Origin of the sequence: Nitrospira sp. (assembly GCA_037045225.1) — a bacterium.
GTDB lineage: Bacteria > Nitrospirota > Nitrospiria > Nitrospirales > Nitrospiraceae > Nitrospira_A.
The window spans coordinates 3,726,769-3,784,439 of sequence record JBAOHZ010000009.1 but is presented as its reverse complement, the minus strand read 5'-3'; the positions used below and the strand labels follow the sequence as shown (position 1 = coordinate 3,784,439).

At 56.7% G+C, this 57,671-nt stretch carries 51 protein-coding genes and 2 tRNA genes (1 of these 53 running past the window's edge); 15 read left to right on the top strand and 38 right to left on the bottom strand.

The window, feature by feature from the left end:
• From V9G17_18675 to V9G17_18650, 6 genes are all read left to right on the top strand, one after another.
• On the top strand, nucleotides 1–1,852 hold the 3' portion of the coding sequence (locus V9G17_18675; protein ID MEI2754621.1) for a hypothetical protein. 131 nt of this gene lie to the left of the window's left edge; the window shows 1,852 of its 1,983 coding nt (coding positions 132–1,983); its start codon lies off the left edge, out of view; its stop codon occupies nucleotides 1,850–1,852.
• A 258-nt stretch (nucleotides 1,853–2,110) separates the two neighbouring features.
• Complete coding sequence (gene lon / locus V9G17_18670) at nucleotides 2,111–4,507, top strand: endopeptidase La (GenBank protein MEI2754620.1); 2,397 nt, start codon at nucleotides 2,111–2,113, stop codon at nucleotides 4,505–4,507.
• Nucleotides 4,508–4,701: 194 nt separating this feature from the next.
• Nucleotides 4,702–5,121 (top strand): peptide-methionine (R)-S-oxide reductase MsrB, encoded by a 420-nt coding sequence (gene msrB / locus V9G17_18665; protein ID MEI2754619.1) that lies wholly within the window; start codon nucleotides 4,702–4,704, stop codon nucleotides 5,119–5,121.
• Nucleotides 5,122–5,243: 122 nt separating this feature from the next.
• Complete coding sequence (locus tag V9G17_18660) at nucleotides 5,244–6,410, top strand: hypothetical protein (GenBank protein MEI2754618.1); 1,167 nt, start codon at nucleotides 5,244–5,246, stop codon at nucleotides 6,408–6,410.
• An 80-nt stretch (nucleotides 6,411–6,490) separates the two neighbouring features.
• Nucleotides 6,491–6,901: a hypothetical protein gene (locus tag V9G17_18655; protein ID MEI2754617.1), complete on the top strand. Its 411-nt coding sequence runs from the start codon at nucleotides 6,491–6,493 to the stop codon at nucleotides 6,899–6,901.
• Between the two features lie 765 nt (nucleotides 6,902–7,666).
• Nucleotides 7,667–7,837: a hypothetical protein gene (locus tag V9G17_18650; protein MEI2754616.1), complete on the top strand. Its 171-nt coding sequence runs from the start codon at nucleotides 7,667–7,669 to the stop codon at nucleotides 7,835–7,837.
• A gap of 153 nt (nucleotides 7,838–7,990) precedes the next feature.
• Here the strand turns inward: V9G17_18650 and clpX are convergent, their stop codons facing one another.
• From clpX to V9G17_18635, 3 genes are all read right to left on the bottom strand, one after another.
• Nucleotides 7,991–9,274 carry an ATP-dependent Clp protease ATP-binding subunit ClpX gene (clpX, locus tag V9G17_18645; protein MEI2754615.1) on the bottom strand — a complete coding sequence of 428 codons (1,284 nt, stop codon included), beginning with the start codon at nucleotides 9,272–9,274 and terminating at the stop codon, nucleotides 7,991–7,993.
• Between the two features lie 219 nt (nucleotides 9,275–9,493).
• On the bottom strand, nucleotides 9,494–10,066 hold the full coding sequence (locus V9G17_18640) for a DsbA family protein (protein MEI2754614.1): 573 nt from the start codon (nucleotides 10,064–10,066) through the stop codon (nucleotides 9,494–9,496).
• 163 nt (nucleotides 10,067–10,229) lie between these two features.
• On the bottom strand, nucleotides 10,230–11,039 hold the full coding sequence (locus V9G17_18635) for a cyclase family protein (protein MEI2754613.1): 810 nt from the start codon (nucleotides 11,037–11,039) through the stop codon (nucleotides 10,230–10,232).
• A 273-nt stretch (nucleotides 11,040–11,312) separates the two neighbouring features.
• Here V9G17_18635 and V9G17_18630 point away from each other — a divergent pair, with 273 nt between their 5' ends.
• Both V9G17_18630 and V9G17_18625 read left to right on the top strand, forming a co-directional pair.
• Entirely contained in the window at nucleotides 11,313–12,647 is a 1,335-nt protein-coding gene (locus V9G17_18630; GenBank protein MEI2754612.1) for an HD domain-containing phosphohydrolase, read from the top strand.
• Between the two features lie 66 nt (nucleotides 12,648–12,713).
• Complete coding sequence (locus tag V9G17_18625; protein ID MEI2754611.1) at nucleotides 12,714–14,906, top strand: radical SAM protein; 2,193 nt, start codon at nucleotides 12,714–12,716, stop codon at nucleotides 14,904–14,906.
• Nucleotides 14,907–15,051: 145 nt separating this feature from the next.
• Here V9G17_18625 and V9G17_18620 read toward each other — a convergent pair whose 3' ends face one another.
• Nucleotides 15,052–15,687: a peroxiredoxin gene (locus V9G17_18620; GenBank protein ID MEI2754610.1), complete on the bottom strand. Its 636-nt coding sequence runs from the start codon at nucleotides 15,685–15,687 to the stop codon at nucleotides 15,052–15,054.
• A 212-nt stretch (nucleotides 15,688–15,899) separates the two neighbouring features.
• On the opposite strand from V9G17_18620, the gene V9G17_18615 reads away from it, so the two are divergent.
• On the top strand, nucleotides 15,900–16,268 hold the full coding sequence (locus V9G17_18615) for a pentapeptide repeat-containing protein (GenBank protein ID MEI2754609.1): 369 nt from the start codon (nucleotides 15,900–15,902) through the stop codon (nucleotides 16,266–16,268).
• A gap of 15 nt (nucleotides 16,269–16,283) precedes the next feature.
• Here the strand turns inward: V9G17_18615 and V9G17_18610 are convergent, their stop codons facing one another.
• From V9G17_18610 to V9G17_18565, 10 genes are all read right to left on the bottom strand, one after another.
• Nucleotides 16,284–19,247: a DUF748 domain-containing protein gene (locus V9G17_18610; protein ID MEI2754608.1), complete on the bottom strand. Its 2,964-nt coding sequence runs from the start codon at nucleotides 19,245–19,247 to the stop codon at nucleotides 16,284–16,286.
• Nucleotides 19,248–19,742: 495 nt separating this feature from the next.
• A complete protein-coding gene (locus V9G17_18605) occupies nucleotides 19,743–20,783 on the bottom strand; it encodes a hypothetical protein (GenBank protein MEI2754607.1) in 1,041 nt (346 codons plus the stop codon).
• 2 nt (nucleotides 20,784–20,785) lie between these two features.
• Entirely contained in the window at nucleotides 20,786–21,664 is an 879-nt protein-coding gene (locus V9G17_18600; GenBank protein MEI2754606.1) for a hypothetical protein, read from the bottom strand.
• 1,865 nt (nucleotides 21,665–23,529) lie between these two features.
• On the bottom strand, nucleotides 23,530–24,312 hold the full coding sequence (locus V9G17_18595; protein ID MEI2754605.1) for a DUF4145 domain-containing protein: 783 nt from the start codon (nucleotides 24,310–24,312) through the stop codon (nucleotides 23,530–23,532).
• A 99-nt stretch (nucleotides 24,313–24,411) separates the two neighbouring features.
• Complete coding sequence (locus tag V9G17_18590; GenBank protein ID MEI2754604.1) at nucleotides 24,412–27,630, bottom strand: hypothetical protein; 3,219 nt, start codon at nucleotides 27,628–27,630, stop codon at nucleotides 24,412–24,414.
• The gene (locus V9G17_18585) at nucleotides 27,627–28,040 is read right to left on the bottom strand and encodes a hypothetical protein (GenBank protein ID MEI2754603.1); all 414 of its coding nucleotides are present in this window, start codon (nucleotides 28,038–28,040) and stop codon (nucleotides 27,627–27,629) included. The genes V9G17_18590 and V9G17_18585 overlap by 4 nt, the downstream gene beginning before the upstream one ends.
• A gap of 456 nt (nucleotides 28,041–28,496) precedes the next feature.
• Nucleotides 28,497–29,078 (bottom strand): hypothetical protein, encoded by a 582-nt coding sequence (locus tag V9G17_18580; GenBank protein MEI2754602.1) that lies wholly within the window; start codon nucleotides 29,076–29,078, stop codon nucleotides 28,497–28,499.
• Between the two features lie 601 nt (nucleotides 29,079–29,679).
• Nucleotides 29,680–29,922 carry a hypothetical protein gene (locus V9G17_18575; GenBank protein MEI2754601.1) on the bottom strand — a complete coding sequence of 81 codons (243 nt, stop codon included), beginning with the start codon at nucleotides 29,920–29,922 and terminating at the stop codon, nucleotides 29,680–29,682.
• A gap of 2 nt (nucleotides 29,923–29,924) precedes the next feature.
• Nucleotides 29,925–30,638 carry a hypothetical protein gene (locus V9G17_18570; GenBank protein MEI2754600.1) on the bottom strand — a complete coding sequence of 238 codons (714 nt, stop codon included), beginning with the start codon at nucleotides 30,636–30,638 and terminating at the stop codon, nucleotides 29,925–29,927.
• On the bottom strand, nucleotides 30,635–30,844 hold the full coding sequence (locus V9G17_18565; GenBank protein ID MEI2754599.1) for a helix-turn-helix domain-containing protein: 210 nt from the start codon (nucleotides 30,842–30,844) through the stop codon (nucleotides 30,635–30,637). The genes V9G17_18570 and V9G17_18565 overlap by 4 nt, the downstream gene beginning before the upstream one ends.
• 204 nt (nucleotides 30,845–31,048) lie before the next feature.
• On the opposite strand from V9G17_18565, the gene V9G17_18560 reads away from it, so the two are divergent.
• Nucleotides 31,049–31,714 carry a hypothetical protein gene (locus tag V9G17_18560; GenBank protein ID MEI2754598.1) on the top strand — a complete coding sequence of 222 codons (666 nt, stop codon included), beginning with the start codon at nucleotides 31,049–31,051 and terminating at the stop codon, nucleotides 31,712–31,714.
• Between the two features lie 1,127 nt (nucleotides 31,715–32,841).
• Here V9G17_18560 and V9G17_18555 read toward each other — a convergent pair.
• From V9G17_18555 to V9G17_18545, 3 genes are all read right to left on the bottom strand, one after another.
• Nucleotides 32,842–32,918, bottom strand: a tRNA-Arg gene (locus V9G17_18555).
• Between the two features lie 14 nt (nucleotides 32,919–32,932).
• Nucleotides 32,933–33,976 (bottom strand): tyrosine-type recombinase/integrase, encoded by a 1,044-nt coding sequence (locus V9G17_18550; GenBank protein MEI2754597.1) that lies wholly within the window; start codon nucleotides 33,974–33,976, stop codon nucleotides 32,933–32,935.
• 83 nt (nucleotides 33,977–34,059) lie between these two features.
• Nucleotides 34,060–34,320, bottom strand: coding sequence for a helix-turn-helix domain-containing protein (locus V9G17_18545; GenBank protein ID MEI2754596.1), 261 nt, complete (start codon nucleotides 34,318–34,320; stop codon nucleotides 34,060–34,062).
• A 263-nt stretch (nucleotides 34,321–34,583) separates the two neighbouring features.
• Between V9G17_18545 and V9G17_18540 the strand changes: the two genes are divergently transcribed.
• Entirely contained in the window at nucleotides 34,584–35,087 is a 504-nt protein-coding gene (locus tag V9G17_18540; GenBank protein MEI2754595.1) for a JAB domain-containing protein, read from the top strand.
• Here the strand turns inward: V9G17_18540 and V9G17_18535 are convergent.
• From V9G17_18535 to V9G17_18475, 13 genes are all read right to left on the bottom strand, one after another.
• Nucleotides 35,084–35,212, bottom strand: coding sequence for a hypothetical protein (locus tag V9G17_18535; GenBank protein MEI2754594.1), 129 nt, complete (start codon nucleotides 35,210–35,212; stop codon nucleotides 35,084–35,086). The genes V9G17_18540 and V9G17_18535 overlap by 4 nt on opposite strands.
• Before the next feature lie 86 nt (nucleotides 35,213–35,298).
• On the bottom strand, nucleotides 35,299–35,511 hold the full coding sequence (locus V9G17_18530; protein ID MEI2754593.1) for a hypothetical protein: 213 nt from the start codon (nucleotides 35,509–35,511) through the stop codon (nucleotides 35,299–35,301).
• Between the two features lie 176 nt (nucleotides 35,512–35,687).
• Entirely contained in the window at nucleotides 35,688–36,695 is a 1,008-nt protein-coding gene (locus tag V9G17_18525; GenBank protein ID MEI2754592.1) for a zonular occludens toxin domain-containing protein, read from the bottom strand.
• Between the two features lie 79 nt (nucleotides 36,696–36,774).
• On the bottom strand, nucleotides 36,775–37,050 hold the full coding sequence (locus tag V9G17_18520) for a DUF2523 family protein (protein MEI2754591.1): 276 nt from the start codon (nucleotides 37,048–37,050) through the stop codon (nucleotides 36,775–36,777).
• Entirely contained in the window at nucleotides 37,047–38,315 is a 1,269-nt protein-coding gene (locus V9G17_18515; GenBank protein ID MEI2754590.1) for a hypothetical protein, read from the bottom strand. Before V9G17_18515 ends, V9G17_18520 begins: the two co-directional genes overlap by 4 nt.
• 91 nt (nucleotides 38,316–38,406) lie before the next feature.
• Nucleotides 38,407–38,670, bottom strand: a complete 264-nt coding sequence (locus V9G17_18510) for a hypothetical protein (protein MEI2754589.1) — start codon at nucleotides 38,668–38,670, stop codon at nucleotides 38,407–38,409.
• Nucleotides 38,671–38,867: 197 nt separating this feature from the next.
• Nucleotides 38,868–39,860, bottom strand: coding sequence for a replication initiation factor domain-containing protein (locus V9G17_18505; GenBank protein ID MEI2754588.1), 993 nt, complete (start codon nucleotides 39,858–39,860; stop codon nucleotides 38,868–38,870).
• A complete protein-coding gene (locus V9G17_18500) occupies nucleotides 39,857–40,144 on the bottom strand; it encodes a hypothetical protein (protein ID MEI2754587.1) in 288 nt (95 codons plus the stop codon). The genes V9G17_18505 and V9G17_18500 overlap by 4 nt, the downstream gene beginning before the upstream one ends.
• A 671-nt stretch (nucleotides 40,145–40,815) precedes the next feature.
• Nucleotides 40,816–41,268, bottom strand: coding sequence for a hypothetical protein (locus V9G17_18495; protein ID MEI2754586.1), 453 nt, complete (start codon nucleotides 41,266–41,268; stop codon nucleotides 40,816–40,818).
• Between the two features lie 6 nt (nucleotides 41,269–41,274).
• Nucleotides 41,275–41,631: a hypothetical protein gene (locus V9G17_18490; GenBank protein MEI2754585.1), complete on the bottom strand. Its 357-nt coding sequence runs from the start codon at nucleotides 41,629–41,631 to the stop codon at nucleotides 41,275–41,277.
• 9 nt (nucleotides 41,632–41,640) lie between these two features.
• Entirely contained in the window at nucleotides 41,641–42,678 is a 1,038-nt protein-coding gene (locus V9G17_18485) for an RHS repeat-associated core domain-containing protein (protein ID MEI2754584.1), read from the bottom strand.
• 400 nt (nucleotides 42,679–43,078) lie between these two features.
• On the bottom strand, nucleotides 43,079–44,452 hold the full coding sequence (locus V9G17_18480) for an RHS repeat-associated core domain-containing protein (protein MEI2754583.1): 1,374 nt from the start codon (nucleotides 44,450–44,452) through the stop codon (nucleotides 43,079–43,081).
• Nucleotides 44,453–44,940: 488 nt separating this feature from the next.
• Complete coding sequence (locus V9G17_18475; protein MEI2754582.1) at nucleotides 44,941–48,216, bottom strand: RHS repeat-associated core domain-containing protein; 3,276 nt, start codon at nucleotides 48,214–48,216, stop codon at nucleotides 44,941–44,943.
• Between the two features lie 69 nt (nucleotides 48,217–48,285).
• On the opposite strand from V9G17_18475, the gene V9G17_18470 reads away from it, so the two are divergent.
• Both V9G17_18470 and V9G17_18465 read left to right on the top strand, forming a co-directional pair.
• Nucleotides 48,286–48,594 carry a DUF1778 domain-containing protein gene (locus tag V9G17_18470; protein MEI2754581.1) on the top strand — a complete coding sequence of 103 codons (309 nt, stop codon included), beginning with the start codon at nucleotides 48,286–48,288 and terminating at the stop codon, nucleotides 48,592–48,594.
• A complete protein-coding gene (locus tag V9G17_18465; GenBank protein ID MEI2754580.1) occupies nucleotides 48,591–49,097 on the top strand; it encodes a GNAT family N-acetyltransferase in 507 nt (168 codons plus the stop codon). The genes V9G17_18470 and V9G17_18465 overlap by 4 nt, the downstream gene beginning before the upstream one ends.
• A gap of 817 nt (nucleotides 49,098–49,914) precedes the next feature.
• Here V9G17_18465 and V9G17_18460 read toward each other — a convergent pair.
• From V9G17_18460 to rph, 8 genes are all read right to left on the bottom strand, one after another.
• Nucleotides 49,915–50,331: a hypothetical protein gene (locus V9G17_18460; GenBank protein ID MEI2754579.1), complete on the bottom strand. Its 417-nt coding sequence runs from the start codon at nucleotides 50,329–50,331 to the stop codon at nucleotides 49,915–49,917.
• Nucleotides 50,332–50,701: 370 nt separating this feature from the next.
• Nucleotides 50,702–51,061 (bottom strand): hypothetical protein, encoded by a 360-nt coding sequence (locus V9G17_18455; GenBank protein ID MEI2754578.1) that lies wholly within the window; start codon nucleotides 51,059–51,061, stop codon nucleotides 50,702–50,704.
• Nucleotides 51,022–51,528, bottom strand: a complete 507-nt coding sequence (locus tag V9G17_18450) for a hypothetical protein (protein MEI2754577.1) — start codon at nucleotides 51,526–51,528, stop codon at nucleotides 51,022–51,024. The genes V9G17_18455 and V9G17_18450 overlap by 40 nt, the downstream gene beginning before the upstream one ends.
• The gene (locus tag V9G17_18445) at nucleotides 51,525–52,934 is read right to left on the bottom strand and encodes an RHS repeat-associated core domain-containing protein (GenBank protein MEI2754576.1); all 1,410 of its coding nucleotides are present in this window, start codon (nucleotides 52,932–52,934) and stop codon (nucleotides 51,525–51,527) included. The genes V9G17_18450 and V9G17_18445 overlap by 4 nt, the downstream gene beginning before the upstream one ends.
• Nucleotides 52,909–53,139 (bottom strand): hypothetical protein, encoded by a 231-nt coding sequence (locus V9G17_18440; GenBank protein MEI2754575.1) that lies wholly within the window; start codon nucleotides 53,137–53,139, stop codon nucleotides 52,909–52,911. Before V9G17_18440 ends, V9G17_18445 begins: the two co-directional genes overlap by 26 nt.
• An 868-nt stretch (nucleotides 53,140–54,007) precedes the next feature.
• Nucleotides 54,008–54,084: transfer RNA gene (locus tag V9G17_18435), tRNA-Pro, on the bottom strand.
• Complete coding sequence (locus V9G17_18430) at nucleotides 54,075–54,689, bottom strand: XTP/dITP diphosphatase (protein ID MEI2754574.1); 615 nt, start codon at nucleotides 54,687–54,689, stop codon at nucleotides 54,075–54,077. Before V9G17_18430 ends, V9G17_18435 begins: the two co-directional genes overlap by 10 nt.
• Before the next feature lie 2 nt (nucleotides 54,690–54,691).
• Nucleotides 54,692–55,435: a ribonuclease PH gene (gene rph, locus V9G17_18425; protein MEI2754573.1), complete on the bottom strand. Its 744-nt coding sequence runs from the start codon at nucleotides 55,433–55,435 to the stop codon at nucleotides 54,692–54,694.
• Between the two features lie 463 nt (nucleotides 55,436–55,898).
• On the opposite strand from rph, the gene V9G17_18420 reads away from it, so the two are divergent.
• On the top strand, nucleotides 55,899–57,077 hold the full coding sequence (locus tag V9G17_18420) for an HD domain-containing phosphohydrolase (protein MEI2754572.1): 1,179 nt from the start codon (nucleotides 55,899–55,901) through the stop codon (nucleotides 57,075–57,077).
• Nucleotides 57,074–57,571, top strand: a complete 498-nt coding sequence (locus V9G17_18415; GenBank protein MEI2754571.1) for a hypothetical protein — start codon at nucleotides 57,074–57,076, stop codon at nucleotides 57,569–57,571. Before V9G17_18420 ends, V9G17_18415 begins: the two co-directional genes overlap by 4 nt.
• Nucleotides 57,572–57,671 lie beyond the last annotated feature (100 nt).

The window sequence follows — 57,671 nt, the reverse complement described above, 5'->3', positions numbered from 1 at the left end:
AGACCTCCGCGATAACCTGAATTCAACACTCCCAGGGGTGCGCAAGAGTCTGGCCGATCAAACGAACAAGCCGGCGAAGTTCAAACGGAACCTGGTGCTGCGCACGCTCACCGATCCCTGGAACGGCCTGACCGCAACAGAGCAGACCACCCTATTGGCGGCCAGCGCGGCGGAATCCGGCGTCGAGGGACTTCCGGCCGTGATCGACATCCTGGAAGGTGGGATGGACCGTGCCGGCGCGTCCTTTGCGCCACTCCCTTTTCCCGTAACACTGGCCAGCGAGGACCTGCTGGCCTTTCTCATTGATGTGCTCGAACATGCCTATCAAGACCGCGAACAAGCGCTCCGCCACCTATCCCAGCAAGACCGTGAATTCCTCTTCTCTCAGGCCCGCCCCCTTGTCGAACAGTTCAGTCCACAAGTCACCCCGCCCGCACACCTGTCGGAAGCCGAAGCCGCCGCCCGCTACGCAACCGTGCTCGCTCAACAGGTGGACTACGCTCTACTCATCAGCGCCGCACAGCGGTTGTCACGGATCGGCAACCGGAAATTTCTCCAACAACTGGAGATCGCCTTCCACAACCGGCCCCCGATTACCCACACGGTTTCCGGCATCACCGGAGATCTGTTCCTGGCACAGCAGACGTCCTACGGACTGTTGGTCGTAGGAGGCCACGGCCCCAACACCTATGACCTGGAGAAGGGCGCCGCGCTGATCATCGACTTGGGCGGCAATGACACCTACCGAGGCGTCATCGGAGCGAGCTCGAACAGCGATCTGGGGAACAGTGTGGTCATTGATCTGAGCGGCAACGATACCTATCACCCTGCGCCTCTTGGTTTGGCCACCGGGCGGACGGGAATCGGCATCGTCATCGACCACAGTGGCGACGATACCTATCATTTGGCTCCCGGCACCGGTGGAGTCGGCCTCGCAGGCCTTGGCATCCTGTATGATGGAGAAGGACAGGACATCTACGAAGGGAGCCGATTTACCCAGGGTGCGGCGTTCGGCGGGTTCGGTCTCTTGCTCGATCGTGCGGGAGACGATCGATATACGAGTTTCGGGTTTGCCCTCGGTTTCGGAGCGCCGTTGGGTGTGGGGGCCCTGATCGACGTATCCGGAAATGATTCTTACGAATGCGGCGGGCGTTATCCCAGCGCATACAATGAAACCGACGTGCCCAATACGCCCCCGCAGGACCCTGCGTTTCAATACGATTGTTTCGGACTTGGAACCGGATCCGGACTGCGGGTCTTCAGTAAACAGGCGTCGCACCGTGCGCATAGTCTGGCCGGCGGATGGGGCCTCTTCATCGATCTGGATGGTCAAGACCGGTATCGCAGCGCCAACTTTGCCCAAGGCCACGGGTACTTTTTCGGCCTCGGGGTGAAGCTGGATCTAGCCGGTGACGATGAGCACCAGGCCGCCCGCTACGGCCACGGCACCGCTGCACACTTCGGAGTGGGCCTGACCATCGATTACGAGGGTAAAGACCGATATGGCTCGAAGGGTCCTTTCTATAACGGCGGTGCGGCCTGGGACGGCAGCGTCGCGCTCGCTATTGACGGCGGCATGGACAGCGATTTTTACGATCTGCCGGCTTCGACGGGTTTAGGAATGGGCGACCTCGGTGGATGGGGACTGTTCATCGAAGAAGGCGGCGCGGATCAATATGCCGTCAAGCGTGGCCTCGGCCATGGGGCGGAGCACAGCATCGGCGCATTTTTCGATCTGGATGGGAGGGACGACTATTCCTCCGTTCCTCCACCCGCCAACGGTGCGCGTCCGGAACGCCTCAATGGGAAAACGTTCATTGAAAACCAGAGCAGCCTCTTCATCGACCGGTAGTAGAATGGTGGGGAGCAGGAGCTTATAGCGAATAGCTCATAGCTGAACTAGGAGACTAAATCGTAGAGAGTCTCTCATTCCGGTCGCCGCGCCTCCGCTTGGCTATACGCTATTAGCCATTTGCTCTCCTCTCAAAGCCTGCGCTTGACTCATTCCGTCTTGTGGCTATCTTAACCGGTAAGAACGAGCGTGACCGTGTCTTCGGTACCCATCACGCGGCTCTCACTCGATGACCATCCGAGCACAGCGGAGGATACTATGAACGATTCGAATATCCCGATACTCAAGCATTTGCCCGTGCTGCCCCTGAAGCGGACCGTGTTGTTCCCCGGTACCATGATGCCCTTGACCGTCGGCCGGGACCGCTCGATCGCCGCAGTCGAGGCGGCGCTGAAGACCGAGGATAAAACGCTCCTCGTGGTCGCTCAGCGGGATGCGCAAACCGATCAGCCGACCCTGGAAGATCTCTATCCCATCGGGACCAAGGCTGTCATCAAACAGACCGCCCGCACGCCTGAGGGGCACTACAATATTTTGATTCAAGGGCTGGAGCGCTTCGTGCTGCTGAAGCTCGACCAAATGGATCCGTATCTGCAGGCCCGCGTAAAACAGCTGGCTCCGCCAAGCGAGCAGAGCACAGAAGTCGAGGCACTGCATCGGGCCATTCTGGACATCATTACCGAACTGCCGAAACTGATCCAGACTCCCGGCGTACATGAAGCGGTGGCAGCCCTGGGTACGGAAGAAGATCCCGTGGTGTTGGCCTATCGCATCGCATCGTTGTTGAATCTTACGTTGGACGGTGAGCAGCAGTTGCTTGCGGCCTCCACCCGAGCCGATCTGCTCCGCGGGCTTTATGCGGCGCTGTCGCGCGAAATCCAGATTCTTCAGTTGCGCGACAAAATCACCAGCGAAGCCAGGGAGAAACTCGGCAAGACCCAGCGGGAATATCTCCTCCGCGAGCAGCTCAAGACGATTCAGCAGGAGCTGGGCGAAGGAAACGGGGAAGAAGATGAAGTCGGCGCGCTGAGAGCAAAGATTCAAGAAGCCAATCTCCCGGAACAGGTCCGGAAAGAGACGGACCGTGAATTGGCGCGCCTCGCCAAGACGCCGAGCGCATCGCCCGAGCATCAAGTGATCCGGAGTTATCTGGAGCTGGTGCTCGAATTGCCGTGGAACAAGTCCTCGGAAGAAGGACTCGATCTCGCGCACGTCCGCAAGGTGTTGAACGAGGACCACTACGGCATCAAAGAAGTGAAGGAACGCATCGTGGAGCACCTGGCGGTCTTGAAACTCAATCCGTCGGCCAAGGCGCCGATCCTCTGCCTCGTCGGCCCTCCCGGGGTAGGAAAAACCAGTTTGGGACAGTCCATCGCCAAGTCCATGGGACGGACCTTCGAACGCTTCAGCCTCGGCGGGTTGCATGACGAAGGCGAATTGCGCGGCCACCGCCGCACCTATGTCGGGGCCCTACCCGGCCGAATCATTCAGGCGGTGCGGCGAGCCGGCGTGAACAATCCGGTGATCATGCTGGACGAAGTCGATAAACTCGGACATGATTTCCGAGGCGATCCTGCATCGGCCTTGCTGGAGATCCTGGATCCTGCGCAGAACCACACGTTCCGGGACCACTATCTCGATTTGCCGTTCGATCTTTCGAAAGTATTCTTCATCACGACAGCGAATACGCTGGAGACGCTGTCGCAACCCCTGCTCGACCGGATGGAAATCATTCGGCTGAACGGATATAGCGAGCGGGAGAAACGGGAAATTGCCCTGCGGTACCTCTGGCCGAGACGACTGAAGGAGGCAGGGCTGCGAGCCGAAGAGGTGAATCTTCCAGAAGCCGTGCTCGACCAGATCATCGGTCGCTACACCAGAGAATCGGGAGTACGGCAACTGGAACAGATGCTCGGCCGCATTACGAGAAAGGTCGCCGTGACCTTCGCGGATCGGCCGGCTGATGCGCCGACGAGCCCCGTGGACATCACACAATCGCTCTTGGACGAGTGGCTCGGACAGGAACGGTTCCAGCCGGAAGAGGCGCGAAAGAATCTCCCGGCCGGAGTCGCCACCGGTCTCGCGTGGACTCCAACAGGCGGTGACGTGTTGTATATCGAGACAACTCTGCTGCCCGGCAGCCACGAACTGACGCTGACGGGACAACTCGGTGATGTCATGCAGGAGTCGGCACGCGCGGCGCGCAGCTACCTCTGGTCGCATGCCGAGAGCATGGGGCTGGACATCTCGCGCTTCAAACGCAACGGGGTGCATATCCACGTCCCGTCGGGCGCCATTCCCAAAGACGGCCCTTCGGCCGGAATCACCATGGCGACCGCGCTGGCTTCGGCCTATGTCGGCAAGCCGGTGCGTAGCGACACGGCAATGACGGGAGAGATCAGCCTGACCGGGTTGGTACTGCCGGTCGGCGGAATCAAGGAGAAGGTCCTGGCCGCGCATCGCGCCGGCCTCCGGAGAATCATTCTGCCGAAGGCCAACGAGAAGGACTTGAAAGAAGTCCCGCAGGAAGTGCGCGATGAACTCACGGTCATTCCGGTGGAACGAATCGAGCAGGTTCTCCCGGCGGCCTTCAACCAAGATACACCACCCTCGCCCGAACGGGGCGAACCCTTGGCCACCTCCACGGCCTCGTAAGATCCCGGGCCCCGGCTGAACAGCCGGGGCCCATTCTTCAATCCCCCGGCCCTCGCCACCACTCACTTCCTCAAACACCCATCTACCAGCCTTGCCCTTCCGTCGTGTCCTATGTAAGGATTGCTTGAGTACCTGACTGAACACTCCCTTCCGCACATGGGTCTACAGAGACAAGAGAACCAAGGAGATGCCCTATGCCTCCCAAAATTGAAGTCGGAGACATCATAAAAGTGACCAAGACCGACGATGAATGGAAAAAACTGCTGACGCCCGCGGCCTATCAGGTCCTGCGCCATGAAGATACCGAGCGGGCGTTTACGAGTCCGCTCCACGAGAATCATCAGGCCGGCACCTATTACTGCGCCGGCTGTGACCTACCCGCCTATTCCTCCGAACATAAGTTCGACAGCGGAACCGGCTGGCCCAGCTTCTGGCAACCGATCGACGCCAAGGTGGTGGAGAAGCGAACCGATACCAAATTCTTCATGACCCGGGTCGAGGTCCACTGCGCCCGATGCGGCGGCCATCAAGGACACGTCTTCGATGACGGGCCTAAACCCACCGGCCTCCGTTACTGCATCAACGGCGTCTCCTTGAAGTTTATTCCAGCCTGAGTGCAATCACGCCTACCCGACGCGTGACGCAACTCGGCCACGGCAACTACCGCAGCGTCATCACCGGAGACTGGCGGCGCACCTTGCAATTTGCCGCTGAACCCTCCTAGACTGCCCATGCTATGGCGTACTTTTCGTTGATGCGACCGCACTTAGGTCTGTTCCTGGCCTGGACGGCCATGCTCGGTTGTTCACAGTCCTCCGACGTCCTCACATCCAATCTCAACGCCTGCTTGATCGTCACCGAAGCCGAGGTTGAATTGGCCATCGGCACCCCGGTCACCCCGGGCCTGCGCCAGAATGATCGCCAATGCCTCTATCAGGCCAAACGTAATCCGCAAGAAACTGTGACCGTTGAACTCAACCCCGGTCCCGACGGGGACAAAAAAAGCCTGTTCCACGATCAGCGCTCGAAGGCCGGTCACCAGCCGGTCCCCGGAGTCGGCGACGGCGCCTTCACCCTGCGCTCGCCGATCGGCGGGATTCAGCTGACGTTTCTGAAAGCCGACGCACTCGTCACTCTGTCGCTCTCGCCCTCGAAGGAACCACAGGCGCAGGCAGCCGTCACCAACCTGGCCAAGGTCGCGGCAACCAGGCTTGGGAGCCCTCTCCACACCGCTTCCGCGGCGTCACCAGAACCGGGCCTCCCTGCCGCTTCGTCCCAATGGGCCGGTGACTGGTATGGCTGCCCGCCCGTCGGATTGATGTATGGGAAAGGCCATCTTGCGCTGAGCGACGGCGGCACCTGGTCTCTGACGACGGCCGTGTTGATGCCGGGCACCGTCACCGCAGACCGGGGACACTGGCAGGCTGAATCCTATCAAGAGATTCTCCACGGAACCTATCGACTGGCTGGAAATGAGCGCTTCTCAACGACCGGAATCCTGAGCGTGACCTGGGACAAACTTCCCAAGAATCAGGTGCCGAACAAATTCGACCCTCTCCTCTGGCGCGCCTTCACACCCGCCCCACACAAGGTCGCCGTGAAGCGGCTTCCCCCGGTCGAGCCCTCCCTCGTCGGGACCTGGGAAGGGTCGGCCAAATTCGTCGATCGGCAGGAAGAGTTTGTCTGGACGATCACCGCAGCCAATGTCTCGGACTTCTACAAAGCCACATCGCAGTCGGGTCGGATTGAAAAGGAACCGAACCAGCTCCGCCTCACCATCCCTCAGAGCAAGACTCCTCCACTCACGATACGAGTATTGGCGAACGACAAACTTGAGCTCACCGACAACGGCGGCACGGTTTCGCAGTGGAATCGGAATGAGAAACTGCTGTCGCGCTGTTAACGTACTTGATTGACCTTACCAGCGACGCCGCTCGCGCCCGTTCAACTTGACTCATTTTTTTCAGCCCGCTAGACTGAGGCATGGCACACTGGCTCATTGTCGCGCTGTTCTGCACCGCACCGCTGCTCTCGGCTGCGGAGGGGCATGCAGGGCCCAGCGACGCACCACGCACCCCACACGTGGTTGAATCATTCGACCAGACTGCCCCCGACCGTCTCCTGCGCAGCCTGTACGACCACGCCGTCGCCGCGTTGCAGGAATACATCGAGTTCGAAGGACGTCTACCTGAGGACGGTGACACACAGGCACGAGCGGGCCAGTTCCGACTCAAACTGTTTCCCCAAGGCAAATCACGTTCGGAGGAACACCTGAGTGCCGAAGGATCATTCGGCCTCTCGCCCGACGCCGAGCAACAAGAGTTCACCCTCCGATTCAAATCGTCCAAGCATCCGTCACGCCCCCTCCCCTCAGTGACTGACGACGTCATCTAAGAAGTCCATCGGATCATTCGTCCCTCTTTCTCGACAAGTGCTTGTCATGCTCGATCTTGACCGGTGCGTCATCGGGGCATAGAATAAAAATTGGTTCACGACCCGCCTCATTCTGGAGGTGGTTGCCATGATCTTCCGTGGAGCACAAATCCAACGGGGCGTGTCTGGCAGGTGTGGCCTCCTCCCCAAACGAATTCTTTCCAGCAATAGAGCGGCGTTGCCTTCTTCTGGTGTGCTTGCGCCCGCAGGGAGGGCTCCCTACACCTTCCGTCCTCACCCGATCGCCGTCAGCCAACATGTAGGGCATGTGGCCGACTGTAACCGCCGAAACCCGTTCCAGCTGACGTGAGCAACACCTCGAGAGCGTGGGCCGGCACCGGTCTGGTTGCCCTACGTTGAAAGAAGGGCGTGATGTCATTTCCAGCAATCATCCAATCGACATGCAGTGCGGAAAAGCCGAGGAGGCATATCGCATGGCGGTATGACGGCGCATGGGAAGAAGGACTCGCGCGGTTCGCGCGAGAGCGTGGCTTATGTCAGAAGTATATTGGGGAATCGTCATAGGTCTCTTGGCAATGGTGGCGACCCTGTTCGTCTGCATAGACATCACCTACTCCGGTTCGAACAAGTCGCACAAGGCACCAAACGGAAGCGTCGGAGAGCCGAACGAGGCCATCAGGCAGGCGCCTACAGGTTCTCGTCAAGCCGCATAGGTGCCGGTTGATGAGCCCACGAATCTCGTGGTTCAGTCAACGGAGGTGGCGTATGGTCGTCGAGATCATCGGTCTCGGAACAATGATTGCGCTGGTATGGCTGCTGGCTTGGTCGATGGCGGGGGAGAGTGAGTCTGAGAAGCGGCGGAATGCCGCGTCTCCTGATGGCGCTCGTTCCTTCGACACCGTTGCACACGACAGGCGAACCAGGCACGCAGCCTAATTGTGGATTGCTTCCTGGCACATGCGCACCCACACGTTTCACGTCGCTTCGGCACGTGAGACGTGGAGGGAGCCGTACGGTTTGTCCACGTTCCGCTCAAGGACGAGAAAACGCCCTGCGGCCGGCGGATGGTGTGTGTTGTGGTCTCGCGTGTCAGGTAAGAATTTGCGGCGGCCCGATGCCGGCGATGGCCTCTTCCGTAATCACCACGGATTTCACCCCGTTCAAGGCCGGCACATCGTACATGAGGTCTAACATCACCTCTTCCAGGATCGTACGTAGCGCTCGCGCGCCGATTTTCATCACAGCCGCGCGGCGGGCCGCGGCCTTGATCGCGGAATCGGTAAACTGAAGCTCAACCCCGTCGAGCTCAAAGAGGGCTTGATACTGCTTCACCAGCGCGTTGCGCGGCTCGGTCAAGATGCGAATGAGCGCAGGTACGTCCAAATCCGACAGGGTGGTCAGCACCGGGAATCGGCCCACAAACTCTGGAATGAGTCCGAATTTGAACAGATCCTCGGGCTCTACGTCACGCAACAGGCCGGTGTGGCCGTCGATCCCGCTTGCGGGATTGGTCGCACCGAACCCCATCCGCTTTGGGATCGTCCGTTGGGCGATAATCTGATCCAACCCAACGAACGCTCCACCGGCAATGAACAGAATGTTTGTCGTATCCACGCGAATATAGTCTTGCTCGGGATGCTTTCGCCCGCCTTTCGGCGGCACATTGCAGATCGTCCCTTCCACCAGCTTCAGAAGTGCCTGCTGCACCCCCTCGCCAGACACATCCCGCGTCAATGACGGATTCTGAGACTTGCGGCTGATCTTGTCGATTTCATCGATATAGATGATACCAGTCTCGGCGCGCGCAACATCATACTCACAGTTCTGAAGCAGCTTGAGCACGACGTTCTCGACATCTTCACCCACGTAACCAGCTTCGGTCAGCGCCGTCGCATCCGCAATGGTAAAGGGCACATGAAGAATACGGGCCAACGTCTGGGACAGGAGCGTTTTCCCGGTACCGGTCGATCCAATCATCAGGATGTTGCCCTTTTGAAGATCGACGTGTTTCAGCCGTTCCCGATTCAGAATCCGTTTGTAGTGATTGTGGACCGCGACGGAGAGCACTTTCTTGGCGCGATCCTGCCCGATCACATAGTGATCGAGTATCGCCTTGATGTCGGTCGGCTTGGGGATCACGAGCGGCAGGGACGAGGAGGAGCTCCGCTCACCGCCATTCTTGCCCTTGGATAAGGACAGGGAGCAGCGCTGAATGCATTCCTCACAGATCAGCAACGGAGACGGGATGTGGCACGAGTGGCAGTGATGCGGCTCAGGACTGGCAATAAGAGATCGCGCTGCGTCTTGACGTTTGCCGCAAAACGAACAGAGACGTTCTGGTTTGGGGGAAGGATCCCGCTTGTCCCAGAACACAGCGCTTGCCTCCGTGCTTGCCAGGTGAACGAGCGAGGCGATGCGGTATCTTATGCCTCAGCCAGACTGAACTGCAAGCGAGGCGCAGGTTGACTGGACTCCCACAAGGGCAGACGAACGATTCAGACGAAAGATTATGGGAGGAACCCCCTCCGAGGCGGGCAGCGAGGTGAATCCATCGATCATCAGGGGAAGGCAGGCAGAACGACGCGTTCCCCCTCAGGAGAGAAATCGTTCGATAACGTCCACCGGCATCAGTCCGACGAGCAGGGTTACGTCAGTGCGTTGAAGAAGCGGCACGCCTTGATGATCCGCTTCAGCCCACTGTGTATTCCAGGCCCGCAAGATCGCATCGACGGTGCCGGCCTGTGCGCCGACGATCTGCGAGGAGGCCAATCCCTGACGTTCGGCCTCCCGCTGCAACACCGCATCATCGGAGAGATCCTGTCCGTCCAGCCAGAACGCGCGATACAACGAACGTACAAACGCCCCTCCCCGAAGCGGGTCGGCACGAAGCGCACGCGCGGACGCAGCAATCGCCCGCCCCGTATTGGGTTTCCCCAGCGGCACCACGATCGGCAACCCGGGCGCCAGCCGACGGACCATCTGCACCTCCTGGTTCAATTCAGCGCCAAGATGCCCTGCCCAACCAGCCATTGGGATCGGCAGATGCGGCGCATGCTGAACTCCCTGCCAGGCAATTCGATCCATGACGCCCAATACATGGAGACGCTCGTGCATCGCGTAACAAAAGGGGCAGTTAAAATCGCTGTAGAGCCGGCATTTGTTCATTTCAATTCCACCAGATGATTGAAAACCAAAGAAGTCAGGATTATTCATGACTGCCGTCGCGAGGCGTTCGAGGCGGAAGCCCGCCGAGGCTGCTCGCACGTAAGGCCGACGCAGGTGTACTCGCGGTCCGTCGAGGAAGCCGAACGAGAACAGCCTCGCCGGGCTAAGGCAGAATCGCAATGATTCGAACCGGTGCCCCCGTCCCACCCGCAATTTTCATCGGGAGAGCCATGATCGTGGCCCCCGACGCAGGCACCTCGTCCAGCCGCGCCACATTCTCGAGTCCATAGAGACCGGCTCCGTTCACAATCCGGTGCACGACAAAATCCTGGGAAGGCCCATAATCGATGCTGGCTGTATCGATTCCAATTCCGGAGATGTGCCGTTCCGACACGAGAAACTCCGCGACTTCTTGCGAGAAGCCAGGAAAATGCAACGTCGTCGGCAGCTCCGGCGTCGCGCTACCGAAATACCGTTCACGATCCGTCCAGTACGCCCCCCAGCCGGTCAATAGCATCACGATTGCCCCCGCTGGAATCGGCTGGTGCGCAGACTCCCAGCGATGAATATCCGACAGGGAGACACGATAGTCGCGATCGCCCTTCACCGCAGCGCGTACGTCGATGACCACGGCAGGGCCGACCAATCGGTCGACCGGAATACCGTCGATCCCCGCTTGCCCCTCCGCAAAATGAACGGGCGCATCCATGTGTGTTCCGGCATGTTCGGACAACGCCACCTGCCCTGTGGCGTACCATTTTTCGGTGGGCGTCCCTCCCCGTGCTGTCGACTCACGATGAAAGGGAGGATTGGCAGGCCAGACCTGAGTGGTCTCATCGAAGGGGTAGGTCATATCCACGAACCGTTGGGCAGCCTGGGCGTCACTCCAACCGCTCAACACCATCACCAGGACCCACCAGCCCGCTACCAGAACTCGCATCACCGGCGGATTAGCTTGTTGGTTCGGCGCCATGCTCCCTTCTCCAAGAATTCGACTCATACGAGAACCCGGTCAGAAGGCCCCAGCCTCTCGAATCGGGTGGAAATACGGTACCCTCTCATCCTCAAACAGTGCAACTATGAAGAAGGGAAGATGCCGAAGGATTCAAGCTGAACTGCCGTTCAGCCTGCCCGAGGCACCTCGTTTGCCACGGCACCTTCAAGTTTCCTCGCGCTTCGCCCGATACAGTCCAGAGCCTGACATCCTTATCCACAGACCGGCCGTTTGCGCACCACTAACAGAGCCATGGCCTTACCTCGCCCAACTGACGAGTCACCCAAATTCGACAAGGCCGACATCCTCACCCTCCGCCCGGAACACCTCCGGCTGGGGATGTATGTCGACCTCAACTGTTCCTGGTTTAAGCACCCCTTCCCGCGACGCTCCTTTAAACTCACCTCCCAGAGCCAAATTGCCACTATCCGAGGTCTCGGCTTAGCCACTGTGCTGGTCTATCCACAGGACTCGGATGCAGAGACTGAGACGGTCACCGATGAGTGTCCCCAGGAGCCTTCTCCGGCCGAGACGGAAGGTTCAGTCACGACGACGGACGAGGCAGCCGACCACGAGACTCCTCTACCCGAGAGCGAACCGCCATCCCACGGAGACTACCACCAGGCAGTGGAATTGGCTTCCGAAGCCTATCGGCAGATGCTGAGCCGCAGTTCGCAGATGATGAAGGACCTTGGGGGAGGATCGCAGGAGGGATTACGCTCGGCACAGCTCATGATCGGCGGGCTCAGTACCCTGCTCACCAATACGGAAGCCGCCGGCACTATCGCCAGCGCCTTTGACCCGGAAGATATCGGCGATGCAAACGTCCTCCATGCCCTGAATGTCGCGACACTGTCCATGATGGTGGCGCAACATTTCGATATCGACCAGGAGGCACTCCAGCTGATTGGAATGGCAGGACTCTTGCTCGACGTTGGAGAACAGCGTATCCCACGCCACATCTTGGCAGCTCGGGGGCGTCGGTCCGAGGTGGAAAACGTCAAATACCAGATGCATCCGTACCATAGCGTGGAACTACTTCGACACTTCACCGGATTTCCCGAAGAAGTGCTGGACGTCATTCGTAGTCACCACGAGCGATTGGATGGATCCGGCTACCCAGAAAAGCTCAAAGGAGATCAAATCTCGCTGCCGACGAGAATCGTCAGCGCCGTGGACCATTACGACACCCTCGTCAATAGCCTTCATCCCGAAGAAGCACTGTCGCCCGCCGAAGCCCTCGCGACGATGTACAGATATCAAAAGCAACTCTTCTCCTCGGAAGTCGTGGTGGCCATGATTCATACGCTCGGTATCTATCCGCCCGGCACGGTGGTGGTGTTGTCCGACGGCTCCTTCGGCGTGGTGCTCAACATCAACTTCAAACACCGGCTCAAGCCCCTCGTGCTGCTGTACGACCGGGACGCCTCGCCTGAACAGCCTCATATCGTCGACCTTCGCGAACAAGCCGACCTCAGCATTCTTCAGGCCGTACCACGAGACCAATTGCCTCAACCGGTACTTCGATACTTCCGCATCAAGCGGTGGACCGGCTACGTCATTCAATCAACCATCCAATCAACCTAAGCAGACAGGCCGTGCAGGACCCCACGCCAGTGGCAGCGATGCCGTGCATTGTGGTATGTCACCCGCATGCCGTTACCGCGTATCCTGCTCGTCACTCCCCCTCTGACCCAGCTCAATACACCCTACCCCGCGACCGCCCATCTCACGGGATTTCTGCGTGCTCGTGGTTATGAAACTGCGCAGGCCGACCTCGGCCTTGCCATGGTGCTACGGCTCTTCTCACGCGAAGGATTGGCGCAGGCGTTCACCCGAATCAAGCAGACGGAACAGCCGTGGAGAGGGGAAATCCAACAGATCCTGGCACTTGAACCGGCCTATCTCGAAACCATTGAGCCGGTCATCGCGTTCCTCCAGGGAAAGGACCCGATGCTGGCCGCGCATCTCGCCCGTCCGGGGTTCCTTCCGGAAGGGCCACGCTTTGCCGCTGATCGTCGGCCCGGTCAGGGCCGATGCTCCATCTCGCCGTCCGATACCGCCCGGCACCGGGCCACCTTGTATATCGAGGATCTGACCGACCTCCTCCACAGCACCGTCGCGCCACACTTCTACTTAAATCGTTATGCCGAGCAGATCATGCACGCGACGTCCTCGTTTGACCGGATCCAGGAGGCCCTCGCGCAACCACTCAGTCTCACGGACGAGTTATTGATCGAGACTCTCTGGCCCTCCCTCCACCGGACGAGCCCGGATGTCGTCGGCCTCACCGTCCCCTTTCCCGGCAATCTCTTCGGTGCGCTGCGCATCGCACAGGCCATCAAATCACGCCACCCGAGGATCGCCATTGTCCTGGGCGGCGGATATGTGAACACCGAGCTGCGACGGCTACAAGACCCGCGGCTCTTCCAGTACGTGGACTACGTCACACTCGATGACGGCGAGCGCCCCTTCCTGTGCCTCCTGGAACACCTGGCCGGCGGGCGCCCCGAGGCGCTGCTTCGGCGGACGTTTCTTCGCACGGACGGCCGCGTGGTGTTTCGAGACGGCAGCAGCGAACCGGACATTCCCATGCACGAGCTCGGCACACCGACCTATGAAGGCCTGCCGCTGACCAACTACCTCTCGATTCTCGACAGTCTGAACCCGATGCACCGGCTCTGGTCGGAAGGCCATTGGAATAAGCTGACCGTCGCGCATGGCTGTTATTGGAAGCAATGCACGTTCTGTGATGTCGGGTTGAACTATATCGCACGGTATGAGATGACCCCGACCGACGTCTTACTCCGACAGATTACGGCGTTGATTCAGGAGACCGGACAGCGAGGATTTCATTTTGTCGACGAGGCCGCACCGCCCGCTGCGCTTAAAGCCTTAGCCCTGCGGCTGCTCGAAACCCACACGACTATCTCCTGGTGGGGAAACATTCGGTTTGAAGAAGCCTTCTCACCCGACTTAGCGAGGCTATTGGCGGCATCCGGCTGCATCGCGCTCACCGCCGGCCTTGAGGCGGCGTCGGATCGGCTACTCGAACGGATGAAAAAAGGGATTACGGTAGATCAGACGGCGCGGGTTGCGGCGGCATTTCGCCAGGCCGGCATTCTGGTCCACGCCTATCTCATGTATGGGTGTCCCGGCGAGACCATTGCCGATACGGTCGATTCGCTGGAGCGCGTCCGACAACTCTTTGCGCACCATCTGCTGCAGTCGGCCTTCTGGCATAAATTCACCGCCACGGCCCACAGCCCCATCGGCTTAAACCCCGCCGCAGAGGGCCTGACCATTCTCGGCCCGCCCTTCAAAGGGTTTGCGGAAAACGATCTTCGCCATGCCGATCCCGCCGCCACGTGCCCGCCCTGGCTCGGGGAAGGCCTGCGCGCCGCATTACTCAACTATATGGAACAGGCTGGATTCGACATTCCGGCACCTCGCTGGTTTTCACATGCCGTCAAGCCGCCTCGGGTCGCACGCACCTGGCTGACGAAGGCCCTGGCCGCGTCTTCCTCTCTGGCACTCACGGCCGAACGACGCTGCGTCTGGATCGGCAGCCAACCAGTGGTTGCCGCCAAGGGGCGCAGCAGAACCAGACTCATCCTGCCAACACGCACAGAAGACTTCACCATCAGCCTGACATCCTCTCGCGCTGAATGGCTGCTGCACGTACTGCACGAATCGACACCTTCGCCCCGCCGAAACAATCACGACTATCCCCGCCTCGCCGACATCCGTGGACGCTTTCCGGCCGCCGGCGCGCGCGGATTCGATCGCTTCAGCAGGAGCGCCGCCTGGCACACCATCCGTCAGGCGGGCCTCCTCCTGGTCTGATCCGGTTCTTGTTGTCCCCGTGAGGCCGGACCTCCACCGACACACTGCCCCCTCGCGATCGACGGCAAAGCAAAAAAGGGGGAGGCGGCCTGCCGGCTACCTCCCCCTTTCATATCAGTACTGTGATTGAGCTACTTGGATCGAGCTACTTATTCGGCTGCGGAGTCACCCGAAGATAGGGCTTGATCGTTTTGAATCCTTTCGGAAACAGCGTCTTCGCTTCGGCATCGTTCACCGCCGGAGTGATGATACAGTCCTGCCCGTCCTTCCAGTTGACCGGAGTCGCCACTTTATATTTCGCGGTCAGCTGCAGAGAATCGACCACGCGCAGCAATTCGTCAAAATTTCTCCCGCAGGAAGCCGGATAGGTGAGCATCAGCTTAACCTTCTTGTCCGGCCCGATTACGAACACGGATCGCACGGTCATACTATCCAGCGAGTTCGGGTGGATCATGTCATAGAGATCGGCCACCTTCTTCTCAGAGTCGGCGATAATCGGATAACTGACCGTGCAGTTCTGCGTTTCGTTGATATCCTTGGTCCAGCCGCGATGCGAATCCAGGGGATCCACACTGATGGCCAGAATCTTCACCCCACGCTTATCGAACTCCCCTTTGATCCTCGCCATGTACCCTAATTCTGTCGTACAGACTGGGGTATAATCCTTAGGGTGCGAAAAGAGAATCCCCCACCCACCGCCAAGCCACTCGTGGAAATTGATCGTCCCTTCAGTCGTTTCAGCTGTAAAGTTTGGGGCATCGTCGCCCAATCGTAGTCCCATGATTTCCTCCTTCAATGTCCGGTCAGATCTGATGATGGCACGGCGTAAGAGAGCAGAAAGACTTGATAAGAGTACCGTTTCCTGTGAGTCCGGTGCAAGGGGAAGCTTCTGCCGAGTGCCCATCGACGCCGACGGCAAGCGAACACGTCAGCCACCCGCTCAAGTTTTTGCTCACGTATCCGATAAGAAGCACAGTTGCTCGAGGAGAGGTCATGGAACACATGCCGCCGCCGGCCGCAGGGCTCAAAACCTCCAACCATCCCATGTACCGCCTGCTCCGCGAAGGGTGCATCAAAGAGTTCAACGTCAAGCGGGCTGGGGGTGAACTGGTCGACCTGACCGGATGTGATCTACGAGGGCTTGACCTACGCGGGCTCGAAACCGATGGGATGGACCTCAGCGGGTGTTATTTCCGGCAAGCCGATCTTCGCGGCATCGATTTCCGCAAGGCAAAGCTCGAAGGAGCCAGCATCAATGCGGCCAAGATTTCCGGCGTCTACTTTCCAATCGAACTCAGCGCAAGTGAAATCGAACTCTCCTTGCTGCACGGCACGCGAATGCGGTACCAGCCCAAGCCCTGACCGCTTTCCAAGCGATCAACTGCCCGTCAAATTCAGCCGCACTCGAATCTGCGTGCCTTCAGAAGGGGCCAACTCTGCCTCCACCAGAAAGACGCGCTCCTCAGACAGCCCACCCTGTTGGATCAATTGCTCGCGAACAACTTTGGCCCGCGCTTGCGCCAACAGGCGTAACTCCGAGTCTTCAACCGTCATGGCCGGAAACAATTGCTGGCGCAGTTCGTCGGCCGTCAGCACCAGCTCGACGACCTTTCCGCCCGGCAGTTCTTCACGTTTCGTCGGTTGTTTTCCCAACTTTTCCGCATAGAGATCACTCAACAGTTCAAACTCACGTGCAGGCGACGGCACGGCTTGCATATTCTTAGTCCCGCCCTGAGTAAACCGGCGCTGCACCTCGGCCGCAATATGCTGCAGGGCAAGCGCCTCCCGGTCCTTGATAGGATCCGCAATGCCCGTCACGTCGATTCGGAGCGCCGGGCGCTCTTGCAAGGCCTTGGCGACGGATTCAATCTTGCGCTGTTCGCCGCTGTCCACGGTCTCACGGCCGGCCTGGAACTCGACGAACTGCAAATCCTTCCCATTCCCCTCGACAAGTCCCTCCAACGCCGAGAACGGAGAGATCGCCGCCTTGGTAATCAGATTGCCCAACGCATTCAGCACCACCCGTCCGTAGTGAAAATCCGGTTCGTTCAAGTCCCCGCGCACCGGCATATCGATATCGATCCGGCCTTGTCGGTCCTTCAACAAGCCCACGGCCAGACGAACCGGCAGGCTGGTGGCATCCGGACTGTCGGTGTGCTCGCCGAATGTGAGCTGGTCGACCAGCACCTTGTTTTCTCCGATCAATTGTTGCTTGGAGACTTGATACATCAGATTGAGCGACAGCTTGCCCTTCGTGATCGGATACCCGACGTACTTACCCGCGTAGGGCGACACCGCCGTTAAATCCACCCCCTGAAACAGCAAGGTCAGGCGTGTGAACATATCCCCGCTCAACGGATTAATGTGCCCCTGAATCTTCAGCGGAGCGACCTCGTCCACGGTCCCGGTCAACGCCACCTCAGCCTTGGCGACCTGCTTGGAGGACAATCCCTTGATGGTGCCGCTGAGGCCTTGAATCCCGGTCGTGACGATCGGGGTGATCGATTCATCGACGAAGGTGGCGGACAACTTGGAGAGTCGGACGACATTCACCTCGATGGGAGTAGGCCCCGAAGCCTGCTTGGGAGCGCCCGTCTCAGCCGGCTTCGGCGCCGGAGCGGGTGGCGATGCCTGCGTCTGCGCATCCTTGGGAGCCTGCAGGACGCGCGAGAGATTCATGGTCCCGTCGTGAGCCGTCACGAGGCGAATCGATGGATCGCTCCAGACGATCTCGCCGATTTTAACCGCCGTCGGCGACACATCGAGTGCGACCTTATTCAATCCCAACGCGGTCCAGCCAAGAAATTCCTTGTCCGACGCCCGGTCGGCCACATGCAGACGATTCAACCCGGCCTGACCTGTATACCGAAGCATCGGGCCCGTATCATGTTGACTGCGATAGGCGAGCTCCCCATCCAATTCTAACTCCCCGTCCCGAATCTCAAGCTGCATGGTACGATCAAGATAGGGCTGAAACGGCCGCAGGCCAATATGCGCTAATTTCATCGTCAGCGTCGTGGACAGCGGATCCAACTGTAGCGTGCCCTGACTCTCGAACGTCCCCTGCTGATTGAACCGGAAACCGGCCGACACCGGCAGTGAACCCTTGAGCGGCACATGAAGCCCGCGCACGGTCAGATGCAGATCGTCAAACGCCAACTGCACTGGCGTCTTCAGACGACGATCCTCAAAGGCCACCTGCGTCTTCTCCACCTGAATGGCCTGCACATCCACAGACCAGGGATGCTCCGGCTCCGCCGCCGGTCGTTTAGGCTCTGCCGGCCTCTCCTGGGAGGGGGCAACGGGGGCGAACAGCGACGTAAAATTCACCGCCCCGTCCTCAGCCAACCAGGTGCGGATTTCAGCGCCCGTCAAACGGACCGTTCCAATACCGACTTCCTGTTTCGGCAGATCCATGCGAATCGAGTCGAGCACGAAGCTCGGCACGACGAGGACCGGATCGCGGTCGCCTGCTGCCGACAATCGGAAATCCGACAACACGAATTTGCCGTCCGTCACCTGCAGATTCAGCGGCGCACTTTTCTGATCGAAATGATATCGCGCGTCGATACCCACGGCCCCGCTCAGAATATCGAATCGAAACCGATCGCGAAGACTGGGCCAAAAGGTCTTCAACTTGATGTTGGAAAGGGACACGCGCCCGTCTGATTCCAAGGGATCAAAATGGACCGTTCCTTCCCAGGTGACACTTTCCCCTTCATCGAACTCAGCCGAGAACACATAGGCGTCTTCGCCGCCGCGCCGAGTCCCAAAACTACGCAGCGTGATTTCAATCGGCACCACATCGATCGTCACCGGTGTGCGCGTCGAATCGTCGCGATACTCGATCACTCCCTGCCGGATACTCAGCGTGCGGATCTCTACCGGCGGGAGCGGTGCCTTCTCCGTGTGACTGTCGGGTGGTGGCGCGGCAGGCTCTGCCGGCGACTCGTGAGCCGGCGGCACAAGCTCGAGCAAATTCAATTTCCCGTCTGGCTGGATATGCACAAGGCCAAATGGAAGGGTCAGGCGGATTTCATCGAAGATGTACGCGGAACGTACCAGCGAAGTCCCTTCGAAATTGACGAAGAGTTCCTGAAATCCGAGCATCGGCGTCTGATCAGGTTCCCGAATCTCGAATGCCGTGAGCGTCAACGAAAAGGTAAACGGGTTGATCTGGATATCATCCAGCACCACAGGATGCCGAAGACGCTCGGACAAGGCAGGAATCGCGTAGGTCTTGATGGCATAGGGCGCCACGAAGAACCCCAGGATGGCATAAAAGGCAACGGCGCCACAGAGCAGGATAAGGGCGATGCGAGACCGACGTAACAGCGTCATATCAGGAGCAGAATGGACAATGGTGCGCCCGGTTGGAATCGAACCAACGACCCTCAGCGTAGAAGGCCTTTCGGGCACCGATGTTATTAAGGACGAACGTGCGCAGGATAGCTACTACATTGGCCTAGAACAAGGGGAAAATGTCTCAGGAGTTCCTCCTACGCGTGATGAATGCGCAGGGGTAATCGAAACCAGAATGAGGCGTCAACCGGGAGTGAAATCAGGAGGGGGATGTGTTTTCCCTAAAATGGCGCGCTGAGGCAGATGTCCGTCTGAATGGCCCACGAGCATACGCTGTGTGATTCGCACCCAGCTTCTCAACCACATGGCCAAGCCTTAAGGGCCATTCCGATGCACGAGCGAACATGGTGTAGCCCGCGTTACTCATGACGGTTCGTCGCGAAAGCGCCGAGTCACGTGGCGAGCCGGACGGCCGAAGGACCATCGTAGCAGTGAATCGGCAATTGCAGCAGAAATGCTCAAGAATAATGCGGGCTAGGTCTTGCCGATGGTTCCCGAGTTCAGTGTGAGCTGATCGAGCCACGACACGGCCTCATATTTCAAACGATGAAGGTTTTGACCGAACTGAAGCACTTCGGCCCGCAATTGGGTGAGCATCTCTGCCCGTAGCCGTAGCTCTTTCTCCCCGTACGGTCCCCCCGCCCCGATCAACAAGGTATGCAGGTGAGACTCTTCTCCACTTTTTCCACCCCATCGGCCTTCCGTCTCCCATCGTTGCTTGAGCGCGTCACGTACCGTGCGTGTCGCATCTTCTTCCGACGGACTGTTCAGATAGCGCCACACCGAGAGAGGGAAGAGTTGAGGGTCCGAAGGCCCATCCCAGAGTTCCCACAAAAAGTTATCCGGATGTCGAAATTCTTGATCGATATGGACGATGGCATCGACACTTCCAAACCCTGTCGCGATCACTCCTCCAAAGACTTCATTGGCCTCTGCCGCAATATCATGACCAGCCAGTAGGAGCGCGCCTGGGATGATCCCGATAAAAATATCGGAGGCAAACACGGCGAAGAGAGCCTTTTCTGATACGCTTTGGTGCGCTTCACCGATCGCATACGCCACATGGTCGCTACGAGACGCTTCGCAATCGATGGCCGCCATGAGCCGCCTCACATCGGAGACGGCGATTGCAATGCGTCGGCTGATTTCCTGGCGCGCAGAGAGCAGAGGGAGCACCAGTTCGTCCCCGCGCTGATCTGGTTCCAAGGACTGCAGCGTACTCAATAACTCCAGGATGCCGATTTGACCCGCCGTACGCTGCGCGTCGGGAGAGAACCGCACGGCGGTTGACGTGAGTGTCATCACTTCGGGAGACGACGCGGCTGCCACCAGCTCTGAATGAACCTTTGCAGGCGGAATAGCGGCTTGCAATGGTCGAGGGAGGGGGCATCGAGACACCAAGGCATCCGCTTGTGCCCGAGGCGCGACTTCAAGAGACGGAAGGCATCCACCCATGGCCAACAACAACACCACGACCAATGAGACGCGGGTGGTTTCGTACGTCATCTCGATCATGGCTAGGGTTTGGCCACCAGCGGCGCATCATACGACGCGATGGCCATCACCTCATACATCAACACGTTGAGATCCTGGCCCATACGAAGGACGGCTGATTTCAAATGATTGAGCATTTCAGAGCGGACACGCAAATCCTGGATCTCATACGTGCCCCCCTCGCTCAGAAAGAGGGTCGCCCGCGCGCGAGCTTGCTTCGAATCCGATGCACCCAACCGCTGTTCCTCTCCCCACCGGTAGAGCAGCTCTTGGCGAATGGTCAGGCCGGACTCGTCTTCCGTGTTCAAATAGCGCCACACGGAATGAGGGAACAGCGCTGACGCTTGTTTGTCGTCCCATAATTCGGTGAGATGGTTACGGGGATGAAGAAACTCATGATCGCCACCGAGAAAAATCGTCGCCGCGCCCCCAAGACCGACCGCGATGGTTCCCCCGGCAATAGCGTTCGCGGCGGAGATTGTAGCCTTCCCGGCTAACGAGAAGGAGCCGGCGACGACTCCGATCAGCGCATCCCCGATGAGCGCCAAAAACAGCGCCCGTTCTTGTTTGTCCTGCCGTATCTCGGTGAGACCGTGAGCGACATGGTCGGCACGGGTCTCTTCACAGTCAATTTCCGTCACGGTGCTGATCACATCAAACGAGGCCAATGAGATCCGATCCATGATCTGTTGATGACGCCACAACAAGAGCCATCGCTCGCGCAGCGTGGGATTTCCAACGGCATCAAGTGCGGCGAGTTCGTGCAGCACGTCCTCTAACTCTAAGATCTGAGCCAACCTGGAAGCGCTCGGCGAGAGGGCGAGTGCGCCCACAGGCTCAGCTCTCGAGGGAAGCGGTATGGGCAAGGGAGGCAGAGCCGTCAGCTGTTTGACTGTCGGCATTCCGCAGCGACTCTTTACGGCGTCCTGAGTAAACCGCGCATTCTTGTATGGATTACTGACGCACCCCGGGAAGGGCAAGAGCGCCAGCATTAAGATGAACGAGAGTCCACGACGATGTAATCGCATAAGGGTGACCACAGTAACAAACCGGCGCGTGCCAGCATCGGACCAAGGCATCTGAATCTTTCTATCACCCCCAAGGTTAAGACCGCATGAGATCCGAATGAAGATTTGACCAACTCATTCACCTTCACCACATCTTCATATGCTTTTCAGGCCCTCCCCCGATGGCACAGACACCTCCAGCAGAAGGAAGGTGACAAAATCGGAGATCCTGCCGCCAAGCCCCACACGGCGTCAGGTTCCCAACGCCTGCACGTCCAAGGCGCGCCGGGCAGAGCGAACGAGCGCGGCTCACGCGTGAATATGCAACGCTGCAGCCGGAGCGAGCATTTCTAACCCGTACGGCGGAGTACTTCGCGAAGGAATCGCCATGAGCTATCGGGCGATTGAAGAGTACGGCCCTCGCGATTTGATGTGATTGATGCGCCGGACGTTGGCCCTATCCCCTGCGGGCTATCACACCTGGCGTGGTCGACCGAAGAGTCCTCGGGTGACAGTCACAAGGAAATCTTTGAGGACATTGGAGTGCTCTCCAATCGGCAGCGGCGTCACTCCCCCCTCGGCGAGGACTCCCCGGCTGAATTGGAAGCGAGCACGGCAGTGGCTGAACCAGGTGTCCACAAAATCGGGGGAAGGTCAGTGGAGACAACTCAGCGGGATACACACCTGACGCCGAGATTTCTCAGACATGCGGCAAACAGGGAAACCTGAGAATGGCTCAACCGATGACAGTCAGGTAAAGACAGAAACCGGGAGCCTAATCGGGAGCGCCGGTGCGAGAGGCGGCAAGCAGTTTGCGGAATCGATTCATTTTTATGGTGCGCCCGGTTGGAATCGAACCAACGACCCTCAGCTTAGAAGACTCACCAGAAGTAATTGATATTAATAAAGATTAGGTGTGATTCCGGCTCCTAAATCAATGCCAAACCAAGCGAAAATCTTCCTTGCAGGTGGGACTAAGTAGCATTAGGTTGGACTGGCAATCGGGAGCAAAACCGGGAGCGAACCGGGAGTAGAATCGGAAGTACTTTCAGGCGAATCCCCACTTCCTACAGGACGCGGGCCATGTATGGTGACGATAAAGTGTGCTCGACCATAAAACTGAAATCCCCACAGGGATGAGTCTGGGGCGTCCCACGCTCTGCAATAGCGGTATCTGAATACCCTATCGCCTACATTGGCTAAACTGGCTAACGTTAGGATTTCAGTCAGCGGTGTAAGATCAGGCCTATAGTGCGTCTCAACTATTGCTTCTGGAATCAATCTTTGACGGTAATGATGCCACAGCAAGCCTACCGCTATACGTTCGACAACGCGCCGTATCCTACGGGAGTCGAATCCAATTTGTGCCGCCCTTCCCACATAGAGGCCTCCAGGTGTCCTAAGATCACATAGTCTAGCTTGACTAAGTACCAATCTACGCAATCCCAATCCTGTGTGGGGCATCACGCGTTCTGTCCATAAGCGAGTAGCAACTGGATCTCTATAGGCTGCCTCCCCTATCATCATCAGACGAAAATATTCGTCATCTAGTCCGAATGACTGATTGCAGGTAGGACAAGCTGGAACTGTTATGAGATGCGGTCTGGGTTTAGGAAATAAACATTTTGGCGGAACATGATCTTTCGTGGGGACAAAGCCACCACCTGGACAATAAATGCATTTTATTTCTGAATCTTGCGGAGACGGCGTCGCAGGCAAGTCACTCTCCAATTTCTGACAAGTGCCACATGTACGTATAATTACGATTTACTCTTCAGGGGACCCCTCTTCTTGTTGACCTTTCTGGCTAATGCCTGAAGTCTCCTTTTCCTAGGATGATAAATTTCATCCAATACAAGTGCAAACATGTCATATGAATCCATCACATCATCCATATTGATTTGACCAGTGGCATGGCTTCCAGCATTTCCTAACCATTTAATTGCTGAGATAAATTCCTTGGTTTGATCATATCGCTGGGGAAGCAATCCTATGCGCTGATGCAAGCTAATAAAACTTCTTCGCTTTTTCTTAGAAATAAATCTGGGCACCTTCAGCTCAGTGAGGAGTTCCTCTACTGCCATACGAACACTGTTTGATGCAGCGCTGGGAGAGGAAAAGAATAGTTTAAACGATTCGTCAAGCAATGCTGAAACAGCAGGCGGACAATTTTCAGGCATTTCAATTAATCGAAGATGAGGTTCAAAATACTTTGGGCGGAAGTACTCTCGAACATCAAAGTGCGACTCACCATCCTCGTCGACGAAATTGTCCTCTTCAACTGAACCATCCCCTGTGCAAGCAACGATTTCGTCACATTCTCTATTTCCGCAAACAAGTAAGCAGGAAAAAGTGTATGTAGTCCAACTTGGGTCCCAATACTCATGGTTAAAGGCAATCTTGGACTTTCGGACTTCTTCATGTTTAAAGGTGTCTGCCTTGACCCGTAGAGTTCCAGTCCCACATGTCGGGCACGGCCACCCTCTCTGAAAATTGATGCGAAATGGTAGCTTCCATACGGTACGATCAATTTCTGATCTCATTATCTTCCTCTTCAAAATCCAATCGGTTATCGAAACTCGACTCTCGTATTATTCTAGAGTTTTGGTTGATTGGATATTGATGATAATCGTCAAAGGAAGTCACCCTGCTTCGCTTAGTTCTAGACGGGATACCGGCTGAAGACGAGAGCGTTGGTGTATCCTCACCTGAAGCAAATCGACGTCCGCTGTCCCGTAGTGGAGTACCGGCTGTTGCGGCTGCGTGGGAAAGGCATTGCGAGAAATAGTGACCATCAACCGATCCACGTAATTCATGAGTTCTCGTTGGGTGATTTTCCCGTCCCGGTTGTCATCCGCTGCCCCCTTCAACCCATCGATGACGACGCCAGTCAAGAGCCCTCGTCCTGCATAACCTTCCTTGGCGGCTTGCAGCGTTGCAGAGGCTGCAAGCACGCTGATGTTGTTTGTAAGCCCTCTGCCCTTCCCCCCCCCAAGCGATAACGGTCCGTCCGAAAGAAGAGGGTGCTGCATCAAGGCGCTTATAAACGCGCTGCTTTCACACGTATCCAAGATAAGGACCGTGTCGCCCTGTCGCCCCTCGGAAATCAGCTTTAGTAATTCATCGGGCGAAATTCCACTATGCGGACCGCTGGTTTCAGACAGCCGCGTATCTGCCGCCGGTATCAGAAACCTGTTGTTCGGAGTGGTCAGTGCGTGGCCTGATATAAACAGCATCAGCGTGTCTTCTGGACGCGCGGTGTCGCGAGCGGATACAAGCAAACTAATCAGCTCATCCTTGGTGGGCATGTCATGCGGAAACACATGTAGTTGCGCGCCGTCCTGTTTTAGCGACGCAGCCAACGCATGCGCATCGCCTTCGGCGAAAGGCAGGGGATGTAGTGCGGGGTCTTGGTACTTGCCAATTCCAACAAAGGCGCCGACCATCCTGCCCGTACCTTCAATGCCGCTTTGAGCTGTAATTTCTCCCAGTGCAAGTGCCGAACTAGCACCTCCCTCCTGTGAGAACAAGCCCACGCTCAGGTTGCCCTGCCTCAGACCCTGCGTAGGAAAGGCGAGATGCATCATGCCATTTTTAACTGGTTCAACAAGCCTTCCTGATGCAACGGCATCGCCATCCACATAAAGTAGGCTTTGTAGTGGGTCTTGGAACTCAATCGGCACTTTGAGCAAGAGTTCCAGCACAGCCTTTTGTCTCGGGTTGGTCAAAAAGTCTGAAGGAAGGGTGGCGGCAAGTTGTAGCGTACTAGGTGTGCGTGAAGATTGCCGCACCACATCGCCACTGGTGCGACCTCCGGTCAGGAACCATGTATTGGATACGGTTCGGTCGTAACGCCGCACCTGGCAGAGCAGTCCAGCGTCAGTCCAAACAGCCGCATCGCCTTGCTTGTCAAAAGCTATACCAAAGACCGAACCGGTGATTCCTCTCTGACGCCACAGAAAATCGCCTCGATCGACGCCATAAACAGCCAGGTCACCCCATCGGCCTCCAACCCACAGCTGAATACCATCTGGGCTGAACGCAACCGCCGTGACCGGTACCTGTCCTGAAGTCTGGACGGCCCTGAGTGCCGCTGTGCTAAAATCATAGACATAAACTGTCGGCGCATTCGCGGAGAGTGCGTGATCGGCAGCAGAGTCGATATACATCCGCTCTACGCGCACAGAGAAGGCAAGCATGTTTCCGCGGGGCGAGAAAGCCAGGCTGGAAACCCACACCTTCAGTCGTGCGCTTACCTGCGTCCATTGCGGTGATTTTATGAATGTAACCCGGCCCTTAGTCCTCGTGTTATAGACAGCAATACCATTCGTGCAGGCAACCGCGAGCAGGCTCCCTTTGTCTGTCACTGCCATCCGGCTCGAATACGCCGAGCATCCCGAAGGAGAATCGTCGGCACGGATGAAGTCGACCTGAGTGGGCGGGACATCAACCGCGTTTTTAGACCATGTCACAGTGCCGATCTTCTCGGGCCGAACGACATAAGCTTTGTAATCGTTGTCCGGCGCGAATATGGCCATGCTATCCCAGACCTGTCCCTGTTGAACCTGGAAATTGAGGGGGACCGCTGCTACAGCGTAGGATTCGTTACTGACACGGTCACCTTTAAGGGGACGTGACACCGTAAGAACATCGGTCTGATTGAAAGCAAGATAGGCTTTGGTAACTGCATTCACCGCGGCCCACGAAGGAAAAACCTGTAGCCGCAGCCTGGGAAGCATGCTCAGATATCGAGCCTCTGGGACGCTCCAGATGGCCGCGCGCCCCTCCAGATCACGCACCAGTGCAAGTTCACCGTCAGGTGTGACGTTGTCAACGAAGACTGTGGACCTGGGTTGTGACGGTACGCGCATGGCGAGGCTACCTGTAGGCAGCGACATGATTTCCAGCGATGCTCCACATAGCGCGGCTAGGGTGCTTGCCTGATCAGCTACCGCTTCACGCAATTCCGGGGCCAGAATTTGGCTCCTCTGTCGGGTATAAACTAACCGGCTGCCTTGGGTCACGCGTTGCAGAATACTAGTGAATCCGAGATCGTCCAGCGCCAGCACAGTTTTTCCTTGCCCTAAGGCAATCAGTTGGTCCGTGAAGGAAAGAGCCATATTCTCACCCTCAATCTCGAACGAACGCTCCTTGCCGTTGATATCAAAGACCTTGCCAATCGGCATCAAGCCCGCGTCCACACTTGACCAAAGAAGATCGTCGAAGATGAACTCCAACCTGCGCAAGTTACGGTCGGCCAAACCTTTGGGTATGGGCAAGTGCTGTCCCGTTTTCCAGTTAACCAGGTAAAGGGACAATTTTTCGTCGAACAATGCGACCACGGGCAGTTCCGAAGCGATTGTGGCTTTAGTGAACTCTGAGAATAATGGATGGTCGTAGCGCCACAACGTCTTAATGCTGCTAGATGAGAAATCCAGTACGTCAACGGATGCCCTGCCGGGTAGTACTGCCACGGCCCAGTGGCCATTGCCCGACACTTTGACATCGACATACGAAGAAGCAGGAAGACGTGCCAGGACGGTGGAAGGACTCGATGCGTCCAAAAGCTCCACGGCCCCGGAGTGGTAGACCAGGAGGATTCGACTACCGCCGAGAATGTATCGGGCCTGATCGACGTCGCCTGCGGTAGCAAGCGTGTCTTTCAACGGATCCTTGAACGTTCCCAGAAATACTTTTCCGGTCTCGTCTGTAGCAAGCAGTTTCTCGCCGGATGTGTCCTGAGAGATGCACTTGCAGGCTCCATTGAAGACGGTAGATGCGAGAACACCAACTGGCTGTGAGACCCACCAAAGGCCCAGCAGGCTGGACCACACCAGCCGTGATGCGGCCTGCCATTTCATTGGCAACCCGTCTGTCGCATCCAGTTCAGACCAGCGAGCGCAGCTGGGGACGAATAGAGACTGGGCTTACTCACCATCCATTTCCCGAATTTGCATGACTGGATCAACAGTTCGTCTTCGCTTGGGCCTCTGGCGGTGCGATTGGCGAGCAGCTTGTGCGGACACTGGCCTAGTGAAATGCCACCGCTGGCATGACGGTTGAACCAGTGTGCGGCACTCGCAAGTCCTTTGAGATACCCGATGCATTGGTCGCCACTATCTAGGTCGCCCATCGGTGCGCTGTTTTCGCTTACCATTTCGCAAACGACCATGCAGGCGTTGCCCAATGCTTCGGCTGTCAAGGGTGATTGCGCGTGGGCCGATTGAACCGCCAATGCGGCAAAGAAAACTAGTGCGATATATAATTTCATTGCATTATCTCTTGCAGGCGAAAAGAGTAGTAATCAAAAACTCGGTGGCCGACGTGCTCCGCATCCGGCGCAGGTCAGGACTGTCCATCAACTGCGCACGCGCGGCTCCGTTGGGCAGACTGCTGCAGGACAGCAGGGTTCCAGTGCGAGCGGGCACCGAAGGTTGAAGCGCAGAAATATTGAGACGCGCGAATTCTGCAGTAGCCGCCAGGAAACTGTTGCAAAAGGCGACGTTCTGCTTTCGGACCTGCGCCAACATCGGGTCTGCAGTCTCCGTCGAAGAGGCCCACCCGCAAGTGGCTTGGACATGCTCGACGTTCAGGTTCCCTACAGAATATGCATTGACCAGCGCGATCATTTCCTCTGGCAGCCGATCACCTCCAAGACTCTGGATAGGCATCACACCACTGAGTAGAAGTACTGCGACTACTCGATACAACGGAAGATATATGCTCATCAGATCTCCAGAAAGTTAGCCCAGCGCAACAGCTTTAGTTCCTCGCGAATTTCATCACGCTGCTTGTCATCGGCATGACTCCATACGTTGAACACCTTAATCGCTGCATCGGTGACGGGAGCGACGATCGCGGCGATAGCTGCGATAAGTGCCGGGTTTTTTCGCTTTTCGTGAGGGCTGCTGGCGGCTCGGCTCGCTTGAGCGAACTCCACCAGCGCGTCGATCTGTGCCTGCAGTTCCTTGCCACGCGCCGCTACGACTTTCGAATCAAGCCGTCCATTCGTGGTGAGGGAAATCCTGATGGTGTCGAGCCAAGTATCGGCAGCCGTCTTTGCCTTACCATACAACTTCTCTGATACGGCAAGATTGGGTTTAGACTGCTTGTGCATGGCCTTCAGATCTCGCACCTCGTTGTACGCAATGCTGCGTAGCCTCGAGAAGTTGGAAATTAAACCGACGAGCGATGCTTCGTCCTTGTCGGTAACCTGGGCAGCGACGTCAGAGACGCAAGCCCAAAGCAATAACCCTGCGAGTACGCAAAAAGTGTCTCGTCGGCAATGGTTCGCAATCCTCAAGAGCATGGTCGCACTTCCTCTGGCGAAGTATTAGGAAATACTGGAGGCAAAAGTAGCCTCTCATTCAGAAAAAATCAACCTGCATGTCTAGCGCGTTGGGGAGCTTAAACACAAAGTTTGCGGTTGACTGGATGGACCTCAACATCGAAACCTGGGCTCTCATTACCTCTACCCAGGCAACATGCTCGTTGATAGGTTTTTGGAAGATGCTGTGCATTGAAATACATTCGCGGTGAGAGAATACTTCAAACAGTTTAAGAAATCGAGTCTTGCCTATTGTCCATAACTTATCAAAAATATGCGTTCCAGTTTCCTACTTTGACCATATAGATCAAGTGAAGCGGGGGCTGCGCCCCCGATCCCCCCGGCCGTCCGGTCCAGTGGTCCGGAACGGCCGGGCGGCCTCGTTGGGCGGAATCTGTGCGTTTAATTCTCCCCATGGTTTCAGTATCCCTGTTCTTCTTTCTGTGCTTGTAATCGTCGATCAACCAGAGAGGCGGCCAAGCTGACGCATCGCCGCCTTGTACGAGGAAGGAGCATGGTTCCCTCTCACCCGTGTGGGATAGTGGACGGGTGACAGGGACAAACTGATTAGATTGGCTGATCCTCATCGTCGCCGCGTGAGCCCCGCACAATCCGCACAGAGCCAGACCTCACTGAGGACATCGTCCACGACATAACAGAGTCTCGCCCAGGCTCGTTCTGACTGACAGAATTCACAGAGTCGTTCCTTCGTATGTTCAGGACAGAGCCAGGCCTTTCGTGCACGGTCGTAGGTGGTCGCTTCCCGTCCGCAACAGGCTGGACCAAACAGGCTTGGCAGTTTGAGACTACATCGATGCCCAATCATGGTCACACCTCCTGATAGACGAGCCCCTTCCCCAGCACGAGTTGCAAAATGGTGCCGCTGAACCAGATGGGATGCCCCGAGAGCAGATCCTCCCAGGTCTTGAGAAATACGATCTTGGGGATTTCAATCTCGTCCCTGATCCGGCGATACGCGTTCCTGCTGGACCATTGGCTCCGCATCTCTTCCCACAGCCGGCTGATGGGAAAGCCGAGGGACCGTTTCCAGGACCAACACATGTTCACGTAGCCGCATTGATCCTGAACGTATTGGCTAATGACGTAGCGACTGAGACGATTCCGGGAGCGATGGCTGGACTGATAGGCCTTGATCCAGACGACGGGAGCGCCGTGCAGGGCCTGCCATTGTGACGAGAGCCATTCCTGGGAGATCCAGAACCGCCGGGCACGTTCCCCATCAGGAACCCGCCAGGCCCAGAAGATATGGAGCACCCCATGCCCCTCTTCCGTCCGGACTTGGTAATACTCCAACCCCTGAAACCCGAGCTGGCGTTCGATCCGTTGCCGCAGTTGCTTATGATGGTAGGTGAGCTTCTCGGCATCGCCACCTTCTGCCGTCGAGAGTGTCACCCAGAGCACTTGGAACTGGTGACATTCCCAGAACCACAGGAGCGACCGGACCCGTTGATAGCCCCGTTTCTGCTTCCTGGTCCATTCGCCGGCGACGGGCTCCCGCCGGAACTCCTTCCAGCGGCTCATCGGGCACCTTCCGCCTGAGGGATCGCAGGCCTGAGACCGGCAGAGAGAATCCGCTCCAATTCCTCAATGGGAATCCGCACGGCACGGACCGATGGCTTCACATAGGCAATCTGCCGTTTCAGGATGTATTTCCTGATCGTGCTTTCCTTCAGCCCTAACCGGTTCGCCGCTTCCCGAATGGTGATCAATTTTGTACTCGGGACCATGAGGCACCTCCTTAGAAGAATGGTTGACAAGAGATCACGCCTAAAACATTATTAGACGTGACGACTCTTGACAGCCATTAGCAAGACAGAGGTACACTTGCCAAACAAATTCATCCCTAAATGGCCGTCGAGGCCGAGACTATTTTCGATGGTGTTGGGATCAGGAATACGAAGAGGGTTCGGCGTGAGAAAGGAGCGGAAGGCATGAGCACACAGGGAAAGGCCGAGCAGGCATTTCAACAGGAGTACGAGAAAGCGACTGAGCGCATCCGCACGGTGCCGGATGGCGCCGTCGGGTGGGTGCTCAAGTTCCTGCAAACGGACCTAGAAGCCTTGACGCCCACGGAATGGACGCTCTTGGCGTTTGAGGTCGCGGCGTTCGTCGATGAGACGGGGGACCGATTCGGCGGGATGGTGGCACCGGAAAGTGGCTGGAGCGTGGAAGGGGTACCGAGTGCAAAGAACTATCAGACGATTCCTAGTCGCAAAGAGGCCCAGGACATTCAGGCCACCGTCCTGCATCAGTTAGAACTCTACTGGCACGAAGGATACACCGCCTTCACCTTTCCCCAGATGACACTGGTCGTCGTCTCGCCAGGTAGCTTCTCCGACGAGGCCGGGACAATCTTCGTGAGCGCGAAACGCAAGGCCAAGGAGTTTGAATACCGCTTTGTGCACCTCTTGGCTCAGTCGGGGGACTACATTCGGCGCTGCCCGGAATGCGCCAAGATCTATTTGGCGATCAGACGTGACCAGCTATACTGCCAGCCGCGCTGCCAGAACCGAGTCGCGGCGAGAAAGTGGCGAGAGGCCCAGAAGACCGGAGAGCGAAAGGAGAGCCACCGTGGCAAGAAAAGCGGGAAAGGATAGAGGCATCGTCGAAAAGCCGACGGGATCCGGGAAGTGGTGGGTACGGCTAATCATTAACGGCCGGGAAAAATGGTTCCGTGCCACCAATAAGAGCCAAGCGAAAGCGCTTTATGGTCGACTCAAGGCCGAGGCGCGTGAAGAAACCTACTTCCCAGAGAAGTATAAGAAGACGAAACAGGTCACGTTACGAGCGTGGATTGCTCGCCATCTTGAGGGTTGTTCGAATCGAAGCGTCGCCAATTCACGACGGTATGGCAGGTTTTGGTCACTGTTGTTGGGGAATCGAACCTTGCGGGACATCTCTACGGAAGACTTACGCCGGATTCAGACACAACTGAAGGTACGTTACGACTTGAAGAAGGCTAACGTAACCAGGCGCAAGGCTCCGCCGACTATCAATAGATATTTCTCCTATCTAAGGCATGTCCTCACGCTGGCGGTGAATGACGGCAAGATTGACCGCAACCCTATGAGCGGCGTGAAATTCTTTCCGGAGGCCATCAAAACCCGCTTTCTAACCGACGACGAAATTGCTCGCCTCCGCAACTTGATGGAGCGGCGAGTTTGGGAAATAGTCGCATTTGCGATTGAAACGGGGTTACGACGATCAGAACAGTTTAAGCTACGATGGTCGCAGATCGACATGGATAATCGGGTACTCAACTTACCGATGCCCAAAGGTTCGAAAAGCCGTTATGTGCCATTGACCGACGGGGTATGTGCGCTACTCTCCGGGTGGGATTCATTCACGAAGTCCCCTTTCGTATTTCCCGGAAAAGACCCTCTCAAACCCCTGGACGCACGCTCATTTGTCAAATGGCACTTTGACCCAGCGCTACGGCGAGCCGGAATCGTTGGCGCAAGTTGGCATTCCCTGCGGCATACGGCAGCCACCCGGCGGGTATTATCCGGCGCGAGTCTCTACGGCGTGCAGCAGCTTTTAGGACACCGCGATATCAAAACGACGGCGAGGTACAGCCATCTGACGCCAGGGTTTATGCAGGAGACAGCGAGTAAGGGTAGTCTGTTTTCGAGCGTTGAAAGCCAGGCAGAAATGGGAACCGGGAGTAAAACCGGGAGTGGTCTAAGTAACCTTGGAGGGGCGGATTCACAACCTGTTGATTTTATGGTGCGCCCGGTTGGAATCGAACCAACGACCCTCAGCTTAGAAGGCTGATGCTCTATCCGACTGAGCTACGGGCGCACGTTGTTTTTCAATCACTTACGAGACGAGTACTCAACAGCACCCTCGCCTAGTGTTCCCGGCGTGTTCTCTTGGAGGTATCTGTGAACCTTTTGAGCCGCTTGAGTCAAGTCTCGCTCCTCAATCGCATTGTATCGTTTCCACATTTTCTCTGACTTATGGCCCACAATTTTCATAGCCGTTGCCGTGTCCACCCCTGCCCTTCTGAGGTTCGTCGAGGCACAGTGGCGCAGGTCGTGGAACCGGAAGTCTGTGATACCTGCCTCCCGGAGAGCGGTCTTGAATGATCGGCCAACCCGCTGAAGCGGTCGGCCTTTATACGTGAAGACGTGCCTTGTGGCAAGACTCCGTATCCGAGCAAGTCGCTGTAAAATCATTTTCACATCAGGAGTGATGGGAACCTGGCGCGCGGTCTTGGTCTTCGTGTCCAGGGAGCGGAGAGTGATAAATCCCCTCTTCACATCAACACGGTCCCACGTAAGTCCCACAATTTCGCTAAAACGTTGCCCAAGTTGATACGCGGTCAGCAGAACCGGCCCCAGATGCCCCTTGGCCGCACGATACAACCTCCCCCACTCCTCATCGGTCAACACACGATCCCGTTCATTGTGCGGGTTAGGCAGAGGAATTTTTGAGGCAGGATTGCTTTGGAGCAGCCCTCGGCGGATCGCGACGTTAAGGCAATGCTTGAGCGCTATGTGGTCATGATTGATGGTTTGAACACTAGCGGGTGCTCCATTCGACTTCTTTCGTTGAGACCTGAAGACCTCGATATCTTGTGGCTTAATTTCGGACAGCAGCTTCCCGCCGAAGAATGGGATCAGGTGCATCTCGACGCTGTGGGAACGACCGACAAAAGAACGAAGAGATTTCACTTCCTCAAGCGAAAGATAGGTCCGTGCCCACTCTTTGAAGAGTATCGGTTTCGCGCATTCGGTCGTCTCCTGTCCGAGAAGAATACGGGTCTTGATCGCCGCCTCCATTTCCTTGGCGATAGTCTTGTTAAGACATCCGACCTTCCAGCGTTTTTTCCTCGCTCCCGGCACGCCGCTCGCCAACACCAAGGACTTGCCGTCCTCACTGTCAATGACGCGGAACTCAACATAGTAGCTGTCGGGTCGTTTGGTCAGTCCCACGCTCTCTACTCCTGCTCCACAAGTAGCTGCCCAGAACCGAATCGTTCCCCGTTAGGCTTAGAGCCATCTGCTACAAACTTCTGCGTTTGAACACGCGCCTTGACCGTGTGTTGCTCAATCCATTTATCCAAATGTTCCTGCCTGAACTTAACCAGCCGTCCGACTTTCACGAACCCCAGCTTTCTAGCCGACACCCAGCCATAGAGAGTCAACTTGGATATGCCTAGATACTCCGATGCCTCATCCATTGTCAAAAGCTTGCTCATGATTCTCCCCGACTGAATTTCATAACAAATTTGAACAAGTTGTGTGTCCCGTATCTCCACAGGAATGGCTCAAATAATCCGGCCCCCAGTGGGTGCAGCTCGTGGCCATGGAGCAGCGGGACAAGCCTTCCCGGTTCCCTCCGTCCCGGTCTCCGCCCCTCCAGGCCTGCCCGCTGCGAGAGCCCCGTGCCGCCTCCTTCGTTACGCCCCACCCTTGGTTTGTGAAGGGTGGGGCTAGAACATAATGTCAGAAGGAGGCGGACATGTCCGTTGACGGTACTCTCGGTTCCTCGAACGGTGTACGGCCACTGAGCCCGAAATCGCGCTACGGAGTGCCTCGATACCGTGTGACCCTCGTGCGCGAGGGCCGTGCCATTCCGGCTGCGGAATCGGTCCACACATCGGAAGGCGCGGCGGCCATTCTCCGGCCCTTGTTCGCCGGATTGGACCGAGAGCAATTTCTGATCTGTGGGCTGGATGCGAAGAATGGTCTGATCGGCATCAATGTCGTGTCCACTGGTTCGCTGAATCTCACCATCGTCCATCCGCGTGAGGTCTTCAAGCCGCTCATCCTCATGAATGCCTGTGCTTGGCTCTGTTCCCATAATCACCCGTCCGGCGATATCACCCCCAGTCCAGAAGATCGCGTCTTGACCAAACGGCTGCGTGAGGCCGGCGAACTGTTCGGCATCACCCTCCTCGATCATCTGATTCTGGCCGATAAGCGCTACTACAGCTTTGCCGACCAGGGCTGGCCCGGTGCTTAGCGGAGCAACCGCAACACCCAGGCAGCCCCCGCCGCCACTAAGGCGAGCCCGATCGCGGCCGTCCCCCACGCGACCAGGTCGACCGCCAATGCTTGGCCGATGGTTTGAATCTGTTGCGCCGTCATACTCCCTCTCCCTAGTCATCATTCTCATGCTTGGTTTGTCGCTGGAAAGGAGGCAGGCTGCTGCCAGCCTGCCTCGATGGGCCTTCCTAGCCCACAATCGCGCGCACGCGCTTAAAGGCGTAGATCGCCAACGCCACGCCGATCAAGGCCGTGGCCCACAAGAGCAGATCGGCCCGCACCGTGGCCACATCCGCCGAAACCGGAAACAACTGTGCAAACGACAGGTCCGGGACACCCAGGGCGAACACAAACGCCATGAGCAAGCCCCCGAGCCCTTTGACCCAACCCCATCCCTTCATACGGCACCTCCTTGTGCTGTGGTGGTTCCGTCCACCCACGCCGCCGGAACCCTCGCCGACGGTCGAGCGCCTCAGTCACTCTGAGGCCGCATTAGTTCCGAGGCAGAATCAGTTTGATAATCAGCCCGACGGCAAAGCCGCCGAGCCAGAAAATGGCCGTGAAATAGGTCATCGCCTCAATCGCCGGCAGGTCCATAGAACACTCCTTCGCCGATCAATCGCATCGAGCCCTCCTCATAGACTTCCGAGACAGAGACCCCATACCGTCCGGTAATCTGGGCGGCAGTCAGGATCTCGCCGCTATCCAACAGATACCGCCAGCCTTGACGATCCTTGCTCATGCCTGCACCGCCGAGGATTCGAACGGGTCGCTTCGGTACAGCCGGAGTCGAAGGGGGTGTTGGAGCCAGACCCAAGGCGTTAACCAACATCGTGGAATTGGAAGGGACTGGCCCTGCCACCGTGCTCGGGAGAGGATTCACTCCAGCAGCAGATCCTGAGTTGGCAGAACCCAGCGACGACCAGGGCCGCCAGACCATGAGGCCGATGGCAAAGAGTCCCGCTGCAATGCCAATGGTGACCCGTGCCGACTTGAAGACCGTATGGCTGCGTTTCTCTTCCCGAATGGCTGCCGACGCATAACTCGAATAGTAGGCGTAGATCGCCGGTGAGTAGGTCCCGACAAAGGCCCGGATCACGTCGTGGTCTTCCGGATTCCCGCGCACCTTGCCTTGATATTTTTTCGACATGCCGACAAAGGCGAGTTTCCGAAACTTCACTGTCGCTTCGATGAGTCGCGTCACGCCTTGTGACATCTGTCTGAAATCCTGGCTCATGAGCAGAATATCGACACCGTAATGGCGATGGGTTTCGAGCCAACGGAGGAGTCCTGGTTCGACCTTCTGCATGGACCGAAAGACGGTCTGCGCTTCGTCGATGATGACGGCTGAACCGGGCTCGACATGTGGAAACGCCTGCAGGACTTCAACCGAGTCTTTCCAAATCGTAATTTGTTGTTCCAGAACAGACAGCTCAATACCGGTGAACAGAGACAGCCGATCCAAATAAATGCCATCCACCGCAATGTAGAGTCGTCGGCCTTGTTTGACCCAGGGCAGAAACTTCTCGCAGATCGCGTGATACGACTTCCCCGAGCCTGGCACGCCTTCATACAGTTCGATCATCGGAGACTCCTGAGATAGACCCAGATCCACAGCGCTAAAATCACCGTCCAGGCATAGGCCCATCCCATCACCAACTGGTTCATGAGCCCCACCGCACAAATGGAATCGTTTGCAGAATAAACCGGGTGCCCATGGCGCTCGCCAGGATGGCCAGCGCCTGACTCATGCCCGTCGCGCCCAGCACCCACGCATATTGATCCGGGATCACCGGCAGGGTGAGGCCTGCGGTGCCAATGGTGGCGAGCGTGCTGTCCGCCACAGAGAGCAACGAATCCCAGATCCCCAGACCCCAATCGGTGAGCGAGAAGAAGAACTCCTCCAGCCAGCAATAGATGAGGGTCAGAATCGCCGTCATGTCGTCTGGCCTCCACCCACAAAGATGATGCGATAGGCGGCAATCGAAGCCGTCGCAATGACCAGCGTTCGCAGCACGGTGAAGAACCAGGCCCACTGATTGAAGTCCACCTGCTGGTTGCCAAAGAAGGCCGAGGGCAGCGCAATCACTGGTAAGGTCGAGGGCCAAGTCAAAGACTTGAGGAGATTCAGCGTGCCAAGCAGGCCACTCGTGCCCCAGATGGACTGATGGGCTTGCAGGACCGTGCCGAATGTCCTGTTCTCATGCGAGCCGACCGCACAGGACGTAGTGGCTTGTGTTTCTTCCTGTTGCGTCGTCGAGCCGTCTGGGTTCTGCGTGGTGGTGGTGGTGGTCGTCGTCGTCTGCTGTTGCGTGGTCTGCTGGGGCGTACTGGCCGGTGGCGGCACATTGTCTGCCACAACAATATCGCCGGCAGGGACGGGCTTCGGCTTCACCGTCGTTGGCATCTCGCTCGGACTGACCGGTTGTGAGATCGTGTTGTCTGCCGGCTGCGTCGTGCCAGTGGTGCCGACCGGATTGGTGTGAGCCTCGACGGATTTCGGATCACTGGCCGGAAGGCCGGTCAGATAGTTGGCCACTTGCTGCTGCGTGGGAGCACCCACCGCATCCTGAGTCGGCGCCGTTGACCCTGGGGTGTCCTTGCGATGACAGACATAGAGACTCTGACCGCCCACTGCCGGACCATTGACGAACACGTTGCCGGGAAAATAGACGGCGGTGGCGACGCCCTGGAAGGGTCCCACCGCCCAATCATGGAGATAGGCAAAGTCCGAAGTACAGAGCGGCACATCGGTCGTGCTGAATTGAATGGTCGCAGAGGGATAGGTGGCATTGGCGGGCGTGTTGGAGCCCAGTTCCGGAAAGGTCTGGGTGCCGGCATTGGTACTCTCTACCTGCCAACCCCCAGGCGTGGACGCAGCGGTTTTAACGGCCGAGAGGTCGCTCTGTGAATAATACATTTGAGCCAGCACCAGACCGGCACTGACACCCAACGCCGCCCATCCGATCGGACCCGCCACCATACGCACCGCCATCGAGGCGGCCGAGGGAGCCAACGCCGCAGTCGCCACATGGGAGGCCAGCGCTGAGCGTTGCGCGGCCAGATAGGCAATGCGTTCAGCTTGGGCGACGACCCGCGCATACTGCGTGGTCTCCAGAGCAAGAGACTCGGCTGGTGCGAGACACAACGACATGAACAGGAACCAGACCAACCCGAGATAACTCATGAGAGACAAACATTTCATAACCGTCCGACTCCGAGACCGGTGAGGAAGGCCAGCAACAGGACCGCCACGAGTAGAATGGTGAGATCCACTGGCCTTCCTCCCTCTGCCGTTACTTCAGCACTTCCAAGGCCGACAGATCGAAGAACACCCGACCCGTCTGCTCGAACTTCCGCACTTCGATCGACGCGCGAGCCTGCTTGCCTTCGGCCTGCTTGCAGGCGTCAATCAATGGCATCTGATCCTCCGGAATACCCAACCGGAGAATCCCCGGATCTTTGCCCTTCACATAAAAATCCACCGATCTGTAGACCTTGCCTTCCCGGCTCCTCCGTTCCACATACCCCTGGACTGCACCCTCCGCTTTGACTTGCATCGTTGTCGCCTCCTTCCGCTGAGTGTTGAATCGGATCAGCCAAGCGCCTGATCCACACGCCCCGGCCTGGCCGGGCTTTGGACAGAAACTGAAATTCCGAATCACATTCCTGACAACTCACAAACAATGCGCCATTCACCCATTTGCAGGCCGCGCCATGCGCGCCACACCCAGGACAGCCGCGCCGCCAGGCCCCGTTATGAAAGCTTAAGGACATAGGGGGTACCTCTTCTTCGTTGCTTCAACAGGGCATAGTGCTTCTGATTCCATCGTTTCGTGCCTGCATAAATCATTTCCAACAGAAACTGATCCCCGCGACAGGCCACGATCACGGCGAGCATGGGACTGAGCGCGTTGGCGAACCAAGCGACGACATCATCCAGCCGCTGCTGCATCCGTTCGACCACCAGCCGGCAGCGCCTGAAGCCTTCGGTCAACGCTTCCCACCAGCTCACCAAGGGCGCCCGATATTTTTCATAGGATTCGGCCTCGCGCGTGGTCTCGCGAAAATCCACATAGGAGCGCAGGACACCGACCAAGAAGGCCCGCCAATCTTCAGCATCGAGTGTGAGTAACGCCTTCGCGCAGGCTTGCGCCCGGTCCTGTTTAAATTCCATTTCCCACCGGACGCCGTAGGAGGCCGCATCTTCCCGGCCACGACTCTGTAGTTCCAACCGCTTGTCATAGACCCGCAACATGCTTTGGCTTTCTCGACTCCCGAAATACAGCGTCTCTCCGGTTCGGATGCCCTGGCGATGATTGGAGGCTTGGATGACTTTGAACTGTTTGGACCGGCTCACGAGCTGTCCCGCTTCCACGGCTTGCCGGACGGTGTCGACTGCGACGGTGGCCTCCCGGTCATCCAGGGCCACATCAATGCGGGTCACATGGCCTTTTTGGGTAAAGATCCACTGCAAGACTGATTTGAGCTTGGTCTCGTCCCACTGGGAGACGATTCCGGCGGACAGATCCACATGCACTTCCTTCGGACTGCGAGGAGCACCCGTCCCCAGTTTCCCAACCCCGGTCTTGCCTTGCGTCATGAGCTGGGCGACGGGATAGCCGCGAAAGCCGGTCTCACTCTGGAACCAGTCGCCACCAATCATCGTGGTCACGTCTGCTACTTCAGCTTTCGGCAGCGTGAAGGCCAGCCAATCGATCGTCTGCGTGAATCCTCCGGAGCCTGTCATTTCTTCCCCCTTGGCTTGTTTGCGATAGACGCCCCCGTCTTACCAAGTCGGGGGCGGGTCGGCTGCGCGCGCCGTCGGCTGTCGCCGTCGGTCGCCCGCAGGCCGTCTCCTGCGCTGAGGACATCCGCACCATGTCTCTGCATGGCTTGGCGCACGAGGTCGAAATCGAAGAAGTACAATTTTCCCAGCCGCTCATACGGAATGTGGTCATTCCGACAGGCGCGTCGAATGGTCGTGATATGCACGTTCAATTTCATGGCGAGTTGTTTGCCGGTGAGTAACATGGTGCGACTCGGCTCCTTTCCAATGACCCTCTCGTGATACGGACAGTACGCGACACGGTGTCCCGTGGGAACTAGGCGTATGCACGCGTATGCATGCGTACGCGTGCTTTACGATGCGTACGTAGTCACCGCCTCGCATATTCCCTCACGCGCTCTGGCTCTCACGCGTGAGCCCGCATTGGACGCGACGGGGCCGATCAATGTGAAATAGCTAAGACCAATCGATTCGATAGGTCTGGGCTATGGATGCAATCGAATGAACACAAATGGAGAGGAACGAGAAGCAGACGGACGGAACGACGAGGAACCAGCGAGGAGCGGACAAGAAGGAAGATTCGGCCCTGATCCGTAATACTCAATGTGTAGGGCCAATCAGCACGGCTGAGAAACGAAGGGGCTCCGAAAATTCGAACCCTGTGGTACGTGCTAGCCTGGTTTCACCGAAGCCACCAAGTGGCGGCGAACCGGAGGAGCGAGGCGCTGAAGTGAACTCAACGGAATCACGGCGCGACGTGTACGGCGCCAGTGGACCTGGCGGCACTCAAAGGCGACAAGACGCTGGTGGAATTGGCCATGCGGTTCTGCTTCATCCCACCCCGTTCACCGGCTGTTCTACAAGTAGGCGAGACCGCACTGGTCGTTTGACGGTCAGACGCCCGACCAGGTGTACTCTAACCATCTAACAACACGACTGACGGCCACGTAGTCAGTAACTTGCGAGGCGCCACTGAATGAATGGAAACATGCTGTCCAAACAAGCGTGGCCGCTTCTCCCTTCTGGTCAAATTGCCATTGTCATCATATTGATAGGCGAAGTTCGCATCCAAGGCGAGTTGATTGCCGGTGTTCACCACGCTGCCATTTGTCGTCCGGTTCCCCACCGCATCATAGGCGAAGGCCTGGGGATCGAGCAGCAAGGGATGGCTGGCACTGGTGAGTCGATCCAGCTGATCGTAGGCGAAGCTCTGGTCTGACGGATCGACGTGGCCCACAGTCCGATTGCCGACCGGGTTGTAGACGTAGTCGGCCTTGTTGATGGGCATGCTGGTAGCCGTGAGCCGATGCAGGATGTTCGTGACCTGGCTCGCGGGATCGTAACTGAAGCCCATTGCCGGTTCAAACAATTGCGATTATGGCGCCCCCCTCGAACTGACAAGGTGGAAGGCATCACCATGGAATAGATACCCTTTACTCCTGTCAGGTAATTGGATTTCATATGCCAGAAAATCTTTCCCGTAGACACGCCCCATGACCGGAACCATTTGCCCTTTCGTGAGCACAGCAATTACTTTATTCGCGGGAAGTGTAGCCGGCGGATTGGTATATGTTTTGGGGCTAGACAAATTTAGGGGCAACGGATTTTCAAGCACATTCACATCTCCATCTATTTTGGCTAGCTCCGATCCTTGGCACCCTATGAGCATATGGACAGTAGTCAGCCAGAGAACAGCAAAGATACCCCATTCAATCGTTTTTCTCATCGCCATGTCATGAACCTATTTTGATTGAACAGGTTTGGTGGCCGCTCCGGGGTAAAAGATCGTGCCGCCTACGAGGCCAACCCCCGTCATGCTTTCATAGAGCTGCGCTGGTGTTAACACTTGACCAATGTCGTATCCCATCCAATTCAGACATCTCTGAACTGGCGCACCACAGTTGTTCGTCAGAAAGTTATACTCGGGTTGGTCACGCTTGAGACACTCATCCAGTGCCTTCTCTTGTTCGACAGTGAGGTTCAAATCTAACCCCAGCGAACTGCGGAACGAGTTCCTTTGATCAAACACCGGCGTAGGCTCGTTCGTCATCCCATTTGGCCCAAATGAATACGTTGTGCCATTGATATTGGTGGACACATGGCCAAACGATGAGGTGCCAATTCCAACCGGCGCCCAAATCACAACCTGCGCCTTTAACCCAAAGGGATCGAAGTGCAAAGTTGGATCTCCAAGCGCATACTCATAGTAGTTGTTACCTCCGACACGACCAATAGGATCACGTTGAGTGAATTTCCCAATCTGTGCATCATAGTACCGCGCCCGGTAGTAATAGAGCCCCGTCTCTTGATCGAATTCACGCCCGGTATACGTATACGGCTGGTCGACCGCACCCGGCGAGTCCAGAATGATGCCATACGCGTCGTAGCTGTAGCTTTTGGCGGTGGCTCCTGCCGAATCGGTGAGATCGGTCACGCTTCCCAGGCCGTCTTGGTGGTAGAAAAAGGTGGTCGCACCTTTGGTCACCGCAACCGGCTCGTCAATCCCTGGCCAATGCGTGTAGCGGGCTGGTAAGATGTTCGCGCCGTCGTAGATAAACCGCAGGATGGTGAAACAGGTCACCTGCCTTGTTCTCGCATCGCTGGACAACCAGTTTGTCCAGCCTGGGAGGATATCCTGGAGCAGAACTGTCACTTGATTGATGAAGGGGGCGGGGACTGAGGGATAGTCGATTTCTGTTTTCTTTTTGCTGCAATGGTAAATTGTCCGCCACTTCCTTCTTGACACTGAAACGTCAATGCTTTTGATCTGCAGGCCCACTCCACAGTAACTCCAAACCTTCTTACCTCTTCGGTAAAAGTGGGAAACATTACGGTTAGATCGATTGAACCCTGGATCACTTGACCTGGCGCGAGAGTATACGGAACATTCATGTAGTCTGCCATTGGTCCAAACTTTGACAATGGCGTGTGTGCTTTGTCTAACCGATATACCTTACTCACAAAAATCATTTCGTTGGGAGGGATCCACGGAAGATCCAAGTTCTGTATCGTCACTGTTCGATCAGATGAATTTTTCAATTGCATTCCTATCGCATACCGTCCGCTTCCTCTCTTCGGAAAGGAGACTGATAGGTCCAAGGAACTAGGATCCTGCGCATAAATGCGCACCGCCGAGACTGGCGCATAGAGAATGCTGAACAGGATTAACAATACAAGTTTCATAGTTTCCTGAAAACCTTGTTGTTAGTATCGATTCGGAAGTTCAAGAGTCCCTCACACGGACAATTGCCACGTCTTCCAGTAAGTTCCTTTTCCAGACATTCTTGCTCTATCAGGTACGCGCTAATTTCCGACTGCCTTCTGATGTCCTCGTCGAATAAGATCTGACCACCATTCTTCTCGTTTCGCTTCCCCTTTGTTCCGCTACACACTAGGGGTCTCCGCCTCAGGGCATCCTGCAAATGGAAACCTTCATGAGCGAAGAGGCATTCCGTGATTCCACATTCTTGAGAATTGTCGTCTTTGAAGTAGTCACTTATCCAGACCTCCGGGTTTCCATCCTGACAGATTATTGTACCCGCGGGGCCGCCAATCACCGATTCAGGCTTGCGATTAGAAGGATTCACGGCGTGAGATGGTGAGTTAGGAGCTAGGCCAGATGAGTCTGTACCATTGGGCGGGTTATTGCGCACGTATCGGTACAAGTTGATTCCTCCGTATAGCCCAATCGGATCTTTTTGAAGGAACCGGCCATTGCTCGGATCGTAGTAACGAGCGCGGTAGTAGTACAGCCCACTCTCTTGATCGAGCTCTCGGCCGGTATACCCGTAAGATTGGTCGAGGCTACCAGTTGCCTCAAGAATAGTTCCATAGCTGTCATAGACGTAAGCTTTTGCCACTACCCCTACTGAGTCAGTCAATTCTGTAACGGTGCCTACACCGTCTGCATGATAGAAAAATGTATTTCCTCCGTTTGTGACAGCGATAGGCTCATCGGCGGTTGGCCCATGGGTGTATCTCGACTGCAGGACATTGCTGCCGTCGTACTCCAGCAGAATATCTTCACCATCGTAGACATACCGCTTGGTCTGGTCGTTGGCGACTTTTTCAATCCGTCGCTCTAACCCGTCGTAGCGATAGCTGCTGGTCGTGATCGCCGTCGGATTGCCGGCGGCGAACTCCTGCACCTGCGTCAGCCGGTTCTCGGCATCGTAGGTGTACTGGCTGTAATTGCCCGTCGCGAGCAGCGTCTTTCTCGTCAGATTGCCATTGTCATCATATTGATACGCGAAGTTCGCATCCGCGGTGAGTTGATTGCCTTGGTTGACCACCGTCCCGCCTGTGGTTCGATTCCCCACCGCATCATAGGCAAAGGCCTGGGGATCCAGCAGCAAGGGATGGCTGGCGCTGGTCAGGCGATCCAGCTGATCATACCCGAAGGCCTGATTCCCTCTGCGATCCGTCAGACTCGTGCGATTGCCGACGGGGTTATAGACGTAGTCGGCCTTGTTGATCTGGGTGCTGGTGGCCGTGAGATGATGGCTGACGGCTGCAAAGCGCATCATACCTGAAGCCTTCTGCCATTTCGCCATCAGTTGCGGCGAAGTCCGACCGTATGTCCCATCATTTGGATAACCTCCACAAGAACACTTGTGCTTTTACCCGATGAATAGCCAATATCTCTCCATCCTTACAAGTGTAGTACTCATATTCTGACTTACCCTCCTTCGAGGAGAGAGTTAAAACATCCGGCCACCAACCGCGCGGTCCACTACTTGGGTAAGTGACATCTATTGTTGTCAGGCCTTGGCACGCATGAGAGATCGTGGATCGATCAACAATTCCATGGAAGGAAAGCCAAGTGCGATTATTCTCAATGTCATACTTAAGCCGAATATCCACAGCAGATTCTGGCACAAAAGCGGGTATCCACCCTCGTAAGATCGCACCTGCTTCGGCAGCCGCTTTCATATCTGGATAGTGAGACTCATTCGACTCAATCCAGTCGCAGCTAACTGGAAGCAGCGCCATCAACGTAACCAGCAATCTAACCATTCGTAAAGGCCTTCCCAACGACGAATCAATACTGTGGAGGCAACCCCGCGGGCCTAAATGGAGCGCATGACTGCTCACACGGCGTTCCAGGATTCATACTCCCCTGCTGACGACCATACCGATTTGCTTGCTGGTCCGCCGCACTGTCTTGAGGTGTGGATCGTGGTTCCCAGTAAGACTTTACATTCTGATCCCACCATTCGCGGGTATCACTAATGATACATGCTACAGCCTGACCTTCCACACCGCGTTGAGCCGCTTGGCAATTGGCTTTGCAATGGAAATACTTGTCCGCACCTTTCCACCAAGCTTGCCTCATATCGACATAGTTCGCTCCGAAGTCGCCAATGGCGCCAAAGAACTCGCCCCAGAAATTCAAGACTTCGCCCGGAGTTGCCAAATCGAACAATCCAAATGGATCTGTCAGGCGGGGTGGGTTGCTTCGAACATAATTATAGAAGTTAACATCACCACCGCCCAGCCCGATCGGATCCTTCTGCAAGAACCTCCCCGTCGCCGCATCGTAGTATCGGGCCCGGTAGTAGTAGAGCCCCGTCTCTGAATCCAACTCCCGCCCCGTATACGTATACGGCTGTTCCACGGACCCGGTTTGATCCACGATGGTGCCGTACGCATCGTAGCTGTAACTCTTGGCTGTGCCACCCGCGCTATCAGTCAGATCGGTGACGGACCCCAAGCCATCTTGGTGATAGAAAAAGGTGGTCGCACCTTTGGTCACCGCAACCGGCTCGTCAATCCCTGGCCCATGCGTATAGCGGGCCTGCAAGACATTCGCGCCGTCATATTCGAGCAGAATATCTTCGCCGTCGTAGATGTAGCGTTTCGTCTGCCCATTGGCGACTTTTTCAATCCGTCGCCCTAACCCGTCATAGCGATAGCTTGAGGTGGTGATCGCCGTGGGATTCCCGGCCGCAAACTCCTGCACCTGCGTCAGCCGATTCTCGGCATCATAGGTGTACTGGCTGTAGTTGCCCGTCGCGAGCAGCGTCTTTCTGGTCAGATTGCCATTGTCATCGTATTGATAGGCGAAGTTCGCGTCCGCCGTGAGTTGGTTCCCTTGGTTGACCACCGTCCCGCCAGTCGTTCTGTTCCCCACCGCATCATAGGCAAAAGCCTGCGGGTCCAGCAGTAAGGGATGGCTGGCGCTGGTGAGTCGATCCAGCTGATCATACCCGAAGGCCTGATTCCCTCTGCGATCCGTCAGACTCGTCCGATTGCCGACGGGGTTATAGACGTAGTCGGCTTTGTTGATGGGGGTGCTGGTGGCCGTGAGTTGATGCAGGATGTTCGTCACCTGGCTGGCGGGATCATATTGATAGGTCGTGCGTATCCCGTTCGGCAAGGTCATGGCGGTGCGTCGAGAGAGCGCATCGTAGGTCCAGTTGGCGACCGGCTGTTCTTGGCTCCGAGGGGCCTGCAGTTCGGCCAGGGTCCAGACTCGATCGGCCATGGTGATTTCATCCAATTGGCCGGTGAAGAGACTGGTGCCGCAGCCGCCGGTGCCGATCCGGAGACCGCCCGCCGGCAGTCCGGTGAGCACCGGCCCGCCATTCAGATAATTCCAATACCCCTCCAGCTGGCCATCCAGGTAGAGCCGTTGTTCGGAGCCAGCGCGTACCGCGGCGATCCGATGCCACTGCCCGTCATTGACCGGATGCGTCGTCGCCACGCCGGCACTCACGATCGTGGTCCCGTTGTATGGATCCGGGCCGCCAACGGAAAAGCCGACCGTGCCGTTGGCGTTCAGCTGCAGTTCCCACGCGGCGGCGCTGGCCGGTGTGGTGAGGGTACAGGTCAGCCGGTCGCTCATGATCGTCTCGCGGCGCGTCGAGGTGGTCTTGATCCACAGTTCAACGGTCGCTTGGTACCCGAGGCTGCCCACCGCGCTGGTGAACCCGATCTCGTCGTCGACGCCGTCGAACCGAAAGGCCTGGCCGGCGAAGCCCGCCGCGAAGCTCACCCCGTTGCGCAGGATCCCGGGATTGGTCCCCTGTTCATCCGCCCCTGAGCCTTCGCCCTTCCACCACGCCACCCGATTCGTGGTCGGCGGCGGCAGGCTCACGCCGTCGCCCAGGCCTGTCAGGCGATTCAGCCCGTCATAGTGATAGCTGATCGTCTTGGCCGCCTCGGCGAGGAGCAGTCGGTTGCCGGTCTGGTCATAGGCATAGCCCAGGGACACGGTCGGTTGGTTCGATGACCCCTCCGTCGTGACGCTCATCAGCCGGTTGGCCTGGTCGTAGCTCATGGCCAGCACGCTATCCGGATCGGTGACGCGGGTCAAGTTGCCGACCTGGTCGTAGAGGTAGCTGGTCACCTGACTGCCCGGCAAGGTTTTGCTGAGCAATTGGTTTACGGCATCGTAGGCGAACAGGATGTCGTCGCCCTTGGGGGTATGTCGGGCCGTGAGATTGTCGTTACCGTCGTACGCATAGGTCTCTACCTTGCCCAAGGGATCGGTGGTGCTCAGCAACCGGTTGCGGCTGTCGTAAACGAAGGTGGTGACTTGGTTCTTGGCATCGGTGACCGTGAGCAGATTGCCGTTGCCGTCATAGGCGTAGCGGGTGACGCCTGTGTTCGGATCGGTCACCTGCGTGAGGCGATTCTTCGCGTCATACTGGAAAGTCGTTATGCGATTGAGTGCATCTTTCGAGGTCGCCACATTGCCGACTGCGTCATAAGTCAGCGTGGTGGTGCGCGCGAGGGGGTCGGTCGTCGTAAGCAAACGACCCGTGGCGTCATAGGTAAAGACGGTGAGCTGGTTGAGGGCATCCTTCGTCGTGAGCAAGAGGCCCTGAGGATTGTACGTGAACGTCGTGACTTGATTGAGCGCATCGGTGATCGTGAGCGGATTGCCCTTGGCGTCATAGGCGATCTGGGTCAGGTTCCCCTTCGGATCGCGGATGCTGGTCACCTGGTTAAAGGTCGGCTCATAGGTGAAGGTGGTGGTGGCACTGATGGCCTGTTCGGTGCTGGTGAGCAGATTGCCCTTGGCATCATAGGTCATGCTCGTGACGGCACCGTTGGGTCGCGTGATCCGGGTCGGATTCCCGTTCACATCCCGCGTGATCGTGGTGACCCGGTTCAAGGCGTCGGTCTGCTTGAGGATCCGCCCCAAGGCATCGGTTTCAAAGCGCGTGGTCTGATTCTTCGCGTCGGTGAAGGCGGCTTGATTCGTCGTACTCGTACTCAGGGGCGCCGGCGTGGCGACCGTTCCCTGCCCCGCCGACAGATTCGGAACGGCCGTCCGTTGGCTGGAGGTCAGCACCCGTATGCGCAGCATACGTGTCATTACATTGTCTTGACGCTACAGAACTATTGAGTTATCTTTTACAGTAACGAGAGGTGACCTATGGCAGTCCGTACACTCCGTACTGAAAAACTAGACCTTCGGGTAAGCCCCTCAGCCAAGCGCACGCTGGAAGCTGCCGCCTCCGTCTCTAATCGCACAGTGAGCGCGTTTGTCCTTGAAAGTGCATTGGCTCGTGCAGATGAAGCATTGGCGGATCGCCGGGTGTTCCAATTGAGTAAAGCGAAATGGACTGAATTCTTGGCGGCGCTCGATGCCCCCACTCGTCCCCTCACTCGGATGCAGGATCTCTTGACGGAGCCTGGCTTCTTCGAAGCGCCCGCACCACCAAGCCTTAAAGCAAAACGTTGAATAGGCGTATCGAGAAACTTCAACAGCATCACCCAGTTGAAGCATTCGACTGTGGACGGGAAGCGCTCAATCTCTTTCTCCAAAAGTACGCACTACAGAACCAGCAGAGCGGAGGAGCGCAAACCTATGTGGGGTTGGCCGATCACACCGTTATCGGCTACTACGCTCTCGCTGTAGGGTCGGTGGAGCAACAGCATGCTCCAGAGCGAGTGAAGAAGGGACTGGGCAAACATTCCATTCCTATCATGTTGCTTGCACGGCTGGCTGTAGATCTCCGCTGGCAGAAACAAGGAGTTGGCGCCGCGCTCTTGAAAGATGCAACCCTGCGGACGCTTCAGGCGTCCGATATTGCCGGAATTCGTGCCTTGGTGGTCCACGCGAAAGATGAGAGCGCGAGGATGTTTTATGAGCGCTTCGATTTCCTCCCCTCGCCTAGCGATCCGCTACACCTTTTCGTTCTTCTCAAAGACATTCGGAAGATAAAGGCTGTGTCAAAGCCTTAGCACACTTCATAAAGGCAGGTGCCACCAGTGGCACCTGCATCTGTAACTCTATGTAATTTGAATGCACGCACTGTCACGATTTGCAACGCCGTTTCACGATAGCATCTTGATGTTCAAGCGATTTAGGCTCCCCTGAAAAGGCTGGTGTTCGGACTCTAGGCTTTGTCTCCCTATAGCGTCAGCCAATGAATGGCTAGATATAAACCCTACGTGTTCCGGGCGTGTTCAATCCACAGCAAAACTTGCATAAATTCACCTCATTTCACCTGAACAAAACGAAACAAAAAAACACTGCAATGCTGCTCTGGGAGCCATGTTCAGCAGTGCCAACAAGGATTTTCGTGGAAGTACTGGAAAGGCTTAGAAGGCTGATGCTCTATCCGACTGAGCTACGGGCGCGTCCAAACATTTTGCCTACTTGGAAGGATGGCCCTCCCAGATAACTTCCGGTACTGTTCCTGGCCGGTTCTCGGTGAGGTATTTCTGCACCTTTAGGGCGGCTTCCGTCAAGTCTCTTTCCTTGATTGAGTTGTACTGCTTCCACATCCTAGAGGGGGCTTCGAAAATTAGGACAGTGTGCCAAGTACTAGCCTGACTTCACCGAAGCCACCAGGTGGCGGCCGAACCAGAGGAACGAGACGGAATCACGGGACCAGAGGAACGAGACGGAATCACGGGGTGACGTGTAAGGGCAAGTGGCTCTGGGCACTCAAAGGTGACACGCCGCTGACGGTATTAGCTGAGCCGTTCCGCGTCCATCCCACCCCGTTCGCCGGCTGTTCTACAACTAGGCGAGATCGCACCGGGCGCGTGACGGTCAGACGCCAGACCAGGTGTACTGCGACAATCGGCCTGGACGGCGTACCGCCGCACAGACAGAACCCGCGAGGCGCCACTGAAGAACGGAGACATGCGCTCCAAACAAGCGTGGCCGCTTCTTCCTTCTGGTCAAATTGCCATTATCATCATATTGATGCGCAAAGTTCGCGTCCGCCGTGAGTTGATTGCCGGTGTTGCCCACCGTCCCGCCTGTCGTCCGGTTCCCCACCGGAGCATAGGCAAAGGCCTGGGGGTCCAGCAGCAAGGGATGGCTGGCGCTGGTGAGTCGATCCATCTGATCATACCCGAAGGCCTGATTTCCTCTGCGATCCGTCAGGCTGGTGCGATTGCCGACCGGGTTATAGACGTAGTCGGCCTGGTTCATGGGCGTACTGGTGGCCGTGAGCTGGTGCAAGATGTTGCTCACCTGGCAGGCAGATCGGAGCTGTAATCACTGAATGACTTCGGAATATTTCAGGAGCAACGCCAATAAATGGATCGCGCAAACGAACAGGAGCAATCCTAAAGCAACTTTTAAACGAGCTCGTGTTTTCGTTTTTTCAGGTTCCTCCTGAACCTTGCTTAGAGCGGACAACAACATCGCATATAACGCGAGTAGTCCACCAACCACGAATCCCGAAGTAGCTAGCAACCTCTCCGGTGTGCGCGAAACGTCGTACAAAAAACCGAACAATAGAATTAAACACGCCACGCCATACGAGAGAACCAGAAGAGCCCAAATAATAAGTTCCTGCTTCTGACGCCTTAGTTTATGTGTGCTCAATTTAAAATCCTGTTGCTAGCCCAATGGCAGTGCCAAACAAGTTAGGCCCGGCTGAACCTGCTAAACCAGCGGCGCCTGTCGTCCGATTTCCCACGGCATCATAGGCAAAGGCCTGTGGATCCAGCAGTAAGGGATGGCTGGCACTGGTGAGTCGATCCAGCTGATCATACCCGAACGCCTGATTCCCTCTTCGATCCGTCAGACTCGTGCGATTGCCGACCGGGTTGTAGACGTAGTCGGCTTTGTTGATCTGGGTGCTGGTGGCCGTGAGCTGGTGGAGGATATTGGTCACCTGACTGGCGAGATCATAGCTGTAACTCGTCACGAGACTGATGGAGTCGTACGCGTAGAAGGCTGCCACCCGACAAACCATTCGGCGTCATCGAGCCAAGACACAACTACAACTTGCGCTCCGCTTCGCGCAAGCAGTAGTTCCACATCGCTAGGATCTTTAGCAAATGACGCATAATCATAGCTGAGTTCAAGCGGCCGATCAGAGAAGAATATTTGCCATTTTCCCTGATACAATTTCTCGTAGAGGCTCCCGATGGTTTGGTTTTGCGGAACGCGAAACAGGTTGTCTCTTGCTGGTTCCCACTCACCCTTAATCTCTTTAACCAGATCGGCATTCCAGTCATCAACCCAGAGATAGGCATACGTGTAGCGCTGCCGAAACGCGGCCAGTAGCGCAGCCTTTCCCTTCTCGAGTTTGCCAAATAGTGAGGAGAACCATCCGCCATGAACATTAACAACAGTTGACACATCCGTCTCTCGAACGTTGTGATGCCCTACGACGTTCTTGATCATCGTTGTGAGATGGTCGGTCATTGGGCAGAACATCCACAATCGTCTTTTGAGAGATTGATGGCCGCTGAAACTCCTGCCGCAAGCGGCTCAATGAGGGGCAAATGGTATTTCCGGAAGGCTCCGTCAAACCCATCAAGGTGCCAATGCGGATAGGTCGCCCAATCTGGCGCAGAGGCTCGAATTGGATGCGATTCAATTCGCCCAACATTCTTTGCTTTAAAGAAGCGATATGTTGGTCGACTGGCTCCGCCAACCACCGTGCTCACCTGAGCAAACTTCTGCGCAATTCCCACTCCCGCAGCACCACCCAATGCTGAAAGACCAACCTGAGTCCAACTGACGCATTCGATGCGGAATCCATTCATCAGCAACTGAGTGGACAGATCCGTCAGCCCTGCAAGGGCTCCGGCTACGCACCAAGGACAGTTTCCTAACGGATCGCTGAGATTGGTGGGACTGCTCTGCGTATACTCATAAACGTTGAGCCCTCCCCTTAGACCGATTGGATCTTTCTGGATGAAGCGCCCGACTGCAGAGTCATAGGTGCGTGCTCTGTAATAAGAGAGCCCCGTCTCTTGGTCCAACTCCCGCCCGGTATACGTATACGGCTGGTCCACCGTGCCGGGCGAGTCCAGAATGTTGCCATACGCGTCGTAGCTGTAACTCTTGGCTGTGGCTCCTGCCGAATCGGTGAGATCGGTTACGCTTCCCAATCCATCTTGGTGGTAGAAAAAGGTGGTCGCACCTTTGGTCACCGCAATCGGCTCGTCAATCCCCGGCCCATGCGTGTAGCGCGCTTGCAGGACATTGCTGCCGTCGTACTCCAGCAGAATATCTTCGCCGTCGTAGATGTAGCGCTTGGTCTGCCCGTTGGCGACCTTTTCAATCCGTCTCCCTAACCCGTCGTAGCGATAGCTGCTGGTCGTAATCGCCGTTGGATTGCCAGCGGCGAACTCCTGCACCTGCGTCAGCCGGTTCTCCGCATCATACGTGTAGTGCGTATAGTTGCCGGTGGCGAGGAGCGTCTTCCTCGTCAGATTGCCATTGTCATCGTATTGATACGCAAAGTTCGCATCCGCGGTGAGTTGATTCCCTTGGTTGACCACCGTCCTGCCTGTCGTTCTGTTCCCCACCGCATCATAGGCAAAGGCCTGTGGATCCAGCAGCAAGGGATGGCTGGCACTGGTCAGTCGATCCAGCTGATCGTAGCCGAAGGCCTGGGCGCCTCTTCTGTCCGTGAGACTCGTCCGATTGCCGACCGGGTTATAGACGTAGTCGGCTTTGTTGATGGGCATGCTGGTGGCCGTGAGTTGATGCAGGATATTCGTGACCTGACTGGCGGGATCGCAGCCGTAGCCCTGTGCGATTTCGTCGCAGATTAAAATCAAAACTGTGTGGGATTTATTTTCGAGCTTCAAGCCATGCAAAGAATAACAATGCCCCTGTTACAACGTTTATCACCAGAACATTCAATGCCATTTTCGCATAGGATTCAGCCGTGCCACCGAACCAGAGGACGGAAAACATTGTTGCATATAGGAATGGAACAACGCGAAGGAGTGGACGTTCCCACCAGTACACCGGTACAGCAATGGCAATAAACAGGCCCACGATACCGAGTATGCCAATCACATCAACACTCACTGGAAACCGGTTTCTTCGTGATCATTGCTCTCAGAATTGAATGAACTTACTCGCCAGCCCAACGGTTCCCAATCCCTGGCACTCGCACTTGGTACCCAACCTATAATCAGGTGCAGCTATTTTTGTGATAGTGCTTAGTGGCAACGACGTCATGAAGTACATGGCCGCGTTCCCTCCATAACTAATGCCATAGGGGCCCCAGTTGACCACGCACAATTTGCCCATAATATCCCCGGCCCAATAGCTCAAAAGACAGCCGATATGCCAACGTCTACCCAGTTGACGCAGCGGAAACTTCGCGAGATATCACCCGCCTGCAAGTAATTCCCGACAAACTGGAATCCGAAGCTGAATGCAGCTGCGCCAGCTGCTCCCGCAGGACCGTACAACCCCATGGGATCGGACTTATTAGTGGGCGTATTGTCTACATAGGTTGAGCTTCCCTCGATTTCACAGACACTTCCATAAGTGGGAGAATGAGGAAATCGGGGGAAGCTCAAATTTCCTCCCTTCACCCAGCGATCCGTTACATCTGTTCATTCTTCTCAAAGACATTCTAAAGATCGTCTCATAAACCCCATCCTCCGTAAAACCGTCGCAGCCACGAGCGCACGAGCACTCGTACTGACATCGCGTTGTTACGGAGTTACACAGACAGACTCATCGAGAGGAGAATCGACAGCGCGCAACGACGCGCACTGAATCACTACAAGTGGACAGCGCCTCAAATGACAAGGGGATTAACCCTGTCATCACTGACTTGGCTAATCCCCGTTGGTCTGCGTAACAGGCTGCTGCTTCTATCCGCCTGAACTATGAGACGACTGATCTACGGGCGGGATGCTGCAGGTGTATTTGGTCGGGGCGAGAGGATTTGAACCTCCGACATCCTGGTCCCAAACCAGGCGCGCTACCGAGCTGCGCTACGCCCCGACTGAGTTCTGTTCCGCCATCATCTGCGCGAGCAGAGTCTTGGCCTGAGTAAAGGCACGGGCCCGATGGCTGATTCGATTTTTCACATCCGGCGACAACTGAGCCAGCGTCTGATGATACTCCGGCAGGACGAAGACCGGGTCATACCCGAAGCCACGGGAGCCCACCGCCTCTTCGGCAATCATTCCTTCGAGCACTCCCTTGGTCGAGAGCGTCTTGCCGGCAGGAAACGCAATCGCCGCCACGGTCACAAAGCGAGCTCCTCGCTGTTCGGCAGGCACGCCCTGCAGCTCGTGCAATAACTTCCGGCAATTGTCTTCGTAGGTGGCCTGTTCCCCGGCGTACCGTGCCGCAAAAACACCCGGGCGACCGCCAAGGGCATCGACTTCCAGCCCGGTATCATCGGCCACTGCGGGCAACCCCGTGTATCGGGCAATTTCGACGGCTTTTTTCATCGCGTTGGCTTCACAGGTCTCGCCGTCTTCAACCACATCGGGAGCGTCGGGAAACTCATCGAGTGTCCGGATGGAAATATCCATGCCGCCTAACAGGGCAACCAGCTCCTGCTTCTTATGTTGATTCCTGGTTGCCAGCACAATCTGCATGGTTAGCTCAGCGAACCGATCAACGATTTTTGCAACTCGACCAATTCGCGGATCGCTCCCCACCCGAGATCCAGAAACTCATCCATGTCTTTTTTATTGAACGGCGTTTTTTCAGCCGTTCCCTGTACTTCGACATATTGTCCGGCGCCGGTCATCACCAGATTCAAATCCACCTCGGCATGCGAGTCTTCTTCATAGGCCAGATCGACCATGACCTGCCCCCCGACCTTGCCGATGCTGATGGCCGCCAGGTAGTCGGTCAACGGATTGACCTTGATCAGCTCCTTCTTTCTGAGCACTGCGACGGCATCCGCGAGAGCAATAAATGAGCCGGTAATAGATGCGGTGCGGGTTCCTCCGTCGGCCTGAATCACATCACAATCGATCCAGATGGTGCGTTCGCCCAGGCGACCCGTATCAATCACGGCACGGAGGGCGCGTCCGACCAACCGCTGAATCTCCAGTGTGCGGCCGCCCTGCTTGCCCTTGACGGATTCCCGGGGTGAACGATCGTGCGTAGCCCGAGGCAGCATGGCATATTCGGCGGTGACCCAGCCGGTGCCTTTTCCCTTCAGAAACGGTGGCACCTTTTCTTCAATCGACGCCGTGCAGATGACCTTCGTGTCCCCCATTTCGATCAGGACGGAGCCTTCGGCATGTTTTGTAAAACCGCGCGTGACCTTGACCGGTCGGATTTGATCCCTCCGACGGCCATCGATTCGACCGAGCCCTGCTCCGCTCCCCATTGAGTCGCACTCCTTCCTGCACAGCCAATCCAAAGGAGCGGATTATAGTGAACAGGACCTCAAAGAGCAAATCCGACCGCGCGACAAATCGTCGTTTTCTCAAACGGCGTTTCAGCTGGTAATCAACGAAGCCCCCTGTATAATTTAGCCTCATAGCACAGGCTCCAGCGACCGAAAGAAACCCCGGAGACTCGAAACCCAACGGATCAGCGTCAGACTTGACAGCTCGCTCCAACGGCCTGACAGGGTTTCCCCGCGCATTCCGTTCCATGATGACAACAGTTCTCAGCATCTATACAGCGACCGGCGAGCGTCACCGAAGGACAAGTCCCACAGCAGCGTAGATGGCATAAAAGGTGCAAACCTCCTGAATTCAATCACGCACTTCAGACTTTACAGGCAACGACCGATACTGACTCTATCCCTGAGCTACCACCATAATGACCTTAACCCGGCGAGTCTTATGAGCCTTTCCAGCGTCACCGAAGTCACCACCCAACAAGCCATCCTGGAAAACCGCAATATCCTGATTGTGGATGATGAGGAGCCTATCCGCCGACTGCTCGGCTACCTGCTCGAACCCCATGGCTACAAAGTAGCCCTGGCAGGGGAGGCCCGTGAGGCCAGGCAGCGGATGGAGACCGGCGACTACGCTCTGGTACTGTGCGATGTGAACATGCCGGGCGAGTCCGGCATGGATCTCATTCGCCACATCCTGACCCAATATCCCACGACCGCCGTTATCATGATTACGGGCCTCGACAGCCCCGTTCTCGCGAACGCCGCCTTGGACATGGGTGCGTTCGGCTACGTCATCAAACCCTTCGAGGCGAACGAAGTCCTGATTAACGTGGCAAACGCCTTGCGACGGCGCAGGCTGGAGATCGAAAACGCCATGCATCGGGAGAATCTGGAGGAAGTCGTCCGGACCAGGACGATTGCGCTTCAGCAGGCACTGGAGTGGCTGGAACGGAGCGAGAAGGAATTACGCCTTTCCCGTGAAGAAACCATTCAACGGCTCGCCATCGCCGCCGAATACCGCGATAGTTCAACCGCGCAGCATATTCAACGCATGAGCCAGTACTGCGAACTGCTGGCGCGTCGCTACGGGCTTTCGCCGGACCGCTGTGACCTGATCCGGACCGCCAGCCCCATGCACGACATCGGCAAGATCGGCACCCCCGACCATGTGCTGCTCAAGCCCGGCAAGTTCACACCCGAAGAATTCAAGGTGATCACTCAACATACGGAAATCGGCTATAGAATTCTGGCCGGGTCGGATTCGGAGCTCTTGAAGATCGCCGCCCTCATCGCCTGGACCCACCACGAGCGCTTCGACGGCACCGGCTACCCGCGCGGACTGAAAGGCGACACGATTCCGCTCGAGGGTCGGATCACCGCCATCGCCGATAACTTCGATGCCTTGACCACCCAGCGCGTCTACAAGCCGGCGTATGATTTCGATCACGCAAAGGAGCTGATGCTCAACGAGCGAGGTACCCACTTCGATCCGGAGCTGCTGGATATCTTCTTCGATTCGATGGACGAGATTACACGCATTTACAATCAATTTTCCGATCCGACTTGGCTCTCTACCTCCCGGCACCGGATCATCACCCAGGACCAGGGGGAGGTGTTATGACCCACACATCCCGTAATTGGATCGCCTACCTGTGCGAGAACCTCGCCTCGTCCGGCATGATGCCGACGTGGGAAGCCGCCACCTATCTGACCGATAATCTGTTCGGTGACAAACCCAATCCGCGGCTCCTGCGAACCGCCTGCCCCTATGAGGACACCACGCACTTGCTCCATCGTCTGTATCAACCGCTGGTCGAGGCCGCCACGCGCGATGTCCCGCTCCCCGCCGCCGCCATGATCCACGTCTTTACGGATATCAGCCTCACCGGCAAATCGGCGGTGCTGGTGGTGTATTTCCCGGGACAGAATCAGCCGCACCAGCTCTTACTGTTGGATGCCGCCAAAGCCTGGGAACTGGTGTTTGAGAATTCAGAAGACTTCAATACCTGGGCGGAGGAACGCTATCACTGGCTTAAGACCGCACTCACAAGTGTGACCGCAGGCATACCCGTCTCCCCGACTCTTCCCTCGCCCCTTGAAGCCGTCAAAAACTGATTCACGCAGAAGAGCGTATGGCTGATGGCTGATAGCCTAGAGGCCGGATCCTTCCTCGTCCCTTCTGCCCGCCACAAGCTATCTGCCTTCGGTTCTTCGC

Coding starts and splice junctions, on each gene's coding strand:
- V9G17_18490 (MEI2754585.1), bottom strand. CDS start 41,631: ATGGCGATGAGAAAAACGATTGAATGGGGTATCTTTGCTGTTCTCTGG.
- V9G17_18450 (MEI2754577.1), bottom strand. CDS start 51,528: ATGACCGACCATCTCACAACGATGATCAAGAACGTCGTAGGGCATCAC.
- V9G17_18520 (MEI2754591.1), bottom strand. CDS start 37,050: ATGACGGCGATTCTGACCCTCATCTATTGCTGGCTGGAGGAGTTCTTC.
- V9G17_18535 (MEI2754594.1), bottom strand. CDS start 35,212: ATGACGGCGCAACAGATTCAAACCATCGGCCAAGCATTGGCGGTCGAC.
- V9G17_18470 (MEI2754581.1), top strand. CDS start 48,286: ATGGCAGTCCGTACACTCCGTACTGAAAAACTAGACCTTCGGGTAAGC.
- V9G17_18415 (MEI2754571.1), top strand. CDS start 57,074: ATGACCCACACATCCCGTAATTGGATCGCCTACCTGTGCGAGAACCTC.
- V9G17_18595 (MEI2754605.1), bottom strand. CDS start 24,312: ATGAGATCAGAAATTGATCGTACCGTATGGAAGCTACCATTTCGCATC.
- msrB (MEI2754619.1), top strand. CDS start 4,702: ATGCCTCCCAAAATTGAAGTCGGAGACATCATAAAAGTGACCAAGACC.
- V9G17_18545 (MEI2754596.1), bottom strand. CDS start 34,320: ATGAGCAAGCTTTTGACAATGGATGAGGCATCGGAGTATCTAGGCATA.
- V9G17_18570 (MEI2754600.1), bottom strand. CDS start 30,638: ATGAGCCGCTGGAAGGAGTTCCGGCGGGAGCCCGTCGCCGGCGAATGG.
- V9G17_18430 (MEI2754574.1), bottom strand. CDS start 54,689: ATGCAGATTGTGCTGGCAACCAGGAATCAACATAAGAAGCAGGAGCTG.
- V9G17_18620 (MEI2754610.1), bottom strand. CDS start 15,687: ATGGGACTACGATTGGGCGACGATGCCCCAAACTTTACAGCTGAAACG.
- V9G17_18525 (MEI2754592.1), bottom strand. CDS start 36,695: ATGATCGAACTGTATGAAGGCGTGCCAGGCTCGGGGAAGTCGTATCAC.
- V9G17_18585 (MEI2754603.1), bottom strand. CDS start 28,040: ATGAAATTATATATCGCACTAGTTTTCTTTGCCGCATTGGCGGTTCAA.
- V9G17_18565 (MEI2754599.1), bottom strand. CDS start 30,844: ATGGTCCCGAGTACAAAATTGATCACCATTCGGGAAGCGGCGAACCGG.
- V9G17_18475 (MEI2754582.1), bottom strand. CDS start 48,216: ATGCTGCGCATACGGGTGCTGACCTCCAGCCAACGGACGGCCGTTCCG.
- V9G17_18605 (MEI2754607.1), bottom strand. CDS start 20,783: ATGATCGAGATGACGTACGAAACCACCCGCGTCTCATTGGTCGTGGTG.
- V9G17_18630 (MEI2754612.1), top strand. CDS start 11,313: ATGGCCTTACCTCGCCCAACTGACGAGTCACCCAAATTCGACAAGGCC.
- V9G17_18600 (MEI2754606.1), bottom strand. CDS start 21,664: ATGCCGACAGTCAAACAGCTGACGGCTCTGCCTCCCTTGCCCATACCG.
- V9G17_18635 (MEI2754613.1), bottom strand. CDS start 11,039: ATGGCGCCGAACCAACAAGCTAATCCGCCGGTGATGCGAGTTCTGGTA.
- V9G17_18510 (MEI2754589.1), bottom strand. CDS start 38,670: ATGCAAGTCAAAGCGGAGGGTGCAGTCCAGGGGTATGTGGAACGGAGG.
- V9G17_18615 (MEI2754609.1), top strand. CDS start 15,900: ATGGAACACATGCCGCCGCCGGCCGCAGGGCTCAAAACCTCCAACCAT.
- lon (MEI2754620.1), top strand. CDS start 2,111: ATGAACGATTCGAATATCCCGATACTCAAGCATTTGCCCGTGCTGCCC.
- V9G17_18560 (MEI2754598.1), top strand. CDS start 31,049: ATGAGCACACAGGGAAAGGCCGAGCAGGCATTTCAACAGGAGTACGAG.
- V9G17_18500 (MEI2754587.1), bottom strand. CDS start 40,144: ATGTTACTCACCGGCAAACAACTCGCCATGAAATTGAACGTGCATATC.
- V9G17_18505 (MEI2754588.1), bottom strand. CDS start 39,860: ATGACAGGCTCCGGAGGATTCACGCAGACGATCGATTGGCTGGCCTTC.
- V9G17_18610 (MEI2754608.1), bottom strand. CDS start 19,247: ATGACGCTGTTACGTCGGTCTCGCATCGCCCTTATCCTGCTCTGTGGC.
- V9G17_18530 (MEI2754593.1), bottom strand. CDS start 35,511: ATGAAGGGATGGGGTTGGGTCAAAGGGCTCGGGGGCTTGCTCATGGCG.
- V9G17_18580 (MEI2754602.1), bottom strand. CDS start 29,078: ATGCTCTTGAGGATTGCGAACCATTGCCGACGAGACACTTTTTGCGTA.
- V9G17_18480 (MEI2754583.1), bottom strand. CDS start 44,452: ATGGCGAAATGGCAGAAGGCTTCAGGTATGATGCGCTTTGCAGCCGTC.
- V9G17_18420 (MEI2754572.1), top strand. CDS start 55,899: ATGAGCCTTTCCAGCGTCACCGAAGTCACCACCCAACAAGCCATCCTG.
- V9G17_18540 (MEI2754595.1), top strand. CDS start 34,584: ATGTCCGTTGACGGTACTCTCGGTTCCTCGAACGGTGTACGGCCACTG.
- V9G17_18650 (MEI2754616.1), top strand. CDS start 7,667: ATGGTCGTCGAGATCATCGGTCTCGGAACAATGATTGCGCTGGTATGG.
- rph (MEI2754573.1), bottom strand. CDS start 55,435: ATGGGGAGCGGAGCAGGGCTCGGTCGAATCGATGGCCGTCGGAGGGAT.
- V9G17_18655 (MEI2754617.1), top strand. CDS start 6,491: ATGGCACACTGGCTCATTGTCGCGCTGTTCTGCACCGCACCGCTGCTC.
- V9G17_18575 (MEI2754601.1), bottom strand. CDS start 29,922: ATGATTGGGCATCGATGTAGTCTCAAACTGCCAAGCCTGTTTGGTCCA.
- V9G17_18590 (MEI2754604.1), bottom strand. CDS start 27,630: ATGAAATGGCAGGCCGCATCACGGCTGGTGTGGTCCAGCCTGCTGGGC.
- V9G17_18660 (MEI2754618.1), top strand. CDS start 5,244: ATGGCGTACTTTTCGTTGATGCGACCGCACTTAGGTCTGTTCCTGGCC.
- V9G17_18625 (MEI2754611.1), top strand. CDS start 12,714: ATGCCGTTACCGCGTATCCTGCTCGTCACTCCCCCTCTGACCCAGCTC.
- V9G17_18640 (MEI2754614.1), bottom strand. CDS start 10,066: ATGAACAAATGCCGGCTCTACAGCGATTTTAACTGCCCCTTTTGTTAC.
- V9G17_18515 (MEI2754590.1), bottom strand. CDS start 38,315: ATGAAATGTTTGTCTCTCATGAGTTATCTCGGGTTGGTCTGGTTCCTG.